Annotated in this window: 70 protein-coding genes and 3 pseudogenes (2 of these 73 only partly in view); 34 read left to right on the forward strand and 39 right to left on the reverse strand. The window is 65.8% G+C overall.

Annotation, left to right across the window (positions count from 1 at the left end):
• The 5 genes and pseudogenes from QUE79_RS22850 to QUE79_RS22865 form a co-directional block, all read right to left on the reverse strand.
• Positions 1-273 carry the 5' portion of a hypothetical protein gene (locus QUE79_RS22850; protein ID WP_286347350.1) on the reverse strand. The gene continues 150 nt to the left of window position 1, outside the view, so 273 of the gene's 423 nt are visible here — the first part of the coding sequence; its start codon is at positions 271-273; the stop codon falls past the left edge of the window.
• A gap of 12 nt (positions 274-285) precedes the next feature.
• A complete protein-coding gene (locus tag QUE79_RS22855; RefSeq protein ID WP_286347351.1) occupies positions 286-612 on the reverse strand; it encodes a hypothetical protein in 327 nt (108 codons plus the stop codon).
• Between the two features lie 13 nt (positions 613-625).
• Positions 626-1,384, reverse strand: a complete 759-nt coding sequence (locus QUE79_RS22860; protein ID WP_286347352.1) for a replicative DNA helicase — start codon at positions 1,382-1,384, stop codon at positions 626-628.
• 295 nt (positions 1,385-1,679) lie between these two features.
• A pseudogene (locus tag QUE79_RS25985) lies at positions 1,680-1,967 on the reverse strand (DnaB-like helicase N-terminal domain-containing protein); the annotation flags it as partial.
• Between the two features lie 65 nt (positions 1,968-2,032).
• Positions 2,033-2,215, reverse strand: coding sequence for a hypothetical protein (locus QUE79_RS22865; protein WP_286347353.1), 183 nt, complete (start codon positions 2,213-2,215; stop codon positions 2,033-2,035).
• Between the two features lie 80 nt (positions 2,216-2,295).
• Here QUE79_RS22865 and QUE79_RS22870 point away from each other — a divergent pair, with 80 nt between their 5' ends.
• Positions 2,296-2,682, forward strand: a complete 387-nt coding sequence (locus QUE79_RS22870) for a hypothetical protein (protein ID WP_286347354.1) — start codon at positions 2,296-2,298, stop codon at positions 2,680-2,682.
• Here QUE79_RS22870 and QUE79_RS25990 read toward each other — a convergent pair.
• Both QUE79_RS25990 and QUE79_RS22880 read right to left on the reverse strand, forming a co-directional pair.
• Positions 2,679-3,854 (reverse strand): ribonuclease H family protein, encoded by a 1,176-nt coding sequence (locus QUE79_RS25990; RefSeq protein WP_350271761.1) that lies wholly within the window; start codon positions 3,852-3,854, stop codon positions 2,679-2,681. The genes QUE79_RS22870 and QUE79_RS25990 overlap by 4 nt on opposite strands.
• Positions 3,855-4,191: 337 nt before the next feature.
• A pseudogene (locus tag QUE79_RS22880) lies at positions 4,192-5,028 on the reverse strand (DEAD/DEAH box helicase family protein); the annotation flags it as partial.
• Between the two features lie 146 nt (positions 5,029-5,174).
• On the opposite strand from QUE79_RS22880, the gene QUE79_RS22885 reads away from it, so the two are divergent.
• Together QUE79_RS22885 and QUE79_RS22890 are read left to right on the forward strand one after the other, a co-directional pair.
• Positions 5,175-5,918: a hypothetical protein gene (locus tag QUE79_RS22885; protein ID WP_286347356.1), complete on the forward strand. Its 744-nt coding sequence runs from the start codon at positions 5,175-5,177 to the stop codon at positions 5,916-5,918.
• Complete coding sequence (locus QUE79_RS22890; protein WP_286347357.1) at positions 5,915-6,238, forward strand: hypothetical protein; 324 nt, start codon at positions 5,915-5,917, stop codon at positions 6,236-6,238. The genes QUE79_RS22885 and QUE79_RS22890 overlap by 4 nt, the downstream gene beginning before the upstream one ends.
• Before the next feature lie 3 nt (positions 6,239-6,241).
• Here QUE79_RS22890 and QUE79_RS22895 read toward each other — a convergent pair whose 3' ends face one another.
• The 9 genes and pseudogenes from QUE79_RS22895 to QUE79_RS22935 form a co-directional block, all read right to left on the reverse strand.
• The gene (locus tag QUE79_RS22895) at positions 6,242-7,186 is read right to left on the reverse strand and encodes a hypothetical protein (protein WP_286347358.1); all 945 of its coding nucleotides are present in this window, start codon (positions 7,184-7,186) and stop codon (positions 6,242-6,244) included.
• 83 nt (positions 7,187-7,269) lie between these two features.
• Entirely contained in the window at positions 7,270-8,874 is a 1,605-nt protein-coding gene (locus QUE79_RS22900; RefSeq protein WP_350271762.1) for a helicase-related protein, read from the reverse strand.
• Positions 8,875-9,012: 138 nt separating this feature from the next.
• A pseudogene (locus QUE79_RS25995) lies at positions 9,013-9,770 on the reverse strand (DEAD/DEAH box helicase); the annotation flags it as partial.
• A gap of 138 nt (positions 9,771-9,908) precedes the next feature.
• A complete protein-coding gene (locus QUE79_RS22910) occupies positions 9,909-12,086 on the reverse strand; it encodes an SNF2-related protein (protein WP_286347359.1) in 2,178 nt (725 codons plus the stop codon).
• On the reverse strand, positions 12,083-12,487 hold the full coding sequence (locus QUE79_RS22915; RefSeq protein ID WP_286347360.1) for a hypothetical protein: 405 nt from the start codon (positions 12,485-12,487) through the stop codon (positions 12,083-12,085). The genes QUE79_RS22910 and QUE79_RS22915 overlap by 4 nt, the downstream gene beginning before the upstream one ends.
• Complete coding sequence (locus tag QUE79_RS22920) at positions 12,480-13,058, reverse strand: hypothetical protein (RefSeq protein WP_286347361.1); 579 nt, start codon at positions 13,056-13,058, stop codon at positions 12,480-12,482. The genes QUE79_RS22915 and QUE79_RS22920 overlap by 8 nt, the downstream gene beginning before the upstream one ends.
• A 24-nt stretch (positions 13,059-13,082) precedes the next feature.
• Complete coding sequence (locus tag QUE79_RS22925; RefSeq protein ID WP_286347362.1) at positions 13,083-13,889, reverse strand: hypothetical protein; 807 nt, start codon at positions 13,887-13,889, stop codon at positions 13,083-13,085.
• Between the two features lie 32 nt (positions 13,890-13,921).
• On the reverse strand, positions 13,922-14,863 hold the full coding sequence (locus QUE79_RS22930) for a hypothetical protein (RefSeq protein WP_286347363.1): 942 nt from the start codon (positions 14,861-14,863) through the stop codon (positions 13,922-13,924).
• Between the two features lie 193 nt (positions 14,864-15,056).
• Complete coding sequence (locus QUE79_RS22935) at positions 15,057-15,323, reverse strand: hypothetical protein (protein WP_286347364.1); 267 nt, start codon at positions 15,321-15,323, stop codon at positions 15,057-15,059.
• A gap of 112 nt (positions 15,324-15,435) precedes the next feature.
• Between QUE79_RS22935 and QUE79_RS22940 the strand changes: the two genes are divergently transcribed.
• From QUE79_RS22940 to QUE79_RS22950, 3 genes are read left to right on the forward strand one after another with little or no spacing between them, the layout of a single operon-like run.
• Positions 15,436-15,714 carry a hypothetical protein gene (locus QUE79_RS22940; RefSeq protein WP_286347365.1) on the forward strand — a complete coding sequence of 93 codons (279 nt, stop codon included), beginning with the start codon at positions 15,436-15,438 and terminating at the stop codon, positions 15,712-15,714.
• Positions 15,692-16,447, forward strand: coding sequence for an HNH endonuclease family protein (locus tag QUE79_RS22945; RefSeq protein WP_286347366.1), 756 nt, complete (start codon positions 15,692-15,694; stop codon positions 16,445-16,447). The genes QUE79_RS22940 and QUE79_RS22945 overlap by 23 nt, the downstream gene beginning before the upstream one ends.
• Positions 16,448-16,459: 12 nt before the next feature.
• Positions 16,460-16,741, forward strand: a complete 282-nt coding sequence (locus QUE79_RS22950) for a hypothetical protein (protein WP_286347367.1) — start codon at positions 16,460-16,462, stop codon at positions 16,739-16,741.
• On the opposite strand, the gene QUE79_RS22955 is transcribed toward QUE79_RS22950, so the two are convergent.
• Entirely contained in the window at positions 16,738-17,355 is a 618-nt protein-coding gene (locus QUE79_RS22955) for a hypothetical protein (RefSeq protein ID WP_286347368.1), read from the reverse strand. The two genes, QUE79_RS22950 and QUE79_RS22955, sit on opposite strands and share 4 nt — an antisense overlap.
• Before the next feature lie 71 nt (positions 17,356-17,426).
• A complete protein-coding gene (locus QUE79_RS22960) occupies positions 17,427-17,678 on the reverse strand; it encodes a hypothetical protein (RefSeq protein WP_286347369.1) in 252 nt (83 codons plus the stop codon).
• A 745-nt stretch (positions 17,679-18,423) separates the two neighbouring features.
• Here QUE79_RS22960 and QUE79_RS22965 point away from each other — a divergent pair.
• From QUE79_RS22965 to QUE79_RS22995, 7 genes are all read left to right on the forward strand, one after another.
• Entirely contained in the window at positions 18,424-18,702 is a 279-nt protein-coding gene (locus tag QUE79_RS22965; RefSeq protein ID WP_286347370.1) for a hypothetical protein, read from the forward strand.
• Positions 18,703-18,874: 172 nt separating this feature from the next.
• Entirely contained in the window at positions 18,875-19,327 is a 453-nt protein-coding gene (locus tag QUE79_RS22970; protein ID WP_286347371.1) for a hypothetical protein, read from the forward strand.
• Positions 19,328-19,472: 145 nt separating this feature from the next.
• Positions 19,473-19,610, forward strand: a complete 138-nt coding sequence (locus QUE79_RS22975) for a hypothetical protein (protein WP_286347372.1) — start codon at positions 19,473-19,475, stop codon at positions 19,608-19,610.
• On the forward strand, positions 19,600-20,067 hold the full coding sequence (locus tag QUE79_RS22980; protein WP_286347373.1) for a hypothetical protein: 468 nt from the start codon (positions 19,600-19,602) through the stop codon (positions 20,065-20,067). Before QUE79_RS22975 ends, QUE79_RS22980 begins: the two co-directional genes overlap by 11 nt.
• Positions 20,051-20,623, forward strand: a complete 573-nt coding sequence (locus tag QUE79_RS22985) for a hypothetical protein (protein WP_286347374.1) — start codon at positions 20,051-20,053, stop codon at positions 20,621-20,623. Before QUE79_RS22980 ends, QUE79_RS22985 begins: the two co-directional genes overlap by 17 nt.
• Entirely contained in the window at positions 20,620-21,111 is a 492-nt protein-coding gene (locus QUE79_RS22990) for a hypothetical protein (protein ID WP_286347375.1), read from the forward strand. The genes QUE79_RS22985 and QUE79_RS22990 overlap by 4 nt, the downstream gene beginning before the upstream one ends.
• On the forward strand, positions 21,108-21,848 hold the full coding sequence (locus QUE79_RS22995) for a hypothetical protein (protein ID WP_286347376.1): 741 nt from the start codon (positions 21,108-21,110) through the stop codon (positions 21,846-21,848). The genes QUE79_RS22990 and QUE79_RS22995 overlap by 4 nt, the downstream gene beginning before the upstream one ends.
• A gap of 2 nt (positions 21,849-21,850) precedes the next feature.
• Here the strand turns inward: QUE79_RS22995 and QUE79_RS23000 are convergent, their stop codons facing one another.
• The 5 genes from QUE79_RS23000 to QUE79_RS26005 all read right to left on the reverse strand — a co-directional run bounded on the left by QUE79_RS23000 (position 21,851) and on the right by QUE79_RS26005 (position 26,666).
• Positions 21,851-22,630, reverse strand: a complete 780-nt coding sequence (locus tag QUE79_RS23000; RefSeq protein WP_286347377.1) for a hypothetical protein — start codon at positions 22,628-22,630, stop codon at positions 21,851-21,853.
• Positions 22,631-23,023: 393 nt separating this feature from the next.
• Complete coding sequence (locus tag QUE79_RS23005; RefSeq protein WP_286347378.1) at positions 23,024-23,644, reverse strand: hypothetical protein; 621 nt, start codon at positions 23,642-23,644, stop codon at positions 23,024-23,026.
• A gap of 53 nt (positions 23,645-23,697) precedes the next feature.
• Positions 23,698-24,843: a DNA primase gene (dnaG, locus tag QUE79_RS23010; protein WP_286347379.1), complete on the reverse strand. Its 1,146-nt coding sequence runs from the start codon at positions 24,841-24,843 to the stop codon at positions 23,698-23,700.
• A gap of 710 nt (positions 24,844-25,553) precedes the next feature.
• Positions 25,554-25,733 (reverse strand): hypothetical protein, encoded by a 180-nt coding sequence (locus QUE79_RS26000; protein ID WP_350271757.1) that lies wholly within the window; start codon positions 25,731-25,733, stop codon positions 25,554-25,556.
• 129 nt (positions 25,734-25,862) lie between these two features.
• Positions 25,863-26,666: a hypothetical protein gene (locus QUE79_RS26005; RefSeq protein WP_350271758.1), complete on the reverse strand. Its 804-nt coding sequence runs from the start codon at positions 26,664-26,666 to the stop codon at positions 25,863-25,865.
• Between the two features lie 251 nt (positions 26,667-26,917).
• On the opposite strand from QUE79_RS26005, the gene QUE79_RS26010 reads away from it, so the two are divergent.
• Genes QUE79_RS26010 through QUE79_RS23030 form a run of 3 tightly spaced genes read left to right on the forward strand, consistent with a single transcriptional unit; the run spans position 26,918 to position 28,058 of the window.
• Positions 26,918-27,544, forward strand: a complete 627-nt coding sequence (locus QUE79_RS26010; protein ID WP_350271759.1) for a helicase C-terminal domain-containing protein — start codon at positions 26,918-26,920, stop codon at positions 27,542-27,544.
• A complete protein-coding gene (locus tag QUE79_RS23025) occupies positions 27,541-27,750 on the forward strand; it encodes a hypothetical protein (RefSeq protein WP_286347382.1) in 210 nt (69 codons plus the stop codon). Before QUE79_RS26010 ends, QUE79_RS23025 begins: the two co-directional genes overlap by 4 nt.
• 38 nt (positions 27,751-27,788) lie before the next feature.
• Complete coding sequence (locus tag QUE79_RS23030) at positions 27,789-28,058, forward strand: hypothetical protein (RefSeq protein WP_286347383.1); 270 nt, start codon at positions 27,789-27,791, stop codon at positions 28,056-28,058.
• Here QUE79_RS23030 and QUE79_RS23035 read toward each other — a convergent pair.
• The 3 genes from QUE79_RS23035 to QUE79_RS23045 form a co-directional block, all read right to left on the reverse strand.
• Positions 27,971-30,085: a hypothetical protein gene (locus QUE79_RS23035; RefSeq protein ID WP_286347384.1), complete on the reverse strand. Its 2,115-nt coding sequence runs from the start codon at positions 30,083-30,085 to the stop codon at positions 27,971-27,973. The genes QUE79_RS23030 and QUE79_RS23035 overlap by 88 nt on opposite strands.
• 104 nt (positions 30,086-30,189) lie before the next feature.
• Positions 30,190-30,522: a hypothetical protein gene (locus tag QUE79_RS23040; RefSeq protein WP_286347385.1), complete on the reverse strand. Its 333-nt coding sequence runs from the start codon at positions 30,520-30,522 to the stop codon at positions 30,190-30,192.
• Between the two features lie 43 nt (positions 30,523-30,565).
• Complete coding sequence (locus tag QUE79_RS23045; RefSeq protein ID WP_286347386.1) at positions 30,566-31,072, reverse strand: hypothetical protein; 507 nt, start codon at positions 31,070-31,072, stop codon at positions 30,566-30,568.
• 264 nt (positions 31,073-31,336) lie between these two features.
• Between QUE79_RS23045 and QUE79_RS23050 the strand changes: the two genes are divergently transcribed.
• The 7 genes from QUE79_RS23050 to QUE79_RS23080 all read left to right on the forward strand — a co-directional run bounded on the left by QUE79_RS23050 (position 31,337) and on the right by QUE79_RS23080 (position 38,780).
• A complete protein-coding gene (locus QUE79_RS23050) occupies positions 31,337-32,545 on the forward strand; it encodes a metallophosphoesterase family protein (protein ID WP_286347387.1) in 1,209 nt (402 codons plus the stop codon).
• Positions 32,546-32,628: 83 nt separating this feature from the next.
• On the forward strand, positions 32,629-34,992 hold the full coding sequence (locus QUE79_RS23055; RefSeq protein ID WP_286347388.1) for an AAA family ATPase: 2,364 nt from the start codon (positions 32,629-32,631) through the stop codon (positions 34,990-34,992).
• Positions 34,989-35,558 (forward strand): hypothetical protein, encoded by a 570-nt coding sequence (locus tag QUE79_RS23060; protein ID WP_286347389.1) that lies wholly within the window; start codon positions 34,989-34,991, stop codon positions 35,556-35,558. Before QUE79_RS23055 ends, QUE79_RS23060 begins: the two co-directional genes overlap by 4 nt.
• Before the next feature lie 766 nt (positions 35,559-36,324).
• Complete coding sequence (locus tag QUE79_RS23065; RefSeq protein WP_286347390.1) at positions 36,325-37,098, forward strand: ParA family protein; 774 nt, start codon at positions 36,325-36,327, stop codon at positions 37,096-37,098.
• A complete protein-coding gene (locus QUE79_RS23070) occupies positions 37,095-37,496 on the forward strand; it encodes a hypothetical protein (protein WP_286347391.1) in 402 nt (133 codons plus the stop codon). The genes QUE79_RS23065 and QUE79_RS23070 overlap by 4 nt, the downstream gene beginning before the upstream one ends.
• A 115-nt stretch (positions 37,497-37,611) precedes the next feature.
• Entirely contained in the window at positions 37,612-37,797 is a 186-nt protein-coding gene (locus QUE79_RS23075; protein WP_286347392.1) for a hypothetical protein, read from the forward strand.
• Entirely contained in the window at positions 37,794-38,780 is a 987-nt protein-coding gene (locus QUE79_RS23080; RefSeq protein ID WP_286347393.1) for a replication protein RepA, read from the forward strand. Before QUE79_RS23075 ends, QUE79_RS23080 begins: the two co-directional genes overlap by 4 nt.
• 1,134 nt (positions 38,781-39,914) lie before the next feature.
• On the opposite strand, the gene QUE79_RS23085 is transcribed toward QUE79_RS23080, so the two are convergent.
• From QUE79_RS23085 to QUE79_RS23100, 4 genes are all read right to left on the reverse strand, one after another.
• Positions 39,915-40,220, reverse strand: coding sequence for a hypothetical protein (locus tag QUE79_RS23085; RefSeq protein ID WP_286347394.1), 306 nt, complete (start codon positions 40,218-40,220; stop codon positions 39,915-39,917).
• A complete protein-coding gene (locus tag QUE79_RS23090; RefSeq protein WP_286347395.1) occupies positions 40,217-40,528 on the reverse strand; it encodes a hypothetical protein in 312 nt (103 codons plus the stop codon). Before QUE79_RS23090 ends, QUE79_RS23085 begins: the two co-directional genes overlap by 4 nt.
• A complete protein-coding gene (locus tag QUE79_RS23095; protein WP_286347396.1) occupies positions 40,528-40,845 on the reverse strand; it encodes a hypothetical protein in 318 nt (105 codons plus the stop codon). The genes QUE79_RS23090 and QUE79_RS23095 overlap by 1 nt, the downstream gene beginning before the upstream one ends.
• 378 nt (positions 40,846-41,223) lie before the next feature.
• Complete coding sequence (locus QUE79_RS23100) at positions 41,224-41,658, reverse strand: DUF2185 domain-containing protein (RefSeq protein ID WP_286347397.1); 435 nt, start codon at positions 41,656-41,658, stop codon at positions 41,224-41,226.
• 263 nt (positions 41,659-41,921) lie between these two features.
• On the opposite strand from QUE79_RS23100, the gene QUE79_RS23105 reads away from it, so the two are divergent.
• The 7 genes from QUE79_RS23105 (at position 41,922) to QUE79_RS23135 (ending at position 45,964) form a co-directional block, all read left to right on the forward strand.
• Positions 41,922-42,428 (forward strand): site-specific integrase, encoded by a 507-nt coding sequence (locus QUE79_RS23105; protein WP_286347398.1) that lies wholly within the window; start codon positions 41,922-41,924, stop codon positions 42,426-42,428.
• A 74-nt stretch (positions 42,429-42,502) separates the two neighbouring features.
• Positions 42,503-43,120, forward strand: coding sequence for a site-specific integrase (locus tag QUE79_RS23110; RefSeq protein WP_350271760.1), 618 nt, complete (start codon positions 42,503-42,505; stop codon positions 43,118-43,120).
• Positions 43,117-44,031 carry a hypothetical protein gene (locus QUE79_RS23115; protein ID WP_286347399.1) on the forward strand — a complete coding sequence of 305 codons (915 nt, stop codon included), beginning with the start codon at positions 43,117-43,119 and terminating at the stop codon, positions 44,029-44,031. Before QUE79_RS23110 ends, QUE79_RS23115 begins: the two co-directional genes overlap by 4 nt.
• Before the next feature lie 58 nt (positions 44,032-44,089).
• Positions 44,090-44,617: a hypothetical protein gene (locus QUE79_RS23120; protein ID WP_286347400.1), complete on the forward strand. Its 528-nt coding sequence runs from the start codon at positions 44,090-44,092 to the stop codon at positions 44,615-44,617.
• Entirely contained in the window at positions 44,614-45,153 is a 540-nt protein-coding gene (locus tag QUE79_RS23125) for a hypothetical protein (protein WP_286347401.1), read from the forward strand. The genes QUE79_RS23120 and QUE79_RS23125 overlap by 4 nt, the downstream gene beginning before the upstream one ends.
• A complete protein-coding gene (locus tag QUE79_RS23130; RefSeq protein ID WP_286347402.1) occupies positions 45,150-45,473 on the forward strand; it encodes a hypothetical protein in 324 nt (107 codons plus the stop codon). The genes QUE79_RS23125 and QUE79_RS23130 overlap by 4 nt, the downstream gene beginning before the upstream one ends.
• Positions 45,474-45,556: 83 nt before the next feature.
• Entirely contained in the window at positions 45,557-45,964 is a 408-nt protein-coding gene (locus QUE79_RS23135; RefSeq protein ID WP_286347403.1) for a hypothetical protein, read from the forward strand.
• On the opposite strand, the gene QUE79_RS23140 is transcribed toward QUE79_RS23135, so the two are convergent.
• On the reverse strand, positions 45,945-46,601 hold the full coding sequence (locus QUE79_RS23140; protein ID WP_286347404.1) for a hypothetical protein: 657 nt from the start codon (positions 46,599-46,601) through the stop codon (positions 45,945-45,947). The genes QUE79_RS23135 and QUE79_RS23140 overlap by 20 nt on opposite strands.
• 76 nt (positions 46,602-46,677) lie before the next feature.
• Here QUE79_RS23140 and QUE79_RS23145 point away from each other — a divergent pair, with 76 nt between their 5' ends.
• The gene (locus QUE79_RS23145; protein WP_286347405.1) at positions 46,678-47,088 is read left to right on the forward strand and encodes a hypothetical protein; all 411 of its coding nucleotides are present in this window, start codon (positions 46,678-46,680) and stop codon (positions 47,086-47,088) included.
• A gap of 64 nt (positions 47,089-47,152) precedes the next feature.
• Here QUE79_RS23145 and QUE79_RS23150 read toward each other — a convergent pair whose 3' ends face one another.
• Together QUE79_RS23150 and QUE79_RS23155 are read right to left on the reverse strand one after the other, a co-directional pair.
• Positions 47,153-47,773 (reverse strand): hypothetical protein, encoded by a 621-nt coding sequence (locus tag QUE79_RS23150; protein ID WP_286347406.1) that lies wholly within the window; start codon positions 47,771-47,773, stop codon positions 47,153-47,155.
• A gap of 185 nt (positions 47,774-47,958) precedes the next feature.
• Positions 47,959-48,279, reverse strand: coding sequence for a hypothetical protein (locus QUE79_RS23155; protein WP_286347407.1), 321 nt, complete (start codon positions 48,277-48,279; stop codon positions 47,959-47,961).
• Positions 48,280-48,320: 41 nt separating this feature from the next.
• Between QUE79_RS23155 and QUE79_RS23160 the strand changes: the two genes are divergently transcribed.
• Together QUE79_RS23160 and QUE79_RS23165 are read left to right on the forward strand one after the other, a co-directional pair.
• Positions 48,321-49,094, forward strand: a complete 774-nt coding sequence (locus tag QUE79_RS23160; protein ID WP_286347408.1) for a metallophosphoesterase family protein — start codon at positions 48,321-48,323, stop codon at positions 49,092-49,094.
• 5 nt (positions 49,095-49,099) lie between these two features.
• The gene (locus QUE79_RS23165; RefSeq protein WP_286347409.1) at positions 49,100-49,867 is read left to right on the forward strand and encodes a hypothetical protein; all 768 of its coding nucleotides are present in this window, start codon (positions 49,100-49,102) and stop codon (positions 49,865-49,867) included.
• A 2-nt stretch (positions 49,868-49,869) separates the two neighbouring features.
• On the opposite strand, the gene QUE79_RS23170 is transcribed toward QUE79_RS23165, so the two are convergent.
• Positions 49,870-50,592: a hypothetical protein gene (locus QUE79_RS23170; protein WP_286347410.1), complete on the reverse strand. Its 723-nt coding sequence runs from the start codon at positions 50,590-50,592 to the stop codon at positions 49,870-49,872.
• A gap of 9 nt (positions 50,593-50,601) precedes the next feature.
• A complete protein-coding gene (locus QUE79_RS23175; protein WP_286347411.1) occupies positions 50,602-50,793 on the reverse strand; it encodes a hypothetical protein in 192 nt (63 codons plus the stop codon).
• A gap of 98 nt (positions 50,794-50,891) precedes the next feature.
• Between QUE79_RS23175 and QUE79_RS23180 the strand changes: the two genes are divergently transcribed.
• Positions 50,892-51,137, forward strand: a complete 246-nt coding sequence (locus tag QUE79_RS23180) for a hypothetical protein (protein ID WP_286347412.1) — start codon at positions 50,892-50,894, stop codon at positions 51,135-51,137.
• Here QUE79_RS23180 and QUE79_RS23185 read toward each other — a convergent pair.
• The 4 genes in view from QUE79_RS23185 to QUE79_RS23200 are tightly spaced (at most 53 nt apart) and all read right to left on the reverse strand, a layout consistent with a single transcriptional unit that may run on beyond the window.
• Positions 51,134-51,553: a hypothetical protein gene (locus QUE79_RS23185; RefSeq protein WP_286347413.1), complete on the reverse strand. Its 420-nt coding sequence runs from the start codon at positions 51,551-51,553 to the stop codon at positions 51,134-51,136. The two genes, QUE79_RS23180 and QUE79_RS23185, sit on opposite strands and share 4 nt — an antisense overlap.
• 11 nt (positions 51,554-51,564) lie before the next feature.
• Positions 51,565-52,044 carry an HD domain-containing protein gene (locus QUE79_RS23190; RefSeq protein ID WP_286347414.1) on the reverse strand — a complete coding sequence of 160 codons (480 nt, stop codon included), beginning with the start codon at positions 52,042-52,044 and terminating at the stop codon, positions 51,565-51,567.
• 53 nt (positions 52,045-52,097) lie between these two features.
• Positions 52,098-52,988 carry a hypothetical protein gene (locus QUE79_RS23195; protein ID WP_286347415.1) on the reverse strand — a complete coding sequence of 297 codons (891 nt, stop codon included), beginning with the start codon at positions 52,986-52,988 and terminating at the stop codon, positions 52,098-52,100.
• Positions 52,916-53,020 carry the 3' portion of a hypothetical protein gene (locus QUE79_RS23200; protein ID WP_491018497.1) on the reverse strand. 915 nt of this gene lie beyond the right edge of the window, so 105 of the gene's 1,020 nt are visible here — the last part of the coding sequence; the start codon falls outside the window, past its right edge; its stop codon occupies positions 52,916-52,918. Before QUE79_RS23200 ends, QUE79_RS23195 begins: the two co-directional genes overlap by 73 nt.

Below are 53,020 nucleotides of genomic sequence, written 5' to 3' on the forward strand. Positions count from 1 at the left end.
CGTGAAGAAGTAGAGGATCGCCATGCCGAGGAGCCCCAGCGCGCCGCGAACGATCATGGCGGGGCCCCACCCGATGGTGGCGCCCAAATCCGCGAGCCAGCCATTGCCCTCAGTTGCTGAGCCGTAGACGTGGATGACGACGTAGGTGCAGATCGCGTCGGCGATCGTTCCGGCCGCGAGAACCGCAGCGGCGATGTTGATCGTCCTTCGCCGGGGCATGGTTCGCCCTCGCCGAGATCGCTGCTTGGCGGCCGCGAGGCCGAGGTCGTCCATCGGAGCGGGGAATCAGTCACCGGACGGCGCCTTCTTTCGTGTCGCGGTTCGAACGGCGGCGCCGGTTGCGTACATCACCGCGGTAGAGGTCATCTTCATGACCTCGCCGATGGCGACCCATGAGAAGCCTGTCGTGCGCATAGCCTTCATGACCTCGACCTGCTTCGCCTTGACGTCGGCCCGCTGTCGATCCAGATCGTCGACTTGGTCGGTGAGGTCCTTGGCCTGGGCGAGGAGCTTGTCGCGCTGAGCCGTGGCGTGCTGCTTCGCGTCGGCCGCGTTCGCGGGCTCGACGAGAGCCAGGACGGCTGTCCTGCTCGGTGCTTGCTGTGGCGTCATTCCATTGCTCCCGTCAGGCGGCTGGTGCCTGCTCATGTGCCATGTCGACCATCCGCGAGAAGTGGCCCTGGAAGGCGGCGGCCACGGTCTTCGTCGGCCCATTTCGATGCTTTGCGACGATGAAGTCGACCTCGCCCGCGCGCTCGGTTTCCGTCGAGTGCATGTCCTCGCGGTGAAGGAGGATGGCGGTGTCGGCGTCCTGCTCAAGCTGACCCGACTCGCGGAGGTCGGCGAGGGCGGGACGCTTGTCGCCTCGCTGCTCCGGACCGCGGTTGAGCTGGGCGACGGCGATCACGACGAGACCGGTGGCGAGGGCGAGACGCTTGGTCAGCTTCGAGACCTCGGCCATCTCCTCCTGCCGTCCCCCACCGCGTTTGTTGATCGCGATGCAGTTGACGAGCTGGATGTAGTCGATGGCGATGACCTTCACGCCCTCGCGGCGCTGGAGCTGTTTTGCCTTGGCCACGATGTCGGCGATGTCGGTGTCGGTGGAGTCATCGACGAAGAGCTTCGCGCCCGCGATGCGCTGGATGGTCTGGCCGAGACGCTCCAGTTCGTTGTCTTTGAGCTTGCGGCTGTTGAGGGCGTCGAGGGTGATCTTCGCCTCGGCGGCCAAGAGCCGCTTGGCCAGCTCGGGGCCAAGCATCTCGCGGGAGAAGTACGCGCACGCCACGCCTCGCTTGATCGCGAGGTGGCTGAGGATGTTCAGCGCCATTACGGACTTGCCTGTCGCGGGTCGAGCGGCGATGAGGACGAGCTGGCCGCCTCGCATCCCGCCCCCATGAGTTCGTCGAGGTCACGGAAGCCCGTCGGGTACATCTCGACCGCGTCGGGCTCGGTGATGTCTGTGTAGGTGGTCTGGAGGACGGATTTGAGCGTGTCGTACGACGGGGGACCGACTCGATGATCAGGTCGTCCATCTTCTTGACGTGCTCACTCATGGCCGTCTGGAACATCGACGGGTCGCCGCCGACGTACGTCATCATCTCGCCCGCTTCGGCGAGGACGTTCTTGGCGGAGCGGGATGCCCACGTGGTCCGGAGGTCGTTCAGGACGCCAGGGATGCGCGCAACGGGGGCGTTGTCGTTGATCAGCTCGGTGAGGAACTTGAGTCCGCCGACCTGCGCGAGGTCCCCGCTAGCCTCCAGCTCACGGGCGATGATGGACGTTGTGGTGCCGTCCTCGCCGTCGGCGTGCTTCTTCGCGAGAACGCTGTAGATCAGGCGGTGCGCGGTGGCCGTGAAGAAGCCGTCCTTGGCCGTCTCCATGACTGCCCGGAATCCCTCAGGCGTCCAGATGGCAGTCGCCAGAGCTATCCGCTCGTAGGCAACATTCTCATCCTGGGCCACAGACACTCATTCCGTTCGATTCGCAGGGCATTCTTAGTGTAGCAGGTTGCTACGTGATGCCGAAACTCGCGTTACGGCCCCATCTTCAGGAGGGCATGCAGCCACGCGGTGAGATGCCAGCCGAAGTGCGAGTCGAGCCATCCGGCCCCGGCGAATGCGGCAGCGGTGATGGCGACTAGAGCGAGGACGATGCCCAGCAGCCACGGCATGGACTCTTCCCAGAAGTCCTCAGAGTCCTCTTCGGCATCAGACATCGTTCACCCCGGTTTAGTAGTCGCAAACTGCTACCCTAAAGACTAGTCGAAAGCACCGACATTCACGTAGGCAGGATTTCATGGCCGGATCACCCAAGGCAGCCAGCGCTCTCAGCGAAGGGCAGCATCGCGTGTCCCTTGAATCGCAAGAAGATGTGCACCCCGGCTCGATGGGCCTCATCTCGCTCAAGATCGAGACGATGCACGGCACGGCTGGCTACGTCTTCAGCGTCTACCCGCCCGAGATCGACCCCACCGACTTCCCGACCGGGCCGCACTACGTCATGTGGTGGGGGTCTCGCGACGTCGATGGCACGATCATCGAGGAGCCTCACCCAGAGAACAGCTCCTACTATCTGGGCTCAGCGCTAGCCAAGCGCGCGACCGCCATCGCTCGTGGCGGTCTGGCTGGGGTCTACCACATCGGCCGCAAGGAGCCCTCGCACGCCCGGAAGGCTGCCGCCTAGGCCGACAGCAGGATGGGCGCTTCTTTACCCTCGAAGAGCTGAGGCCTCGACGTCGCCTGCGCGAATCGAGACGCGATCCCCGCGTGACGGTCGGCGGCGTCATTGAGCGGGTTGCGGCCATTCGCGTGACCCTTGACCCACTCGACGTTCACCGGCGGCAGGCCGGAGTCGACTCGGATCAGGGCGAGCTGATGCAGGGCTCGCACGAGAGCGAGGTTGGCGACGTCTTTCCCCTGGGCCGTCTTCCACCCCTTGCGCTTCCAGACCGGCGCCCAGATGGTGAAGCACTTCAGGGCGTACTGGCTATCCGTCTGGATGGTGAGGTCGGCGATGTGCACGTGATCGCGGACGGCGTTCAGAAGTGCCTCCAGCTCCGCGATCTGGTTGGTGCCGCGCGGGATCGCGCCAGCTCGGTAGGTGCCGTCCTGGTTGATCCATGCCCAGCCGCTCGGCCCTCCGGGATTCTTCAGGCAGGACCCGTCGGTGGCGATGATGGTCGCGCTCATGCTGGGATGTCCGTTTCGCTCGTGAGGTAGAGGCCCATTTCGACGCCCAGGCGCTCGATGGCGCCGGTGTCGTCGCCGTTGATGGTCTTGATGTTGCGCATGCCCTCGATCTGGCGCTTGATGACGTTCTGCTCGATCGTTCCGACCCCGAAGGGGTAGTAGGCGAGGATGCTTCGCCGTTCCGCTGGGTCCGGCCTTCGATCTGGAGGCCGCTGCGGGGTGACCAGCGAGGCTCTGCGACGAAGAGGGCGCGAGGCACGGTGTTCCCGCCGACAGCTCGCTCCCCGGCATGGAGCGAGAACGCCTCGGGTGGCGTGAAGATGATGACCTGGTGCTTTCCCTGCTGGAATGCGACGCGCTGGTCTTCGCGGTGCGGGTCGCCGCCAAGGAAGAGCGCGGGTTCGATCTTCGCGGCACGAAGGTGCTCCTCGATCGCACTGACGGTGCCGCGGTATTCGCAGTTGACCGCGACCTGCACGCCACTGTCGAGCAGCGTCTTGATGTACTCGACGCTCTGCGCGGCGCGGATGAGCCCTGCCTTCTGGCGGTAGCGAATCTGGGCGGCGCGCGCGAGTCGCTTCTTCTCGCCAACGGACATCTCCGCGCCCTTGCGCGGGATGACTCCTCGTCGGAACCCCAGGCTCGACAGGGTCTGCTGAAACTCATCCCAGGCCAGTTCGTAAGCGGCCCGCTCGTCGGCGTCGAACTCGATTGGCACCAGGTTGCGCTGCTGCTCGGGCCAGTCTTCGGGGACGCGCCGGAGCCCCCACTGGAGAGTCCTCTCGCCGAAGAGGAGCCCGTTCATGACCTTGAGATCGCGATCGTTCGGCTCCCAGGACAGCTTGTCGTAGCGATCGACCGAGACCTTGAGTCCTCGGGCAACGCACCACTCCACGTACTCCTCGGGCGTGATGGCTCGACGCACACGCTCGCCCGATACGTACGCGAGGCCCCGATGGAGATACGCGAGCTGAGCCGGATTGGCCCCGGCGGTTGCCGACATGCGCACAACGAAAGCCGGGCTAGCCGACGCTGGATTCCCGATGACTCGCTCGATGGCCGTTGACCGCTGAGCGACGACATTCGATACGTAGTGACTCTCGTCCGTGACGACGACATCCCAGGCGACGCGCGGGGCTCCGTCGCGTGCGTGGCTCTTATTGAGAGTCGACCGCTTCGCGTTGACCGCCTTGCCGGTCGCCTTGCTGATCTTGGCGGGAGGCTTCCAGAGCAGATTCTTCGCGGAGTCGTAGTTGATCAAGGCCCACCGCTTGCCGCCGTCGCCCATGATCTTCAGGTGCATTCGCCATGAAGCGATCACCGACAGGGGTGCGATGACCACGATGTTGCGAACTGGCATCGCCTTCAATGCGGCGATGGCGGTGACCGTCTTGCCGACGCCGGTGTCGCTGCCGATGAGGAACTCTGGCGCTCCCGCCTTGTGGGCAGCGATGACGGCATCCCGGTCCTCGACCTGATCCGGGCGAAGCGTGAAGTCGCCGGTCTGGAAGGTCGTCGAGCGGGACCCCGGGCCGACTCGGGCCAGGTCGCCCATCTGGTACTCCTCCCACGAGTACTGCGGCGCAGCGTACGGTTCCAGCTTGGCGGGCAGAGCCCGGCCCACATATGTCCAGCCGTACCCGTCGAGGTACTTCGCCCCGCCGTATGTAGCAAGTGCGCGCTCAGCGAAGGGGACCTTGAGGAGGAAGACCCGCTCACCCAGGGTCACGTCCGCTTGGGGCGGCTTCGGCGGCCCGTTGGGGGACTCGGCCCTCGTTGCGGTCGTCGACGCTGCTTTGCGCGCCACTGGCCGCCGAGTCATGGTCTTCCGAGTTGCCATTGTTGCCTCCGCTTTTTAGTATAGCTGGTTGCCGTATCGAGCCCGGAGTGAAATTGGGTCTCGCCGGACACAATTGGCCCGCTCAACGTGCGCCTTGCCGCGGAAGACTTGAGGCACGCCGGTCCCCCAATTGCGAGAGGCATCCCATGTGCAGAACGAGCTTGCGTCACTGCCGCGATTCGTGGTCTGAGGAGCAGAAGGCCCTTGAGAACGCGAAGAGGCGCGTCACGCGCAACGCGGCGAAGAGAGAGGCGTCGGACTCCGATGAGGCCCGTGCCAAGTACGACGCGCTGGCGGCGAAAGCGCGGGCGGAGACGGAGACGCTTCAAGCGACCATCGATGCTCGCAAGGCCGAGCACTTCGACCAGCGGGCGAAGGGCGAGGCTGAAGAGGCCTCGGGCGAGGCGCCTCAGGTCACGGCGGATGCCACCGGAGACGAAGCGCCGACGGAATCACTGACCCAGCCGCTCCCGACGACTGCGCCGGACGCCGCCACCCCTCCAGAGCGCACCCGCGCCCCGAAGAAGGCTCCGGGCGGGTCTCGTAAGTCACCTTCGACTGCCCGTCGTTCCTCGTCGCGGGGATCATCAGGCTCCGGCGGTGGACGATCGTCTGACCCGAACGCGAAGACGACGCTCCTGGGGACTTTCCTGACCTGGTTCATCGAGGGGCGCCGTCAGGAGTCCATGCACCGCTCTCTCGAACGAGCGGGCATCCCGCACTCGTTCCAGGAGGGGTTCCTGCACGTCGCCCAGTCCGACTGGAACGAGAACACCTACAACGCTCTTCGCGCCCACGGCATCAAGGAGTTGCCGGTGAAGTGGGGCGACGATTGGTCCATGCCGCTCGGCACCTACAAGGGCCTGGTTGCCACAGAAGGCGCCGCGTGAGGGGTCGCGCTGCCGCAGCGCTCGTGGGGGTCGCCCTGCTCGCGGGTCTGACGGGATGCTCGCTGGCGCCGCGACACCAGGTCGACCAACCCCTCACGGGCTCCGCTCTCCAGGCGAAGGTGTGCGCCGACGGCGACGGCGCTGTTCAGGCCGTCGAGCTTGGCGGAATTTCGACGCGGTGGGTAGCCAATGCCGTTGTCGACAACACCACTGCTGCCCAGCCGATTCACGACGTGGCGGCCGCCGCGGCCGCCAACCCGGACGATCCCGCAGCTCGTGATCAACTGGCCGCCTGGGTGAGGGCCACCTGCGCGAGCTGAGACTCAGAGGTAGTTCGTCCAGGTGGCGCCGTTGGCGCGCGCCATCTGGTCCGCGTTGCGCTCCATCCCGAGCACGCTCCCGAAGTGGGCAACCGTGGCTGCGTAGCCGCCGTACTGCCGAGCCTGAATGATGTGCATGTACTCGTGGATGCACACCGACGAAACGCGCTCGACGGGGATGATCGAAAGCTGGATGTAGATCACCTGATTATCGAGATCGGTCGCACCATAGTGGCCCTGGCTGGCACCGGAGTCGTAGACGACGTTGCTGAATCCGAAACGAGCCATGACGCCCTGGCAGATGCTGCGCTTGTCCACGACGGGCGCGGCGGCTTGAACCGGCGTGGCCCCGCTAGACGCGGGAGCGGTCGACGAAACTGCGGGGCGGGTCCGCTCTGCCTTCAAGGCCGCGGCAGCACTAGCCTTCGCCGCATCGGCCCGCTGCGCCTCCTCCGCGGCTCGACGCTGTTCGACATGCCACGCGGTGACATCGATCGAGACGAGCTTGATCGTGTCGGTGGTCGATCCGTGGATGGCGACCAGGTCGGCGCCCGCACCCGTGAGCGCCTTTGTTGAGCGCTCGATTGCCTCCGGGCTATGAGAGCCCCTCAGGAGTGGGGTCGAGTCCTGAATGGCAGCCTCGGCTGAATGGATTGCCGTCTGGGTGCTGGTGACCAGTTCTCCCAAGTGCCGTCGGTGCGTCTCGGAGGTGACCTTCGACTTGCTCGACGTCAAGGCTGCCTGCGCCAGCTCCACATCCGATCGTGCGTCTGCGATCGCCGGAGCGAGTGCTTCGATGCCAGCGTTGATGGGCTTGATGCTCGCCGAGGCGGCGATCTCCCGGTCGACGGATGCTTGCGCATTGGCCGTCCCTGCGAAGAAGAGACCGCCTGTGACGAGGGTGATTGCGGTGACGCGGACGAGCGGGACGAGGATGGCGGTGCGCACGGTGAAGCTCCTGGGTGAGACGTGTCTGGCATCACTGATTTGTGACGTGATTACAGTACACGTGTACTGTAGGCTGCGTCAAATCAGCGGGTGAATGCCGACAGCCATCCCGTTGCCGCCACGTCTCCGTTCTTCATGAAGGCGGCCGCAACAGGCTCACCCTTTCCCTCGACGCTCAGCGTCTGGTCGACTCGACTCCGGCGCCAAGACGGGTCCTTCCGAGCTGGCTGGTCGAGCACGAAGACCGCCGAGTTGGCCGGAGCCTCGACCCTCACGGACAAATCACGGCCCTTGGCGCTGTGCTTCACTCGCAGCGTGGGAGCAGGGTCCCCACGATGCTTGTCGAACAGAGCTTTCATCTTGGGCTCGGGATTCTTGCGCCCAGCCTCGTCCTCCGCGAGTCGTAGGGCTCTCCCGTCCCCACGGTCGGGCGACAGATTGTGCCACCGCACGCGCTTCCCGAGGTCGGCGGCAACGACGCTTGACCAGGTCGGGATCGTCCCGAGCATGCCCTGCGCGGCGATCCAGGCAAGGTAGCGAGGGCTTGAGTCGAGAGGCATCGAGAGGATGCCGCGTGAGATTCCGGCGACCATCGTCCCGCCGCCATGGAACGCGTCGGACCGAACGGCGGCGAGCCAGAGTGCGGCTCGGACGACGTCGGCGCCGGTGCAATCGACCCGTCCGTTCCGATTCAGCTCGACGGAGCGCTTCTCCCCGTCGAGCTTCGGGATGGCGCGGATCACGTTGGCTCGCTGATCCGGGCTGGAGGGCGCGCTGAGGTTCCGGTACGCATCGAGCCGAGCGATGGCGTCGATGATGTAGGACTCAGCCTGCTGGGGGCGACTGGGGAGGATTTTGACTGCTTGGATGGCTCGACGCAGATCGATGGCGTAGTTGACGTTGACCATCATGCGTGACGTCAAATTCCCGAGCGACGTGGCCTGGAGGACCGGCAGGGGCTTATCCTCGGGTCGCACGAGCCGGGTGAAGCCGTTCTTGTCGAGCGACTCCAGCGCCTCGTTGATGGCCTTGTCGTTCCGCGTGCCTTGGTGGAACGCGAGCGTCTGCCTCCACCACGCGCGAGCTTCATCCTCGGATGCGATACGCCCCTGGACGATTTCTCCGAGCAGGTGATCCTTGAGCGTCGCAGCGATGCGCGAGATGACGGTGTATCCGGCGGCGAGGCGCTCGCGCCACATGGCAGTCTCGTCGCTTTGCGTGATGATGAATGCCCAGCCTTCGGACTCCTTCCCCGCTCGCCCCGCGCGGCCGACCATCTGTTGGATCATGGAGACCTCCATGACCGTCGGGCCGATCGACGTGTCACGGACGACGACAGCTCGGGCCGGGGTGTTGACGCCAGCAGCCATGGTGCTTGTCGCCACGAGCACGTCGAAGTCGCGAGTCCGGAAGGACTCCTCGGCGAGGTGCCGGTGGGGCCAGTCGCTGTAGTGGAGCCCGATCTTGGCAGCATGGGCGACGCGCGCGATCGCCTCGATGTCGTTGGGGTCGATGCCATCCGTGTCTTGCCCGCGATCCCGAGCGATGTCGAGCGCCGTGGCGCGAACGGAGAACTTCGAACCGCAGAACACGAGCGTTGAACCATCGAGCGCGCTGATCTCGCGGACGATGTAGGAGGCGGTCGTGCTGCGGTACTCCTGGACGTCGTCGCGGTCACCGGCGGGCACCGTGAGTACCTGCTGGTTGAGGCGCGTCGGCCGCCATGTGATGCGGACGAGGGTGGCGTCAAGCCACTCGGCGACTTCGGCGGCGTTCGCGACGGTGGCGGAGAGGCCGACGAGTTTGACGTCGGTGGACTGGCGGATACGGGCGAGCAGGGCTTCGAGAGTGGCGCCGCGTCCCGGTTCACCGAGGAGGTGAATCTCGTCGACGACGATGGTTCCGACGCGCTTGACGACGTCGGCGAGGCTGGCCGAGCGGCAGAGGGCCTCGAACTTCTCGGTCGTGGCGACCAGGAGGTCCGCCTCGGCGACGGCCGCCGCATCGACGGCGAATTCGCCGGACAGGCGCTCAACCTTGAGCCCCTGCTCGCGCCAGAGTTCAAGGTCGCGATCCAGTTCAGCAGTGAGGGACCGCTGGGGCACAAGCCATGCGGCCGCTCCCCGCGAGTCTTGATCTCGTGGAGGGCCGCCGTCATGCCGATGACGGTCTTACCAGCTCCCGTCGGAGCCACGACCATGCAGGACTCGTCGGCGAGGATGTTGGGTAAGGCTTCCACCTGGGCCGGGTTGAACGTCGGGTAGGGCAGAAGCGGGAGCCAGGAGTCGGGCACCAGCGTTGACGCCTGGGTGTACTCCGGGTTCGTGTCCGGCGGGGTGTGAAGTGACTCCCAGCTCAGATCGAAAGCGGTGCGCGAAGCAGCGGCGAAGGCAGGGTCGAAGAAGTCGCCGATGCGTCGACCACCCATCTGCATGACCGGCAACGGGCACTCCGGGGTGACGGCCTCTCGGCCCTCTTTGGAGTAGACGTGCTCGGTCTCCAGCCAGTGCTGCGCGACGACGACCTCGGCGCCTCGCGCTCGGAACGCGGCAGCCACGGGCTCGATGCCCCACTGGTCGCTCATGATGACGCGGTCGCCCGGGCCGAATCCTGCGGCATCGGCCTCGGTGAATCGATCCGATCGGCTGACGCGGGGGCGGACTTCAATGGGGGCGAAGGGGTCCGTGATCACTACCTTAGTGTAGCAGGTTGTCGCTAAGGGCTACGCCGCTGCTCGTTCGGTGAGTCCTCGCTCGATGCCCTGCCGCGCGAGGGTTGTGGTGATGCCTCGATTCCCGTCCTTCTCGACGTCGCCCTCGACGGCGTCGACCGCCGCAAGCATGATGCGTCGCTTCTTCTCCCTGGAGCGGTAGATGCCAACGTCAATCGAGTCTGAGAGAACGGCGTTGACGATGTGCACGTCTCGATCCTGTCCAATCCGGTAGATGCGGTCCGTCATCTGCTCCTCGTCGCCCGCTCCCCAAATCTGCTCCGCCAGGATCATCCAGGCGCAGGCGGGACCGGCTCCCTCGATGGACTGTTTGCAAAGGGTGTGGCCCGTCTTGCCCGCTTCGATCGACACGGTGATGACGGGATGCTCGCTGACGGGTGCGCCGTTGAAGAGCTTCTTGTCGCGCTCGACCTCTTCGATCTTCATGCCGCCCTGAATCCGGAGCCCCGAGAAGGCGTCGGCGTAGATGTCCACGACGTCGCGGTGGTGAGCCGCGATGACGACCTTCTCCCCGCGGGCGACCAGCTCGTTGACTTTGGCGAGGATGGAGGGCACCTTCGCGCGTGCGGCGGCCTGTCGGAGGTGCGCGATCCGCGAGAGGTGCGCGGCGGCCTCTTTGGAGAGCTTCTCCCCCACCTTGGCGTTGAGGAGGTCGACCTTGAGCTTCTCCGCGATGTCGCGGGCCTGGTCGGCGAAGAAAGCGCTCGTCTCCTCCTCGACCTGGCGATAGGCAGCCATGTCCTCGGGCGCGGGGGTGATGTACCAGGGGCGGCGCTCCGCCTCTCGGTCGTAGAACTCCGCTCCATCGACGTATTTGACCGGCAGGTCGCCCTGCTGGACCATGATCGACTTCGTTCGACGGAGATAGTGGCCACTCACTCGCAGTCGAGTGTTCAGCTCCGCGAGATTGCTGGCGCCGTCGTAGGTGCGCACGTAGCCGTCACGCCGAGGGCCCTTGCCGGGGCCGATGAAGACGTCCTTCGGGCCGCAGTATCGCTCCTTGAACATCACGGGGCCGCCAAAGAGGTCGTCGATGCCGAGCATCTCAAGCAGCGCAAGGACTTCGATGGGGCGATTGACGATGGGAGTGCCGGTAAGCACGAGGACCATGCCGTCATCGCCCTTGCGACCAGTGACGGCTTTGGAGATCGCCATCGAGCCGGTGCCGCGCTGCGTCCCGCCGGTCTTGACGTCCTTCGTGGTGGTGCGCGTTCGGCCCCTGGAGTCGACCTTGGTTTCGCGGCGCTTCTGGAAGGTCTCAGCCCCGGACTTCCCGTAGTGCCCCTCGTCGATGATGAGGGCGTCGGGCTGCCACGCGGCGATGGTCTCGGCCCAGAACTGGACGATCGCCCAACCCACGACGACGATGTCGGCATTGCCGGGGATGTAGCCCGGCTTCTGGCCTTCGGCGATGAACCCGTTGAAGGTCCCGAACTCGAAGTGGGTCATCGTCTCGGTGATCCAGTTTGCTGTCAGCGACGACGGGCAGATGACCACGGCGCGCAGCCGTTCCTTGCCCGCGACCCGGAGCGCTGCCAGGGATTCGAGCGTCTTCCCCAGTCCAGGCTCGTCGGCGATGAGGACGGTCTGGAATCTCTCGGCCGCCGCGACGGCAACGACCTGTTGCCCCATCAAGGTCGACTTCAGGCCCACGATCTCAGGCGGAGTGTCGTGCGACGTGGCGTTCGAGATGAGGAACGCGTCCATCTCGTCTCGCCAGCGAGCCCTCGCGGCATCGCGCACTTCTTGCGCCACTCGCAGCCCGTGCCTGTCCGCCCATTCCTCAACAGCGCGCGCGTCGAACAGCGGCACAGTCCAGTACTTGCGCGCCGTGTTCTGGCGCGCGTAGGCCGTGGGGATGGCGTCCGTGAGGTTCGGTGTCGAGGAGTCTCGCCGCACGTGGATGACGCGGCGCTCGATCGTGACCTGCTCGATGCTCTCCATCTCCGCCGCGAGGGTGCTCAGCTCATCGTTGACGGTCCCCCCGTGGCGCTGCGCAAATGCGATGACGCGTGGTGCTGCCTCGGGGTTGAGCCGCCACGACCCTTTGAGCTTGCTCGCGAAGCCGAGCGCGCGGACTTCGTTGTCGGGCATGCTCCGTGGACCCTGGAGGAAGACTTCGCCCTTCGTGGCCCAGGCGCGGAGAGTGGTCGTCGTGGCATTGGTCACGCGGCAACCTCGGCGGGCTCGACGGGGGCCTCTTGCGCAGACGCTTCGCCGCGGCGAAGGGGTCCGAGCTGGACGACGCGAGCGGCTATCGAGAGGCCCGCCAGGACGAAGTAGGCGAGGGCCGTCAATGGCGGGAGCATGTTGAACGCGATGGCGGGCAGGATCATCCCGAGGGCGATGGCACGGAGGGTCGCCGCCCATCCGTAGAGCTGGGCGGCCGCGAGGTACTCCTTCGCGTCCGCGTAGAACCCTCGCGCCTGCATGTTGCGGACCGTCGCCCCCGCGAGTGCAGAGACGGCGGCAAGCGCTGCTCCGGCGACGACGAGCAGGGCGAGCAAAGGTGCCGCATTCGCAAGGAGCGCCAGCCCAGCGAGGGCCAATCGGTTCAGGAACTCAGTCATCGCTCTCCACGTCGGGTTCGTAGGTGTCGTATGCGGCCTTGCCGCGGATTTCGATGCTCGCGAGGCCTGGCTCGCGACGGCTGAAATCGTCGGCGTTGAGCTGGATTGCGGCAAGCGGGCGCGATCGCCACTGCGGTCGAACGATGGTGAGGAAGTTCCAGATCACCTCGCTGACAATCGTCTTCACGTCGTTCGCGTCGATCCGCGGAAAGCGGGCGGTGAAGATGGTGACGTAGCGGTTGACGATGGCGCCCGCCAGGTCCTGAGAGCGCCACTCTTTTCGAGCACTCCCCTGGTGCAGGATCGCCGTGTAACCGTCGCCTTGGACCTCGAACTTCTCATCGAGGTCCATCCCGGCGATGGCGACGTCTTCGAGGACGTTCTCAAGGCCCTTCAGGCTTCGTCGCGCCTTCTTGACGTGCGCCAGGAGGTCGAGGGCGTCCTTGGTATCGATGTCGAGGCCGTCGCCCAGGTGCTCGCGCATCAGGGCGGCGTTGCCGACCATGAAGTCGAGGCGCGACACGGCGTCCGCTTTGTAGCGGGCCGCATTGGCTTCAGCCGTCGACGTCACACTGCTCCTAGGGATCAAGTTCCCTTAGTGTAGCAGGTTGTTGCTATGCGGCTCTCGGCATGACGGAGGGCGGCACTCCACGGAAGACGCCGCGGCCCTCTTCTGCTTCCAGAGCCCGACGTCGAATGCCCTGGCATACCTCTTCCGCCATCGAGTCCTTATGGCGCCAGTCGTCCGCGGCGCCGCGTCGGCGGACCCCGTGGCTTTCCCATTGGGCACGACGGGCGCACCGCAGTGCGCGCACGGAAGCGGTCCGGCGGCCGCGAGTCGCCGTTTCCAGCCGTCGATCTGGTCGTCCTTGTCGGCGATCTTGCCCTGCGCGATCTCCAGGTCTCGCTGCAACCGCGCGAGCTTCTCCGCGGAGGCGGCGTCGGCGGCACCCTCGCTGCCGACCCATGAGAGCCCTTTGACGTTGGCTTCGAGTGGGGCCAGGCGGTAGTAGAGCGCAGCGATCGCCTTGGCCGGAAGGTCTCGCGGAGTTGGATTGCCGCCCGAAACGGGACGCGCCACGCGGACACCCCAAGCGTTCTCACCCTCGCGCGTCACAACGATGATGCCGGAGTTCATCGGAACGGCGCTCTGTGCGAGTGCGAGCAGAGTGTCCGGGACTGCGTAGTAGTGCTTGTGGGTGAGCTGGCGCCAGGGTTCCTGCTTCTCGGGGTGATTGACGTCCTGGAGAAGGTCCGCTCGCGAGACTTTGATCTCGACGGCGCGTCGTTCGCGGGGGTTGAAGAGCAGTACGTCGATGCGTCGTTCGTTAGCGTCGTACGCGCACACTTCCGTGACGACGGCGTAGCGCTGCTGGTAGGCGAAGTAGATCGCCCGCTTCATCTCCCGCTCCGTCCATGGTCCGGAAGGGAGCGTCACTGGAAGCGACCCACCTGCGAGTCGGCCTTTTTGACGTAGGCGTCGGTGACGTTGGTCTGCTTCTTGCCCGCGAACCACACGTGTTCCTCGACGTAACCCTCGATGCTGATGACGTCGCCCTCTCGGACGTAGAAGTTGTCCGAGAACACCCGAATGCGATCACCTTGCTCGGTCAGGGCGACGTGCATGTAGCGCGTGGTCTCGCCACCGTCCAGCTCGACCACTCGGTTCGAGATGATCTTGCCCACAAGGTGGACATCTCCGCCTTCGCTGCCGAGCCACTCGCCGACGCGCCGCTCCTTCGGCGCGGCGGGCGGCCGGGAGGCGCGGGCCTCGTCGCGGCGGCGACGTTCCTGCTCCTGTGCGTACATGTTGGCGCCCGCTGCGAGCAGCGGCAGCTCGCGCTCCTCCACGAACTCCTTCTTGGCGACGGCCTGGACGCGGCGTTCGAAGTCGGTGGTCGGGGTCATGGACTGGAGGTACTCGCGAGACTCGAAGCCCGTGATGAAGTTCTCTTTCGTGTCGAGCAGGTAGGCCTGGCGCTCATCCTTGGGTAGCCGGAACTTCGTGACGACAGCGTCGGCCGTGGCGTTCTGTTCGCCCTTCTTGATGAAGCCGCCGTTGGCGTCCATGTGGGCTCGTGCCGTCGACAGTGCGTAGAGCGACGAGATGACGGGGGTCGAGGATGCGTCCAGGTCCTCGGGGAATGCGAGACGGCTCGGGAGGGTGTCGATGTCCTTCGAGTAGATGGTGAAGCGGACCCACTGGTTCGCGATGGCCTGATCTTCTTCGCTGACGGCGATGTAGTTGTCGATCGTGAAGTGGATCGGGTCCTCGGGGTGCTGCAACTGGTACTCGCCGAGGATGCGCTCAACGTCCGCGGCGGCGCGCGCGTTGGCGAACACGGGGCGGCTGGGTGCCGAATCAGGGTCTGCCATGAGGTCCAGTCTCCCTTGTGCGTCCATCGCTCGCGCGGCGGCTCGCGCGGCAGCGACCGCGTCATCGCCGTCGAGCTGATCGACCATCGCATTCAGTGCTCGCGTTCGGGTGCGAGCGGTGCCCTCCTCCGCAGAGAAGCCGTCCTTGCGGTTGCAGCGGATGGGCTGCCCCGTGGGCGACTCGGCGCATGACTTACACATGGGTGGGCTCCTCCTGGAAGTCGGGCACTCGGGCGATGTCGGCTACGCGCCTCTTGCCCGCGGAGATGAGGTGGGCGAGGGGTAGCCGACGGGCCGCCCACTTCGGAGTGAAGGTTAGGTGCATCTCTGCCTCTCTGATGGCGGTCACGATCGCCACGAAGGGGCGACCGAGTTCGTCGCGAACGGTGACGGGCGAGCCCGGGCCGACCTGAATGATCTTGTGCGTATCCAGGTAGATGCGCGTGGTTTCCTGCTGCACTGGCTGGCCCTTCGAGGCTCGGTGAACGTCGTCTTTGAAAAGGGAACCAGAATGACGGTCCCGTTCGGAAGAGGTCTCCCTGTCGCAACCTGCTTCGCTATAACCTTTTTCTATGCTCGACGTTTCGGTGTTTCGTGGTGCCCTGGAGATCGTCCTCGGCTATCAAATTGACGAGCACCAGCAGGTGGCACTCCAGACCTACTTCTCGGGCTGTGAGGCCCTGTCTGTCAACGATGCGCTCGTGGCCGTTGACCCAGCCTTCGCGGCACGGCAGAACCCCATTCAGCTCGCAGTGTGGGAGACATTCCTCGTGCCGACCGCGGGCCTCGTAGCCCACGCCTCGGCCCCCTTGGATAGGCAGACGACCCATGGCGAAATCGAACAACAGTGAAGAGCTGACCGTCTTCATCGTCATCGCCCTGATCGTCGTCGTCGGCCTCTCGGGCGGCAAGCTCAACTTCGGCCTCGGAGGGAACTCCGCCGATGCAGCCACGGGCACGGCAGCCTCTCTCGCCAACGGCTCGTCTATGTCGATCTCCACGGCGACGAACACGCTGGCGACGATCCCCGAGGTGCCGGATGGGTCGATGGCGGGCTATAGCCGGGAGCTGTTCCCTCACTGGGAGAAGGCCACGGCCAACGGGTGGAGCGGCGTGCCCGCAGCGTGCGATTCGCGGGAAGCTGCGCTCATTCGCGACGGCAAGGACGTGAAGTACTCCAAGACCTGCTCGATCACTTCGGGCAGTTGGGTCGATCCCTACACCGGCACCAAGGCGACCAAGAGTGGCGACATGGACATCGACCATCTCGTCCCGCTCGCTGCCGCTTGGCGCTCGGGAGCATCGAAGTGGACGACGGCCCAACGCCAGAAGTTCGCGAACGACCCTCTCGTGCTGGTCACCGCCGGAGCCTCAGCGAACCGCAGTAAGGGCGATCGCGGGCCCGACCAGTGGGTGCCGCCAGCAGCCAATGCCCAGTGCGAGTACGCCGTCCGCTGGGTCGAGATCAAGGGCGCCTACCAGCTCACGGCGACCGCCAGCGAGAAGCTCAAGCTCGGCGCGCTCCTGAAGGCCTGCCCGACCGCCACGCCCTCCCCCTCGCCGACGCCCAGCAAGAAGTCCTGACTGGATCAGCTCATGCAGACATCCACGATCACCTCCGAAGGCGTCGACACGATCGAGGTCGGCGTCGTCTCCGGCGATCTTGATATCGCCACCGCTGTCGCCAATGGGATCGCGATCGTCACGGTCGCCTACTCCGGCGCCCTCGACACCTACACGGTCGTCGGTTCGGCCCTCCCCACGTCAATGACGGAGGCAGACGCGCACTCCAAGGTCATCGAGCACCTCGGCGGCCCGGTGCCGCGCGATGACGCAGGTAACACGGGTTCGCTGTCGCTGGACGACTTCGTCCTCTAGGCCGCGAGCGACGTCTCCTCGACGGGCTTCACGGGCGCCGCGCCAACGTCGAGGCCGACTTCCGTGAGTGCATCCTTGGCGAGCTTCATGAGGCCCCACATGTCGCTCTTGGCCATGCTCGGCGAAATCTTGCCCGCGAGGAAGCTGGCGAGGACGACGATGCGGTTGTCGAAGTCCGGCTCCGCCTCATCCTCGACGTCAAGGGTGTCGAACTCGAAGGCGGGCTGGTAGGCGGAGCCATCGGTAGGAGCTGCGATCCAGACGGTCGCCTCGTGGCCGCTCTTGGTGCGGCGCCGCTTTCCGGAATCGAGAATCAGCTCGTCCGTGCACAGCTCGTTGCGACGGGCCGACACGGACTGGTGGGGCTTCATCATGGCCCGCTCCAGCTCGTCGTCTGTCATCCCGCGATCCTTGGCGGCGACGATGAGGTCGTAGGCGGTGCGTCGCTGCGTGCCGGAGTTCGGAAGGGCCTTCTGGCCAGCATCCTTGGCGGTCTCGGGGTGGGACGAGCCGGTAGTCGTCTTGTCGACGCTGGCCTTGTCGCGAGCGACTTCGGCAGGCGCCTTTGCGGCCGCCTCGTAGGCGCGGCACCGGTCAGCGTCCAGGCCGGACATGCACGCAGGGCCTTCGCAGCCCTCGGCATCCGTGAAGTGGTCGGCGCGGTTATCGCCGCAGGTGACGCATTTCACGGGGCGAGTTCGAACAGGACCGGCTGGAGGGGCGACTCTGCCAGTCGTGCGTCGAGGCCGTTGTGAAGCGACTCCGCGAACGCGGCCGCGGAGACGCCCTTGGGCAGTCGCTGCATCTGACTGGCTAGCCCTCGAAGGGCACTCAGTACTGCGGGCTCCAGAACGACCAAGGGGATGCCGAGGTCGTCTGCTGTGCCTTCGAGCACTTCCACGACGTATTCGGGCTGGGGTGCCGATGCGAATGTCATGAATCTCCTCGTGGTCGGTTTTGAGTATAGCAGGTTGTGAGTTTCTTCAGGAAAGTGCCATAGGGATTCAGGTCCCGACCATCTCGCGTCGATCGTGACGTGATGGACGCTGGACCCGCTTCCTCGCCGCCGCTCTGGAGCCGACCCGTGACGTGATGCGCCGGGCTCTGATCGTCGCCACCTCGATCCGATCCGGCCTTGAACCCGTGCGTTCGCGCTCGTCGTGCGCCCGCGGATGTGCGCGTGCGCGCATGTGCGCGAACGCGCGTCCGCGTCCTCGGTTCGTTGTGGAGATCGCCTCACCCGAGCGAAGCGAGGGGGAGGCGGGCTCCGCAACGGACCGACCGCCAGAGCGGAGCGAGGCGGAAAAGCTGTCCTCCGTGAGGTCGGACAGCGCAGGGTCAGGAGCTTCGCGCTCGACGCTGCCGCAGTCCACCCCGGATCGCAGCACGCCCCTTCGACCGAACCACCTCCGGAAGCCGCGTAATCTCTTTCTCTTTCTCTTTCTGTTGGGTGGACCAGTTGCGATCTATAGTTCCGAACTACAGTTCGTGATCACAGCAGCGAACTAGAGTTCTGTAGCCAATTGGCGTCAATAGTTCCGTTCGGCAGGCATTCGATCCGCGGCGGCAGCGCCTGCGACACGCCGGAGCCGTCACAGGCACATCGTGATGAAGTCGGGCTTCGAGAGATTGCCGACGGATAGTTGTCATCAAGTTGTCGGCAACCTGCTACTCTAAGACACATGCTTACGACTTCACCCTTCGTCGCCAAGCCGGTGCCGCAAGAGTTTCGCGGATTCGGCAGCCGCGTCGACGTCCACGAGGCCCTTGTCTCCATGGCCAACGATGACGGCATCGTCTACACGACCTACGCGGACTTCGCTGTCGCTGCGGACGTGACGCCGCAGGTCGCCCGCCGCACCCTGGCCTGGCTTCAGGAGCAGGGCCTCATCACCTACCGCCCCGGCAATCGGGGTCGCAAGGGCATCGTCCAGCTCATCGCCGAGGAGGTTCGCTCGTGACGATCGATGCTCCGGTGATGCCGACCGACACGGCGCCGCCCGCCTCAGCCCCTGCTGCCCCAGCGCGCAAGAAGCGTGCGCCCAACGGCCATGCACCCAAGGACCACTGGTTCCCGCTGTACGGCCGAGAGTTGCTGGAGGGGACTTCGCCAAGGAGAACGACATCTACTCGATGACGCTCTTCCTGATCCTGCGACACCGCGCCAACATCTGCGGGATCGCCGACTTCGTCGTCAACTCCGACGAGGAGGTCTACGAGGACTGGATGACCAAGGATCAGGCGCGCGCAGCCCTCGACCGCCTCATCGAAAACCGCAGCATCATCTACGACCCGGAGCGTGGCGCCGCGTTCATCCGCTCGTTCCTCAAGTGGGACCGCATGGTCTACCGGACGAGTAACAATTTCAAGGCCTTCGCCAAGAACGCGCGCGTCATCGGCTCCAAGCCGATCCGTCGGGCGCTGGCCCTCTCGCTCGCCCGCGAAGAGCAGACCATCCGCCAGCCTGACGGCGTCCAACTCCTCGCCAAGGAGCTGATCCACGAACTCCTGGGCAAGGAGGCCGAGGACATTCTCCGCCGCTCGACCGTTGCCACCAGCGCCGAGTGGGCCAGTGCCGGTGCCTAGTTTGAAAACGGGACCGACTCCGCAGAAGTGCACCCCGTCGAGCCCCTTCGCCCGCTGTTACGGTTCAATGACCGGCAGAGTTCGCGCCCTGCCCGAGGACCACGACAGCCCTCTGTCCAAATCCGCCCGACCTCTGGATTCATCCATGAACAGCACCGCATCCAACTCTGCGTCGCTGATGGCTCAGCACTCCATTCGCGAGCGTGCACCGATGATGCGCCAAGCGTTCATCGGTGATCTCATCGGCCCCTCTGGTTCCCTGGAGGACTCGAATGCTGCCTGACGCCCCGATCGAAGACGCCGTCGAGGACTACTCCGAGCCCGCCGTGGCCGCGAAGTCCCTGGTCGACATCGTGATCCCCGACGCGACGCTTCCCGCGATCGACGTCGACTCCGCCTACGAGCCGCTCATCCGCCACATGACGGAGCTGCCCGCTGATGTTGCGCCGCCTCTCGGAAGTGCCGCGACGCTCGTCTCGTCGATTCGGTCTGACGCCGGTGCCGGTCTCAGCCGGGACATCCCGAACGACTACATCCAGGGCATCACGATCCTGCGCGAGCTGTCCGAGCGAATCGATCGCGTCCTCATGACCTTCGCCGTCATCGCGACCTCGGAGGGCGTTTCGATCGTCACCGCCGCAGAGAAGGCGGGGATCGCCCCGAACACGCTCCGCAAGAGGCTGGCCCACACGACGACATCCCTCGCCAAGCAGGGAGGCGCAGATGAGTCACCCTTCTGACGCCACCCGCGACATCGAGTACGTCGTCGAGCCGATCCAGACGGATGCGGTTCAGGTTCAGCCTGGATTCTTCGGCATGAAGACCATGGCTCCCGATCGTCCGATCAGCGCGCCAGCGACGCCGGTCACCCCGAAGACGGCGGACGGCCTCGACACGCAGATGATCATCGGCCGCTGGTCATCGTGGATGCACGAGAAGACCGGGATCATCGTCCCCTCCGGGACGCGCGCTCGGCTCGGCAAGCAGGTTCGCACGCTGATCATGGATCGCTACGACTCTCACGTGATCATCTGGGCGCTTTCCATCTGGTCGCTCAAGGCGGCCGAGGTTGGCCCCACCAAGTTCCCGCCAGAACAACTCGGCGGCCTGGCATGGAAGTTCGCCATGGATGCCTCCGACATCGCCAAGCGGTGGAGGGCAGACATGACCGACGCCGTCCGAAACATCAGCGCCCGCACGGGCGTCTCCACAGGACTTGAAACGAAGACCGAGATTCGCCAGCAGACGACGGCGAATGCTCTCGACGAGCTGCGAGCACGGAAGGCAAAACAGTGACCAGGAAGCACGTCATCACGGGCGAGGCCGAAGAAAACGAGGTCATCGCCTACCTCACCGCGCTCTGCAACGTCACGGCCGACAACGCCGACATCGCCGAGGTCTGGCTGGAGGTCTTCTCGGACACGGACGTCGCGACGGCCAAGCAGGCCATCAAGGCCTTCGCCGTGAACTCCGGAGCCTTCCCCTCGCCCGCCAACATCCGACCGTTCGTCACGCAGATTCACGAGGCCCGACTCGTCGCTGACAACCACCAGCCCTTCCCGCCGGACATCAGCGACTTCGACACAGAGGACGACTTCAACACCGGATACGCGAAATGGTTGGCCGAGTGGCGACTCCAGGTACGGCTTGGCGCCGACCCGAACGAGGCGGACGAGACTTCGCTTCTGGCCATCGGGTCGACGCTGGATCGCAACGCCGCGCGCCCGCACGAGATCGAAGACATGACGATGCGCCTCGCACTGACGACGGGAGCGGAGCAGTGATCCCCAGCTACACGATCGACGTCACCCTCAAGGGCGAAGTCCGCGTCAACGGCTCCGCGATCGCGCCGCACCTCGCCACCGACGAAGTCCTCGTTGAACTCGGGAAGCAGATCAACGGGAGCATCGCCGCGGGGCAGCTCCCCACGGGCATCCTCATCCTCCTCCGCGATGAACGACCCGACGGCGGTGGATACCAGGACCTCACCCTGAAGCCCGGAGAGAATCTCCGGGGCAACTTCTACGAGATGTCGCCGCTCACGAGGGCGGCCCTCACCGAACCCCCGGCCTGGGCCCGTGCCGGTCGAGTGCGCCCTACGCGCCACCGGCAAGCGATCACGCGCAGCCTCGCCGATGCTGCTCCGGCGCTCGTCCCCATCGAGGAGATCGAGGAGGGGCGCGACAGGCGGGCTCGCCGCGTCACCGTCATCGTGGTGGCTGCGATCGTCCTTCTCGTCGGCGCGCGTGTTGCCACGGGCGTCGATTGGGGGAGCCATGCGTACGCCGCCGGATGCGAAGACGTCCGGACGGGACTCCGGGTGGCGAACACCGACACGTGTGGCAACGATCGCTTTCACGAGCTGCGCTATCTCGGCTCGGGCGAGACCATGCCCGCGGTGGGCGAGTCGTTCGTTGCGGGTTCCCTCGGCAAGCCGAGCGACGCCCGCTCCATCCAGAAGACCCCTCGACCCGGCGGCGGAACCGTGGGGTCGAAGGGTCTCGTGGAGGCCGCGAAGTAGTCCTACTTCGCGGTCGTGGCCTTGGCGCCCTTGGGCGTGGTCTGAGCCTCGGTCTTGCCGTCGACGCGGTCGGGGTGGTCGTGGATGTTCACCCGTCGGTACGCGCGGATCGACGGCGGCACGCTCCAGCGATCGCCATGATCGTGACGCGCGACGCGCATGCGGAGACCGGCGACGGTGTGGCTGCCCTCGGTCGCGTCCGCGATGTCGGCCCACTTGATGTTGCGGTCCTTCAGCTCCATCACGAGCTTCGAGAACGCCTCGCTCTTCTTGCGGATGTCCGATTCGAGCGGCGTCGAGCCCTTCGCGAGCTTCGCGATAGGTCCGAGGGCCTTGAGGGCCTCGGCCTCCTCGGGCGAGATCACGCCGACGGGACGAGCGGCGGTCTTCGGCTTCGGCGACTTGCCACGCGGGGGTCGCTGGTAGACGGGGAAGTCGACCACAGGAAGCTCGGTCTCGTCGTCCGTGTGCGAGCGGTAGCGAAGGCTGGTCACGCGGACGCCTTCACCGCTCAGGCCGATCATCTCGCCGAGGGCGTTGAAGGGCCATCCCTGGGCGCGAGCGCTCTCGATGATGGTGACGAGATCACGCCACGACGCGAGGTGCTTCGGGGTGTCGAAGTGGTCCTTCTGCGCGTTGAACTTGCGGTACGCGGCGCTGATCCGCTTCTTGGCGTCGGCGACAGCCTCGGTACGAGCCTTGGCGTCGTCCTTCGCCTGGTTGGTGTTGTCGACGTCGACCGTCTCGGTCTCGGTCTCTGCGGTGTCAACCGCGTCCTTCACAGGGGAAGTCAACTCATGGTCCACCCTTCGCCCGTATTCGGGGCTAATCGGAGCTATCGTAAGCAAATCTTACAATAGCACGTTGCGATCTAGGGGAGCCTGATCGGTCATTACTCCATGTCGAGGGGCGGGAAGAGCACTGTCCCGATGGTCTCCGCGATGTGAATTCGCTGCGCGCAATTCGCGCATGGGGCGGAGACCTTGCCGCGCTGATGGCGACGTTCGCAGTGCTGGAGCGTGATTTCTGCGTACCGAGTGACGGCCCCGAGCACTTCCGTCTCGACCACCGTGGCCTGCGCAGCGTAGATCGCGTCGCGATTCTCCGGCGTGTCCCAATCGTGTGACTCGGCGGCCAATTTCAGGGCTCGCGCGAGGCGCTCTCTCGGGTCCGTCTTAGGCACTCTGGGCCTTAAGGAATTCGCGGTGCCGCTTGATGTTGTCGAGCGCGTCGAGGTCGTCGATGGTCACATCAGGCGAGTCTAGGGCCGCCTCCATCTGCGCGATGGTCCTGTCGGTGGCTGCGAGCTGGAGTCGATTGAAGAGCGTGAGCGCGTAGGCCTTCAGGCTCTCCTGGGGCACGTCGAAAGGTTCATTGAGGACCTGCTCGACGGCGCGCTGGGACTCCTCGTCCAAGAGTTCACGGAGGACGTGGATACCGCCGCGGCCGCGCCAGCGGGAGATCGGAATCAACAGCCGGACGGCGATCGGAAGCATGTAGCCGTCCGCGTCCGCGAGGTAGGGCACCGTGTCGAGCACTTCGGGCGAGTGAAGGAGGAGCTGGATCGCGGCTCGCTCGTCGGCGTGGGCGATTCGTTCCACGATCGGCTTGGCGGTCGCGGCGGCATCGGCCTGGGACTGGCGCTCTCGCTCGCGTCCCTTTGGGCTGAGCTTCGCGGGCCCAGCCACGTCCGCGTAGGGCATGCCGAGCATCTCGGCCGCCAGCTCTGCGTAGTGCGCCCGGAGTCCGATGTCGCTGATCTCCAGGAGGAGTGGAACGACGGCGTCGCGGGCCACGCAGCGATCCTCATACGTCTCGCGCGGGGCGGCGGTGATCTGGCGACGAAGAGTCATCTCGACCAGGGGGATGCGCTTATCGAGGAGCCCGCGGACCGCAGCTTCTCCCCGCCCTGGTCGGCAGGCGCCTGGAGCAGATTGTCGGGGTCCTGGCCGTCGGCGATGATGTGCGCGGTGAGGCGCTTGATGCCGCAACCGAGGCTGGTCTTGTACGCCTTGTCCATGGCGCCCTGGCCTGCTTTGTCCCCGTCGAACATGAAGACAATCTCGCCCCCGGCGCCAACGAGTCGGGCGAGAAGGGCGACGTGCTCTTCAGTGAAAGCCGTGCCGCACGCAGCGACTGCGTTGGTGATGCCCGCGAGGTGCATGGCCATGACGTCCATGTATCCCTCGACGACGATGGCCTGCTTGGTCTGGCTGATCGTGGTCTTGGCGAAGTCGATGCCGAAGAGCACGCGGGTCTTCTTGTAGGCGTCGGTCTCGATGGTGTTGATGAACTTGCCCTTGTTGCCGTCGGATTCACTGATCCGGCGAGCACCGAAGCCGAGCACCTTGCCAGCCGCGTCGCGAATGGCCCAGGTTGGACGCCCTCGGAAGAAGTCGTAGTAGTCGTTCCGGTCCGGGGACTTGGCGATGACTCCCGCCTTCATCATGTCGCTGATCGTGAAGCCCTGGGACTGGAGGTGCTTCATGAGCTGGTTGCCGCGCCGTGGTGCGTAGCCAACGCCGAAGCGCTCGGCGGCGACCGTGGGATCGTAGCCGCGCTGGCGGATGAAGTCGCGCCCTGAGGCGTCTTCGCTCTCGAAGAACTGGGCCTTGAAGAAGGCCTCGGCGGCGGCGTTGATCTCAGTGATGATCTTGCGGAAGCTGGGCTTCTCCGGTGGCGCGCTCTCGTCGACAGTCAGCGTGTAGCCGACGCGCTCCGCGAGGATTTCGACCGCTTCGGGGAAGCTGACGCCGTCCATCTCTGTCAGGAATTTGATGGCGTCGCCGCCGCGGTTGCAGCCGTAGCAGTAGTACAGCCCATTGGATGGGGTGATCGAGAACGACGGGGACCCATCGTCGTGCTCCGGGAAGGGGCACGTGGCGATCATGCGGTCGTTGCCGGACTTGCGGAACTCGGTGTAGACGCCGATGACATCCTCGATGCGGGCGAGGTCGAGAACGGCCCTCTTGTCCGCGTCGCTGATCCTGGGCATGCTGCTCCTCACTAAAGGTCCGCTTAGTGTAGCAGGTTGCCGTTACTGTCGCTGGAGAAGCGCGGATAGGGACGGGCCGAGTTCTGCTGGTCCGACGGCCCAAGGCTCGCCGGTGCTTTCGCCGAGATGGGCCGCCAGCTCCTTCGCCCATTCACGGAGTTGCTCCTCCGGCGGCGCCACACTGCCGATGCTCGTGCCCGCCACCCAGTCAGTGCCATAGAAGACCTGGCCCGTGGGCACCGCTACGAGGCCGAGTGTCGGCGAGTAAGCGGGGATTCCGCGGGAGAGCCGGTCGACGACGGCGTCGACCTGGGATGGAACAGGTGAATGCAAGGGGGCCTCGATGCTGGCGATCTTCCTGACGCCGGAACACGGGCAGGTGCCCATCTAGTGTAGCGGGTTGCCGAAGACTGTACGCACAACCTGCTACACTAAGACTTCGGCATGTGCAGTGGGCGCATCCAGTCAGGAGGCACCGGCACGTGAGCGTCGCAGCGGATGAAGTCGACCCGAAGATAGAGGTCGAGTCGGAGTACACCGTCACGGACACGCTCGCCGAGGCCGCTGCCCCCGAGCGCGATCCCCTGAAGTCGCCGGAGACGCCCGACGAGGCTGCCGACAAGGCCGAGTACATCCTTGCCATTCTGGTGAAGGCCAAGAACGGTCGCACCAGGCCCTCGCAGGTACAGATGGCTCGCGCCGTTGCGATGTCACTCTTCGGCCAGCGCCCCCTCCTCGTCGAAGGCCCCACCGGTACCGGTAAGTCCTTGGCCTACCTCGCCGGTGCCCTCGCCTTCGGCAAGCAGACCGTCGTCGCCACCCACACCAAGGCCCTCCAGGATCAGCTCAAGCTCGACCTCGAACTGCTCATGGGTGTCCTCGACTCCCATCTCGAACTCTGGGCGGACGAGGTCCTGCCGACGTACGCGATCCTGAAAGGTCGAGGCGCGTACGCATGCCTCGACCGTCTCACGCCGCGAGACATCGAGGAGCAGGCCCCTCTCGACTTCGACGACCCGTCACAGGCTTCGCCGTCGAGCGCCGTCGGCGCCGAGGTCCAGAAGCTCCACGACTGGGCGAAGACCACCGACAGCGGAGATCGCACCGACATCCCCTTCCGCGTCTCCGAGGCCGGGTGGCGCGCCATCTCTGTTACCGCCGACCAGTGCACGTCCAAGCGCTGCCGATTCTTCGCAGACTGCTTCGCCGAGAAGGCCAAGCAGAAGGCCACCACCGCGAGCATCATCATCGCCAACCAGGCGCTCCTGGCCATGTCCATGCGGCTGCCGATCCTGGCGGCCGCTGAGGCCATCGTCGTCGACGAGGCGCACGAATTCGAGTCCGTCGTCGCCAGCACCTTCGGCACGGAGGTCACGATCGGGCGCCTGGAGAACGCGGTCAAGCGAGCAGGGGTCTTGGACGCGATCAGCGCCAAGACTGCTGCGTCGAAGCGGGACAAGGCGAGTCTGGCGATCGCCGCTCTCTCGCGCCTCGTGCCGGTCCCCAAGCCCTTCGTGAACGACCGCAGCATCCTCCCCACCGAGGCTGTCGTCCGTGGCCTGAAGTCGGTCCGCGAAGCCTTCCTCGACCTGCGCGAATTCACGAAGTCCTACCCGATCAAGAACGACACGGACCAGGGCAAGAAGGAGGTGCTGACGCGGCAGTTCGCCAACATCGTCAGCGACATCGACATCCTGCTCATGGGCACCACGGACACGCAGGTCGCCTGGGTCGAACGCAATCCCCGGACGAACGCCGCCGTCATGAAGAGCGCCATGTTCGAGGTGTCGGAGATCATCCGCGAACGCCTGATCAAGGAGCATCGCAGCGTCGTCTTCACGTCCGCGACGCTCACGATCGCGGGCAAGTTCGACTCTCCGATCCGCACTCTGGGTTTCGAGGGCACTCCCTACACCACGCTGGCTGTCGAGTCGCCGTTCGACTTCCAGAAGCAGGGCCGCCTCTATCACCCGATGGGCATCCCCTTCCGGGCGGAGCTGGCGACAGCACCGAGTTCTATCACGCCATCGCACGCGAGGTCAGCGACATCGCCCTGGCCGCCGGAGGCCGCACGATGGTCCTGTCGACGTCCTGGAAGGGCGTCGAGGCGATCTCGGAGGAGCTGCGCCGCATCCTCGGCAGAAAGCTCCAGGTCATCGAACAGCAGGCTGGCACCGGCTTCAAGTTCCTCTCCGAGGAGTTCCTTGGCAACCCGGCCTCGGTCCTCGTCGGAACGCGAACGTTCTGGACCGGCGTCAGCTTCGAAGGATTCTCCTGCGTCGTCACCGTCGTCGAGAAGATGCCGTTCCCGAGCCCCGGCGACGCGATCGTCGGCGCCAAGAACGACGCCGCGAACGCGCGCCGCCCCGGGTCCGGCTTCGGCGAGGTCAGCCTCCCGATCGCACTCCGCCAGATCGAGCAGGGCGTCGGCCGCGCCATTCGCACCGAGCGTGACCTCGCGCTGGTCATGGTGCCGGACCCGCGCCTGAACCCGAACGACGAGAACAAGAAGTCCTACCACCGCGACTTCCGCAACTCGATCCCGAACATGCCGACCGTCGACAAGGCCGGGGCCCTGGCATGGGTCTCGGAGATCGCCCGTCTCGCCAAGCTCGACGAGGAGGCGGAGGAAGCGGAGCCAGAGATCGAGACCGAGGAAGAAGATCAGGGCCGCGCCATGATCTTCGAGGATGTCGCATGACCGAGAGGCTTACCCCGACGCAGGATCTGATCATGGAGACGCTCGCGGCTCGCTATCGCACCGGAGAGCATCTCTGGACGTTCGCTTCGACCCACCAAAAGCAAGCTGACGGCCTGGCGGACATGGGCCTCATCCACGTCATGCACGGCATCACCGAGCGCTCGTTCCGCGCCTCCCTCACCGAGGGGGCAAATCGCGCTGGCTGACGGCCGCGTTCGACCCGCCCGCACCTCGGAAGCTGACGGTGACGGTCGAGGTCGACACGGACGAGATCACGGACGTGCTGGCGTATCACCGCAACAAGTACGTCCCGAAGAACTCGATCATGGAGAAGTGGTTCGCTCTCGCCGACCTCGCTTCCCACCACGACGACAAGGACGAGTTCGATCGCGTCGTCCGCGGCATGCCGACGGGGACGGCTTGGTGCTACCTCAAGGCCAGATCGCCTGGCGGCATCGCCGAGCTGGAGGCCCTTCTGGCCGGAGCCGAGGCGGACCCGGCGGCTTCGCAGTAGGCACCCGCGCGCTCGTCGCCGAACAGCGCCACGAGGCGCTCGTGCGCCTTCCGCGCCGCGGCGAATTCCCCGCGCGCTCCCGTGCGGCCGCCGGAACTGAAGCCGTGCGCCTCGACGAAGCGGTCGAGGTATCCGCCGCTACCTCGGTATCGCCCTGCGTCGCGGGCGAGATCGTCGACGAGCTGATCGGCCGACCGGCTCTCGGGCGAGGCTGTGAACTGGACCTCCCGCGGTCGATCCTCACCCGGCGCCTGCCGGAAGACGCGGACCTGGTGCGCCCCGCCGCCCCATTCGAAGAGCTTCTCCGTCGCCGAGACGCGGTCGGCCTCGACCATCTCGCTGACAGCAAGCCGCGTCGATGTCGTCTGCGCAAGGGCGCGCTGCACGAAGGGCCTCGCGCGACTCGTAGGATTCCGCGCCATGCGCTCTCGCGCCTCGCTGTCCATCCTCTGCTCCGCTGCATGAATCCGACGCTGGATCGCCGCCTCGAACGCGGGGTCGCCCTGACTTCGCGCTTCGGCGCGCTCCAAGGCGAGGTCGCCAAGCCCGCGCGGCGTGGCATCGCGTTCGTCACGCGCGTGCTGCATGTCATCGACAGCCGCCTGCTCCTGAGCGAAGAACCGCCCCGCGAGCTTCTGCGACTCGACGGCAGTCCTCTCGAACGCGGCCAATTTCCCAGCCTGCGCTTGGTCGGGTTGAGGGCCGATCGCGTCAGCGAAGGCGTCGGCGCGGGCGCGTGACATGTCTCTCTGTGCACGAACCCATGCGCTCAGCTCGGCAGCCTTCGCCAGCTTGCGGACAGAGCGCCGGTAGTTGGCATCCATGTCACTTGAGCACCGATACGGACCTCCGGGTTCATCGGCGCTCTTGCACATCGGGTCAGACTGCCGCGGTGTTCTCGGTGCGCTGGAGGAGAACAGTCGCGCGAAAGTGGTCGATGCCGTCTTGGCGCGCGAGAACTCCTCCGGCGTACCGCCCTGCTCCACGAAAGCCTTCCTGCTTCCACCGGCTCGGTCGTAGGCCCTGGCACGCGTGGTGATGTCTCGCATGATGATGGTCGTGTCGGGGTGGCGCCCCGGCTCGTCACTGTCGAAGCCGTAGGTGCCGGTCGGAACCTCGAACTTCGCTTGCGTCACGACCCCGTTGGCCTCGCGGCGGACCATGATCTCGTGCATGCCGTAGCCGTCGAAGCTGCCGATGGGCTTGTGGGCGGAACTGACGTTCCCCCAAGCGCCGATCTCTTCGTCGCTGGCATCCCCGAGACCGGAGGCCTGCCAGGGGTTCATGCGGCTGATGCCGCGCTCCTCGCGGTGGATGTCTCGCATGTGCGCTTGAGCATTGAGGAGCCCGGCGTTGGCGGCCAGCTTCTCGTCAGGCGTACGGGCGGCGTCCACGTGAGCCTGGGCGTCGTCGAGGGCCATCTCCCAGCGCGCCTTGCTGTTGGCGCGTTCGTGCGTGGCGTCGAGGTCCTCGAAGTTGGTGATCCGGCGGATGGCTTCGCGCTTTGCGGAGCGCTCGGCGAAGTATCGGCGGTCCCTGAGCATGGTGACCCGAGTCCCGGCGTCGATCTTCTGATCCTGGGTCTCGGCGTGCCGGTAATCGACCTCGGCCTGGTTGAGTTGTGCAGCGATCGACGTGATGCCCTCGGGTGTCGCGTCGTACTGGGCGCGCTTCGTGTTCACGACGTCGGCGGCCTCGCCGAACGCGACCTGCGCGACACGGCTTTCCCGCCCGATCCGCAGGTACTCGGCCTTCGCGGAGGCCGCGGCCGCGCGGTCCTGCTCTGCGGCGTCGAGGTGCTTGAGGCGCTCTTCAGGCGTGAGCGACTGATCGACACCCTTGTCGCCGTGGCGAAGTGCGGCATCCGTGCTGGCCACCCACGCTTCGCGGTACCCGTCCGCCTCGCTTCTCAGCGTGGCTGCCTCGACGCGGATCGCGTCCATCTTGACGGTGGCGTTGGCGTACTCCTCGCGGGCGTGCCCCGAGCATCGTCGGGGCCCGTACTTATCGTTCTCGCTGAGGCACATGTGGTGTCGCCTTCCGTGGTTGCAGTCCTATGACAAGCAGACCAGAGATGACGACGCGACCGCTGGGGTGAAGTGGTCCCGATTTCGAAGGATTCGACCCGATTTCAGGCGGCGAGGCGCTCGGCGGGGACGATGGGCTCAAAGCGGATGCTGCGCAGGCCATACCGTTGCATGACGGCCGCGCTGTGCTCGAAGCCGATGACTCCGTCGTGGACTTCGAGGATCACCATCTTGTCGCTGCGTCGGTTGATCAGTCCGAGCACGTGCGCGTAGGAGTCGCCTCTGGCGACTTCGTTGCCGTTGCGGCTGGCGGTAATCTCCGTGCCGTCGCGGCCGAGGACGATGACCTGGGCTTCGTTGGCGGTGGGCGCCTTGGGGATCGCCGCGGTGATGATGATGTCTTGCGCGACCCGCTCCTTCGAGATGCGGCGCCGCACCCCTTGGGCCCGACGTTCGAGATGCGCGTGATCTCGCTGCTCTTCATCCCGATCTCGCTCGCGTACCGGATGGTCGTATCGAGGAGTTCTTGATCTGGACCCGCGCGTCACCGATGTCTTCGAGCAGTCGGATGGCCCACGTGGCGATGTCGATGTCGGGCTCGGCGTGGGTTGCGATCGACAGGGCCGTCGTGCGGAAGAAGAGTGACCACTCCGCCGCTGCGTCGCGGAGGACTTCGTTGATGTCGCAGCGGATGCGGGACGGATCGAAGTAGCTCTCCCAGAAGGTGGGCTCTCCGCCGAAGTGCTCCAGGCCGTCGAAGACCTCATGGATCGCTCGTCCGCTCAGGGTGCCGATCTCGGGGGCTGAGTACGACTTGATGAAGCGCGCGGTGTACGGGAGCGCTGTGAAGGCGCGTCGCGTCAGGTAGTAGGTCTGCTGAGACGCCCTGGATGCGTTGTTGACGGTGGCCCCACCGACGACGGCGAGGACGGACATGTGCGATTCGACGACGCGCGTGATCTCGTGCAGCTCATTCAAAGCGGGCATCAAGTACTTGCACCACGCCCGGCCGTCCTCAGCTTCGTCGCGGGTTGTGCCTTCGAGGAAGTCGGCAAACTTGACCAGGTGCTCGCCAAATGCGACGCAGGAGGCCATTGCGACAGAAAGAGGATGGGCGGGTTCGCTCATTCTCTTACTATAGCAAGTTGTCGTCTCGATGTGTCGCGACACGGCTGGCGACTTCTTCGCAACCTGCTACACTAAGCGTGAGAGAGCAGGCCGTCATGCGGCCCAAGTGGAGGGAGAGAGCGCGTGAGCGAAGTCAAGATCATGCAAACCGGTGACGAGCACATCGACACCGAGAGCCATGGGGCAATGAACCCCACCACCGGCATCAACACGGCCTGGGAGTCGAATCAGGCGTGCCTCCTGCATCTCGCCACGGCCGCCGTCGACCGACAAGCGGACGCCTTCGTCAGCGCGGGCGACCTGTTCAAGAGCGGACGCCCCTCTCAGGAGGCCGTCTTGATGTACGTCGAGGCCATGCTCCCCGTCGCCAAGGCGGGCATCCCGATCGTCATCCTCGACGGCAACCACCACATGACCGGCGTGTCCTCGGATCACCGGACCGTCATCGAGACGATCGCCCTCATGCTGCGCGGCCACGGGGCCACCGTGCACGTCGCCTCGCACCCGAAGCTGATCCGACTCGACAACGGCATCCAGATCGCCGCCCTGCCCTGGCTCAGCAAGAACCGCATCCTCAACCACCTCGGCGCCAGCGATCTGACTCCCGCCGAGGGCGACCGTCGCGTCGCCGAGTACGCGATCCAGTCCCTCACCAAGATGGCCGAGGAGGCCGACGCCTCGTCACCTCTGATCATGGCCTCGCACGTGACGATCGACGATCTCCAGATCGACCACCTGGCCGACAACGCGCGCCGCGGCTCCGAGATGGACCTCGCGACCCTCTTCTCCGAGCCGGTGCTCCCCCGCGCCGCACTGGAGGAGATGCCGTTCTCCTACATCGGCCTCAGCCACATCCACACGCCGCAGAGCTTCGGCGGCAAGACCTATTACGCCGGGTCGCCCAACCGCTTGACGTTCACCGACATGCCGGACGACAAGGGCGGCAACTTCGTCACCATCGACGAGAAGGGCAAGGCCAGCGTCGAGCGCATCCGAACCCCCGCTCGCGTGATGAAGGAGATCGACCTGGAGGACGCCTTCCACCAGGACGTCCTCGCGAGCCTGGAGCCCGACACTCTCGTGCTCGTGAAGCTCGTCACCGGCGACCCCGAAATGCCGCGCGACATCAAGAAGGCGATCGCCGACGCCGGAGCGATCCTGGCAGATACCAAGGCCCGCCCCGCCCCGCGCCCGGAGCCGATCGTCTTCCAGATGCCCGAGAAGGTCTCGCCTCTCGAAGCTCTCCGCACGTGGGCAGAAGTCAACGCCCCGCGCGACATCGACCCCGACACACTCGTCAACCAGTACGCCCGCCAGCTTGAGGAGGCCTAGGACATGCGCATCCAGCAGATCGAGGTCGAGGGCCTCCAGTCCTACCGCGACCAGCAGACCATCGTCGTCGAGGATTCCCCCTCTTGGCCGCCGTCGGAGCCAATGGCGGCGGCAAGTCCACCGTCGTCGTCGACGCGCTCATCTACGCCTTCTGGGGCAAGGTGCGCACGCGCACCATGGAAGAGATCATCACCGTCGGCGCCCCGTCTGTCACGGTCGCCGTCAACTTCTACCTCGGCGACGCGCTCTACCGCGTCCAGCGGACCACTCCGCGCACGGGAACCACCGAAGGGGCCGTGTACGTCGCCGACGACAACGAGGCCTCCGGCTGGCGTCCACTGAGCGAGCGCGGCGCCAAGGAGACCACGGCCAAGGTCGTCGAGCTGATTGGCATGACCTACGAGATCGCGACCCAGACCTGGATCGCCGAGCAGGGCCAGTACGGCAAGTTCGCCACTGCTCAGCCGCGGGACCGATTCGCGCTCCTGTCCTCCGTCTTCTCCCTCGACGTCTACAACGAGCGGGCGAAGAAGGCGAAGGAGAAGCAGAGCGCGAGCGAGGCGGCCCTCTCAAGTGTCGAGGGAAGCATCTCGGAGAACGAGGTGGTCGAAGAGGCCCTCGCTGAGGCCGTCATCACGGCCTTCAGCGCCCTCGACGACGACGCCCTGGAGGCCAAGCTCGCAGAGACCGACAGTGCCGCCGTCAAGGTCCGCGAGCAGATCGCCGAGCTTTCCATCGGTGACCCGCGCCAGAAGGCCGATGAGGCCAAGCGGTCCCTCGACCTCATCGTCTCCGCGCGGAACGGGGCGATCGACTCGGCCCGTTTCGCACTCGACAGCGCCACCGAGTCTGCGTCGGACGCCGAGTCTCGCCAGCACAAGGCGCAGGGCGCCGCGGAGAACACCGCCACGAGCGCCACGGCTGCGGCCAACAATCGGTTCGCCACGGCCAGCCGCGAGGCGCAGCAGAAGCTCGTCGCCGCGCGTGATGCCGTCAAGCAGATCGATGAGATCGAGGGGCAGCTCCCCGCCAAGAAGGCGGAACTGGCCGATCACGAAGCCCAGGCTGCGGCCGCCACCACCATGTCCGGGGAGAAGGCCGCGGAGTCGGGTGAGAAGAAGACCCTTCACGCTGAGCTTCAGACGGAGTGGAAGGGGCTCGACCGCCAGATCACGGACGCGAGCAAGCGCATCGAGACGCTTCGCCTCTCGCTCGATGACGCCGAGCACGCCAAGTGCTTCTCCTGCCACCAGCACCTCTCCCCCGCCGACGCCCAGGCCCTCATCGAGTCCCAGGGCCGCGAGGTCGCGACCTGGACGGCACGGCAGGCCGAGATCAAGATCGAGGGCGCCGCCGCCAAGGCCGCCTCCGACGCGCTCGCCCGCGAGGCCACGGCTGCCGCGGCGGAGGCGACGAACCGGCGCGGCCAGGCGGAAAGCCTTCGCAGTGCCATCGCCCGAGTCGAGCAGATGATCGAGACCCGCCCGGAACGCCAGGCCAACGTCGAAGCAGCCCAGAAGTCCATCGAGCAGGCATCCCAGGCGCTCACGACCGAAATCGAGGAGATCGAGGCTGCCCGTGACGCCTCCATCAAGGCTGCCGACGACGAGTACACGGCCGCCCATGCTGTGGCGAGCAAGGCCCTCGAAGCGGCCCACGAGGCGCTGACGAAGGCCGAGGCGCCGAGCAAGGACGAAGCTGATGCGCGCGCTGAGCTGGAGCGACGCAACGCGGTGGCGGCGAACGCCGAGGGTGAGGTCGCTCGCCAGCGCGCCGCGCTCGACGGCGCGCTGAACGCCCACCTGGCCGAGCACCGCGACGTCGAGGCCGAGAAGTCTCGTCGGGTCACCGTTGCGAAGCAGCAGAAGCAGGTCGAAGACCGACTCGTCGAGCTGCGCGCCACCCGATCCAAGATCGACTTCGACCGCAAGTACTGGACCGTACTGGCAAAGGCGTACGCATCGTCCGGCATCCCGGCCATGCTTCTCGGTGGCATCACTGAGGAGCTGAACGAAGCCATCGACGTCGCCCTGGAGCGCATCAGCCTCGGCGAACTCTCGATCCTCATCACCTCGACGCGGGAGACGCGCGGCGGCTCGTCCGAGAACAAGGTGACGGTGAACGTGAACACCCCTGAAGGGCCTCGCGCCTATGAGTCGCTGTCGGGCGGCCAGAAGTTCCGCGTCGACCTCGCCATCCGGACGGGCCTCACGCAGGTCATCACGCGCCGCACGGGCACCCCGATCCAGACCTTCATCCTCGACGAGGGCTGGGGCACGCTCGACGAGCCTGGCATCCGTGCCGCCGTCGACACTCTGACTCGCCTGAGCGCCGACTACAACGTCCTCACCGTCTCCCACATCGAGGCCGTGAAGGACGCCTTCCCGGCACGGATCAAGGTCGACCGATCCACGGGCACGTCGATCGCGGAGGTGATGGCCGCGTGAGCAGCCTGGACGACTTCATCATCGAGGCTTCGGCGATCCGTGTCGCCGGGGACCCGCTTCGACCTGCGGTCACGCGATGGCTGATCCATGGCTCGGACGAGGAGAAGGTCCAGTTCCAGATCGGCGTCCTGCTGCTGGAGCCCGGCGCCCTCGGAATCGACGTCAAGGACGGCGCCAAGGGCTTCGGGCTCGACCAGGAGCGCGTCGCCATGTCGGCGTTCGCACACGTGGGCGTTTCCGACCACCGGCGCCGCGCGATCGTGACTCACATCCAAGGGGTTGCTGCCGGGCGCCTCGGCGCGCTCCTCATGGCCTCGTCTGTCCTCCAGGGTGTCGAGACCCTCGGAAGCGTGGATGACCTGGTGCTCATGGCAACCCTGCACGGCGATACCCGGGCTCTTCCGTTCCTCGATCCCGAGGCCACTCCCCCGGCGATCATTCTCGACGCGCGAGGACGACTCGATGCGTTCGATGGTGTCAGCGACGAGATCGCAAGGGAGCAGCAGAAGCGATCCCGCATGCACCATCCAGCCACCCGCGCCCGGACGCATCTGTATGCCGTCTGAGTGAAATCGGGCAGGCATCCTCCCTCCGGGGAGTGATCGAGTCCGGCAGGCTTTCAGAGTGAGGCCATCCAAGAAGTCGAGCAAGGGGCAATCGGCGCTGTTCGTCGTCATTGGCGTCGCCCTCGGGCTATGGCTGGTGCCCAGGGTTTTCCTCGCGTTGCTACTGGTGAGTGCTGGTGGCAATATTCCGTGATGGATTCGAAGGAAAGTTCGAGTCATCGGAAACGGCCCTGTGCGCCCCCTGGCGCGTCGACCCCTCATTCTGATCCCGGAACCCTCGGGAAGTGCCGTTCGTCCGGTAGCGACGAATTTGGTCTTTTCCGTGCATGAAGCACCTAATCAGTACGTACGTACGTGCGCACGGCAGTACGTAAGTGCGGCCGCACGGCCGTGTGCATGATGGTGGGCAGCTTGCTAGCGGCCACCATCGTGACGCCAGTCGAAGCCCGTCAAATCAATCATCGCAGCGCCATTCGACCGCTCAGACCCCCGCGAACGAGCGTACGTACGTACGGCCATGCGTACAGCCGTGCGGGCGCACGTGCGGCCGCACATACGGCCGTACGCATCCACCTCCACGGGCCCCAAAACACGAGCGGCGAGGCTTCGCTCAGGCCTCGACGGAACTCGTGAAGGGTCCACCGCTGGGTGGGGGGAGGCGACGCTTAATCCCGGTCTGATGCGCGATGCGTCCGTACGTACGTACGGGCGGACACACCTACGTACGTACGTGCGGCCGCACAGCAGGTCTTCTAGGCTCGATGTCATGCAGGTTGCGATGGTCTACAGCGAGTCCGGCGGCGTCACCAAGAGCACGACGGCGACGTCACTCGCCATGGTGGAGGCCGAGAATGGCAAGCGCGTCGTCCTCGTCGACCTCGATCCGCGCGCGGCCAGCACTCATTGGCTGGGGGTCGAGCCGGTGGGGGAGAACCTCGACGTCGGCGCCATCCTTGGAAACGAGGACCCCGAAGGCTGGGCGCGAGACCTTGCCGTTCCGAGTGGCTGGCACGACAACCTCCGGATGATCCCATCCGCCCGAAGCGTCTCCATTCGAGAGAGCGAGCAGGCGGACTACGCCGAGCTGCGGCTGAAGGCATCCTTCGCGGGCCTCGACGCGGACCTTGTCGTCATCGACTGCCCGAACCGTCAAGGCGGGCCCCTCACCCTGTCGGCGCTCAATGCCTCCGACCTCGTCATCTACGCCGCGAAGGCCAACGAGGACGGCGTCAATGGCGTTGAGGGAGCCCGGCTCAGCGTCGAACGCTTCAAGACATCTCAGGTTCGCCGCGGCCTGCCCGACACCCTGCGCGAGGCGGGCATTGTCATCGGCGAGTTCCAGGGTGAGACGATCCAGCGCCGCATCGAGAAGTATGCGATCGCAGCCCTGGAAGAGACGGGCCTGCTCCAGTACCCGCTCGTTCCCGCGCGCTCCGTGGTTCAGGAGGTCCGTGCCTCACACGAGTGGTACGGCAACTACCGAAAGGGCGCACCCGTCGTGGATTCCTACCGAGAACTGGCACGAAAGGTCTTCCTGTGAGCGACGACAAGCCCGACCGCCCCGCCTTCGGATCGATGACGCGCAAGCCCAATGGGCCTCGACCCGCGCCTGATGCAAGCAGCGACCCGATCGATCGGGCACCGGCGCCCGTGCGGGCCGCCCTGCCCTCTCCTGCCGTCCAGCAGGAGGCCGTCGGCACGCCCACGTTCGCCCCCACGCCCGCATCATCCGTGTCGTCGACAACGGTAGGCCCGGCGGCAGCCACCACCCCCATCGTCGTCACGAAGCGGGGGAGGGGGCCCGCAAGGCCCTTCACGACCACCATTGGCGATGACGTCAGAGCGCTCATGGAGGTGGTCAAGCGGGACCAGGGCATGGACCTGCGCGAGATCATCGAGACGGCCGTCGTCGAGAAGTATGGCTACCTACGTCGTTAGACAGGGTCACTTGGCGACACGCCGCCAGGCCTGCATGGACGAGCTACCCCGGTAGCGCGAGACTCACCCACAAGCGTTCTAGCTAGCAAGCAAGATCGAACGAGGGGAGTCCGCAGTGTCGGACCTGCAAGCATCACGAGTGCGGCCGAGAAGGCCGCGCGACATCACGGTCCAGCTCGGCACTCGGGTGTCCGTGCCCGTGCGCGACCTCCTCGATGAAGTCATCGAGCGCGGCGAGGCTGCAAGTATTCGCGAAGCGGTCGAGCAGGCGATCATGCAGAAGTGGGGGAGTGCCGCATGAGCGCCGACGAGCCCACGCTGCCGGGCCTCGATCATGTCGAGCTGCGACCTCCGATCTCGCTCGACTCGCACCGCGTCCGCGCACTGGAGTACGCCGCCCGTCGCGAGCAGAACCCGAACGACTTCGACATGGCGTTGTCCGCCCGCGTCTTCGCCCAGGTGTCACTGCCATACCGCGAGCCCGCCGCGGGCACTCGCTACTGGGAGCGCCGCAACGGAGACACGGTTCTGACCGTCCGTCCGGCGCTGCTCACAGAGGCCGACGGCGAGAAGCGTGAGGCTTTCCCCTTCGGCCTCCTTCCCCGCCACGCTCTCACCTGGATGGCCACGGAGGCGGCTCGCACGGGCCAGCCGGAGCTGATGCTCGGCAAGTCGATGTCGGAGTTCATGGCCAAGCTCGATCTCGCGAAGAACGGGCAGAACGCCAAGCGCCTCACCGAGGGTCTCCGACGGCTCTTCGGCGCCCAGGTCAGCGTCGATGCCAGGACCGAGTACAGCGACGGAACCATGATCGAGAACGGCTACTTCTCGATCGCCAAGCACTCTCGACTGTGGTCCTCGAACTCCAACGAGCCCGGCGTGTGGGACCAGACGATCACGCTCTCGCAGGACTTCTTCAACTCCGTCATCGCATCGCCCGTTCCCATGGACCTCAACGCGATCAAGGCTCTCGGGAAGTCGCCTCTGCGCTACGACCTCTACCTGTGGCTGACCCACCGGATGAGCTACCTGGAGGACGTCTCCCGAGTCACATGGGAGCAGCTCAACACCCAATTCGGTTCGCAGTACTCGAAGCTGGCGAAGTTCAAATTCGAGTTCCTGGAGCACCTCGACATCGTCAAGATCGTCTACCCCGATCTCAACGTCGAAGTGGACTCCCGCTACCTCATCCTGAAGCCGTCCAAGACCCACGTACCCATGCTCTCTGGAGCCAAGCGCTCGAAGCTGATCCTCTCTGGGGACAAGGACTTCAACGTCTCCTGAGCGCGCAAGGCGGGGAGGGGGCCCGCGTGACGATTAGTGAATCGAGGCTGCCCCGTCGAGTGCCTCAATGCGTGACCATTCGGGAATCATCACGCGTCAACGCGCCCTCGAACCGGCGGGGGAGAGGGGCCTGCATGGCCCTCCGATTCGGTAATCGTCACGTTGCATCGACTCAGGGCCCTGGCGATTCCCGAATCATCACGGGCTCGACCAGATTGGCGCGCTGCCCCGCCATGCTGCCTACATCCGGTTATCCAGGGGCTCGTAACCAGCCAATGCGGTGCCGTACGACCGTGACGATTCGGGAATCATCACGGATTGACGGTCCCCCTGGCATCTCTGATGATTCTCGAATCGCAGGGGCAGGGGTCGCAGGGCGATTCCCGAATCATCACGACAGCCCTGTGGATAACCGCGAGAGCGCGCATTCGCGAATCATCACGCCGAGATCAGCTCCCCAACCCCGAAAACTCAAGGGGAGTGTCATCCCTGCTGCTTTGGAGTCTTGGACCGCGATCCGGAGTCGGGTCGTCGGGCCGATATGCCCCTGAATCGTCCGTGCAGGCCCCTAGAAGCTCGCGGGAGGGCGTTCGGGGGTCCCAGTCGCTCGGGGCAGAGCGCGCGCCTCGCAGAGGCGTGCGGGCGGAGTTTGCCGGTGAAGCGGCTCGGTGCGGCTTTGCTGCCAGCGGGCTCGAATTTTACGCTGGGGCCTCTGTGGTTGCTTTAAGAAGTCCGGTTATGAAGGAGAAAGCTACAGGGTTAACTACAGGGGGCGATGTGTTTTCGGGGCACAGAAGCCCGTGTTTGCGGGGATCGAGGGGGCGAGTCGGGGGTGTCATGGATTCGGGAATCGTCACAGATCGATTCGCAGATAGTCACGTCGCGATTCCCGAATGGTCTCGCGGATTCGCGAATGATCACGGGAAACGCGTGACGATTCCCGAAGATGGGGCCCGTTCATGCGTGACGGTTTGGGAACCTGTCTGGTCGTGATGATTTACGAACGCCTCGGCCCAGATCGTGACCGTTTGCGAATCGATCGAGAGTCATGGCAGATCGGGGCGAGTCCGCGAGTGTGACCATTTGGGAATGGCGTGTTCAGCGCGTGCGTGATGGTTTGCGAATCTGTGCCCGCTACAGCGGGGCGCCGTTTGGCAGGTCGGTCTCCGAGATGGCATGGAAGTCCGTGTCGCCGGTCCACAGCCACCAGAGGGGCTCGTTCTTGTATGTCCCCGCGCTGCCGAGAGGTTGCCACGAGCCATCAACGAGCTTCCATTGGTCGATGCCAATGACCTTGTAGAAGACTCTGCGGTCTTCGGTTGTGTCGTTGTATCGATCCAGAACGTAGTAGCCGTCCGAGGTGTGGAGAAGCGCTGCGCGCTCGTCCTCCGACATGGCGGCAACGTCACGCTCGGCACGCGATCTGGCGTCGTCGCTCACTGCTTGTCCTGACGTCGAAGCCCGAGCCGTGCGAACCATGAGGGCTGCCGTGGAGGCGAGTCGCTCGACGGCGCCGCAGCGGCACTCTCGACTGCGACGGCGGGGGCGACAGCCTCGTCGGGGTGCGCCTCGTAGTACGAGGCTTCCGCGGAATCGTGAGCAGCGATCTCCGCCCGCCAGGCAGCATAGAAGGCGTCGCGGGCCGTGAAGTATGCGTCGTAGCCCGCGACCTGGTGAAGGTGCGCCACGCTCGGCGCGCGCAGGGGAGCCTGGATCGGGACGACGTCAGGCCCAGCATCGAGCTTCATCAGCTCCCGAATAGCCGCGCTCGGCGCGAGCCCTGATCATGGAAGTCCTTCATGAGCGACGCCCAGGGGTGATTGAAGATGAGCGTCGTCTCATCAGGCGTTCGCGAGCTGGGGTTCGTCACCTGCGGGATGTGCCAGGCGGCACCATCTGCGTCGGACCACCAAAGCCAGCCCGCAACTTCACCCTCGTGCTCCCAGGCGACGTAGTCGACGGGTGTCCCGTCGGCGACGCGGTCGGAGTAGCTGTCGGCGAGCTGGAGGACGAGATCGTCACTCAGCGGTCCGCCTTGAGGGCCGCGCGACCCGATTCGGCTCATCAGGTGCCTGAAGGGGAGGTGGATTGGAACCGCGTCGGCCCCTATCGATCCGGCTTCACCTCGCCATGCGGGAGCCGGGTCGCAGCCGTGGGCCCTGACGTCCGCCACCGCCTCGGAGGGTGTCAGCCCTGCGGCCACTCTGCGGGCGAGGGAGTCGTCCCATCGCTGGCCCCCAAATCGCGCGTGCTCGAAGGCCCCGCCGAACGGGATCGGTTCGCATCGAGCGGCGTTGTCAGCGTCGTTCCACCAGACCCAGGCCACGACAAGATCGCCGTCGAGCGTGACGGGGAGGGCATCGACAGGCAGGTAGGTGGCCTTACGCAGCGCGGGGGCCGGGGCGCAAGGTGGAACGGGTAGAAGGGGGCGTCGCTGTGGATGTCAGTCACGATTCTCGGTATAGCCCATCGGGTCGGGGATCAGCGCATCGCCCTCGCGGACCCAGGCTGTGCCGGGTGGGGCGTCGAGGATCGGGATGATGATCCGGTCGTAGTTGGCGATCGTGTTCAGTGAGTAGACGCCGTGGTTGTCGACGTCGTCCATGTACGCGTCGTCCTCGTCGCCCGCGAAGAACCGCCAGCCGGAGTCCTCGGGGGCGACCCGATCCCGGTCCCGCTGCGCGAAGGCGATCGGCGCCCCGTCGATCACGATGCGGTTCGTGGCAAGGCATCCCGAGCGAGGGACGCCGAGGTCGACGATCTCTTCGGCCGAGAGCTTGAAGGGCCGCGCCTTGGCGTACGGCATGGGATTGGCCGCCGTCCCGAGGGCGGCAGGCGCCTCGGGAGCGGGCTTCTTGCGGCTGAAGGGGTTCTTCATCTCGCCTCCTGGCGGGGAGTGGCTCCGCGATCGTCGCGACCGAATGACGAAATCGACCCGCAAGCGCCCCTCAAGGCCTATTCTCACGTCAGAGGGTTTTCACTTCAAGGGTCTGATTTTTACCGCCGACAAACATCATTGTCGCAGTTGACCCTGGATGCCAGCGCGGCCCGAAAATCCGATTTCGAGAAAACCCCGGTCAGAAGCCGTTTCAGCGAGATTCGGCCCCAATTGGCTTCAAATCGCGTGGAGAGGGACGCCAGATGACGAACCAGCCATCCCGCAGCGGCCCCGTCATGCACCTCGGCGGCGCTGGGCCCGACGATGCTCAGATCGACGCGTTCGCCGGGGCCCTTGTGTCGGCGGCCATCTCTCTCCAGACGGAAACTGACGCCGCGGGCTTCCAGCGGGCCGCCCTCTCCGAGAACACCCGACGCGGCTACGCCTCCGACCTCCGCCAGTTCCAGCGGTGGCTCGGCGGCTACCGCGAGGGCGAGGTTGCCCCGCCCGGCGATCTCTCGCTGACGCCGACGTGCCCTCGGCGGCCCAAGGACGTCGTGGCCTTCTTGACCGAGAAGGCCATGGTCATGACGAAGGCGGGGGAGTGGCGCTACTCGCCGACGACCATGGGGCGCTGGGTCGCAGCCATCAACCGTGACCACGTCGACCACGGCTTCGCGCCCATCGGCAAAGACCCGGACGTACTCAGCACCCTGTCCGGCATCCGGCGCGGGCATCACCGCCCCGTCCGCCGCGCGGCGCCCTCCTGATCGACGACCTCCGGAAAGTCATCCTCGCCGTCGACATAGCCACGTTCCCTGCGGGCGTCCGCGGCACGCGCGACGTGGCCCTGCTGATCTTCGGCTTCGCGGGGGCCTTCCGTCGCGCCGAGATGGCCGCCCTCACTTTCGGCGACGTCTACCTCCACGAGGAGGACGGTCTGCACATCCGAGTGCGCTCGTCGAAGACGGACCAAGAGGGCCGCGGCGAGGTCCTTGCCCTTCCGTACGGCCAGAACTCGGCCACCTGCGCCCCCTGCGCCTTCCGACGCTGGGAACGCATCGTCATGGCGCAGGCGGAAGGGCGATCGTCGGTCATGGCCGCCCTACGAGCGCAGAGCATCTCGATCCACGTGTGCCGGGAACTGCGCGGAGCGACGCCACCGCGAAATGAGCCCCTCTTTCGCTCGATGGCCAAGACGGGCACCATTCGCTCCAGCGCGATGTCAGGCTCAGCGATCGCCGCGGTGGTGAAGGAGCGCGCGGCCGCCGCCGGGCTGGTCTCGGACTTCTTCAGCGGGCACTCCCTCCGGGCGGGCTTCATCACTCAAGCCCTGCGGTCGGGAGCGTCAGCTCACGAGATCATGCGGCAGTCGAGGCACGTGAACCCGGCGACCATCGAGACCTACGCCCGAGAGAACGCACCCCTCAGGGGCAATGCGGCGACGAAGGTCGGGATGTGAGCACGCAGCACCCGGCCTACGGCTGGAGCCTCTTCGCCGACTGGGCGGCATCCTGGGGCAGAAGCGCCCTACCGGCGGCGCACGATGACCTGGTGCAGTTCCTGGTGGAGTGCCCCGCGTCGCGTGACGTGCAGGTGCGCCGCCTGCGCGAGATCATCGCGGCACATCGCGAGCACGGCCTCCCCATCACCGCACCGACCCTCACCGGTGAGCGCGATCACCTGTGGCGAGACGCCAAGGGCCTCCTCGATCCGCAGGGCTCCATCGCACAGGCGCCCAAGTACCGATTCCCGGTGGGCCTCGTCGGCCGCCGCGATGGATTCCTGCTGGCCGTCACGGGAGTCCTCGGCTTCTCCCGAGAAGCTGCCCGCGCCATCGAGGGGCAGGACGTGCAGGTCACGCCCGGCACGGTCGTCATCGCAGGCCGCCGCATGGCGATGGAAGGCGCCGCCGCGACGTGCCCGGCGTGCGCCGCGGCGCGGTGGCTCGCGACGATCGCGCCGAGCGCCCAGCGAGGCCGAGCCACCTACGCGGCGATCCTCGATCCCACCGTCGCTGAGCCCGAGGAGCATGACTGCCTCGAACCGGTGGGGAATGACTGGAAGACCGGAGTGCCCTTGCTTCCGTCCATCGATAGGTGGGGCGCGCTGGGCACCGGCGAGTCGCTGAGTGCCCGAGCCATCTCAACGATCGTCGCCGCCCGCCGCATCGATACCGGCTTCAAAGAGAAGGTAGGGGCAGTCGTCCGATCGGGAGGCCGCTTCGAGCACTCCAGCAGTGCAGAGCTGGCCGAGGCCCAGGATGAGGTGTTCGACGAGGTGGACCGGATCAACAGAGAGATCGAGGCCCTGCTGGCCGAGGCGAGCGGGATGCGGGATCACATCGACGGCTTCGGTGACGTCCCGCGCTAGGCGGGCTACAGTGCGCAACCTGCTACACTAAGAATTCATCGTGTGAGCAGGAGCCCCCATGTCGAATCGCATCGTCTTCACCGCCGAGGAACTCGCGGCCCTGCCCTTCGGCTCAGTCGTCGTGGGAGCCTCGGGCACACCGCGCACCAAGGTGCGCGGCAACACGGTCTACACCGGCTCCGGCTGGGCGTCCGGCGACACGAGCCCGATCACCAACGAGATGCTCGCCGACGGTCGAGCCCTGTGGGTCGTCTACGAGAAGGGCGAGGCGCTGCCCGAGCTGATCGAGTACTCGCAGAACCTCTACCAACTGCGCTCGAAGACTCTCCTCATGCACGAGGCGCACTTCCCTGTCGGCTACATGCCACCGTGTCCCGTGTGGGGCATCTGGCTCGACGACCCGACCGAGAACTTCGGCTCCCACCGCGCCTTCTTCGAGGAGGGCGCCACCGCCGACGAAGCAGTCGTCAGCGCCCTCGCCCGCTACAGCGTCGAAGGCGTCAGTGTCATGCGCGGCGTCGCGCCGTTCCTCGCCAGCGAGACCGTCCGTGCCACCATCCTCAACGAGGGGCAGGCCGCCGCGTGACCGGGATCGGAACGAAGCCCGGCGATGTCGTGGCCATGTTCGCCCTGCCGATGCCGCTGACCGCCATGCCTTCCATCAGCGAGGTCATCGCGCGGGTCTACGGCTCGGGGGAAGCGAGCCTGAGCTTCGACGGCGACGCCGTCCGCATCTACGCTCCCCGCGAGGGCTTCGGGCCGCGACCCAAGGGGCGGATCAAGGCGGCCCGACCTCTCGACGACGACGCCCTCGGCACCTTCGACCTCGACGACGACCGCCTCGTTGTCACGATCGAGGACTCGACGGCCGTCGTCAGTGCCATCGCCTCACACCTCGCCGGGTTCTTCGAGCACTTCGCAGGCATCAACTACGTTGAGTCGCGCTTCACGACGACGGGCCAGTCCGAGGAGGACATGGAGTACGCCGTCGTCGTGCAGAAGGTCAGCGGCAGAACCGCCCACGATCTGCGTCAGGAAGCCGAGGCTCGCGTAGCGGAGCTGGAGCAGGAGAACGAGAGGCTTCGCCAGCGCGTCGAATCGCTCGAAGGGGAGACTGCGTGAACGACGACCCCACCTGGACGGTCAGTGACCAGGCCCAGTACGACAGCGACGACCTCATCGACAGACTCCGGCGCGCGAGCGCGAGCCTCACGGCGCTTGCCATGGATCGCGACGGGTCCGAGGCGGAGCGCCTCCTGGGCAAGCGTGATGGCGTCGACGCGGCACTCCTGGTCGCGATCAACGCCCCGGATTGGGCCACGGCCTATTTCGACCTCAGTCGGCTTGTGGAAGAGGCCCCGCCCCGCGAGGCGGAGGGCTGGCAGCTCGCACGCGGCTACGCCGTGGAGTACTTTCGGAATCGGCCAATCTCCGTTATCTGAAAACGGGCAGATTCTGAACTCGGAATCATCTGGGCATTCCTGTATAAAGGCGACATGGCCAGAGTCTTTCAGGGGGACTAACGATGTCGACCGACACCACCGCACCGGTTCAGGGCAGCTACGGCCTGGAGATCACGTTCGTGCTTGACTCCGAGCAGGGCTGGCTCCAGAAGGTCTACCGCCAGGACGGCCCCGTGCGGCGCCTCATCGTTTCGACGAAGGTCGCGCCCGACATCGTTCTCGCGATCATGCAGGGCATCGACTACTACGTTCCCGAGGCCGCGGAGAACTACGAGCGCTCGAACATGGTGACTTTCGTCGCTACGGCGACGCACCGGGCGCTCCAGGGCATGGATCAGAAGGTGCGGCGCGCGGCCAGCGCGGTCCGCGATCTGGAGACGCAGCGCGAGAACTTCCGCTCCGCGCTCATCAATGTGATCCCGTCGGCCCCCAACGCCGCGGCGCCTGGCCCTACGCACTCGCGTCAGTAGGAACACGCCCGAGGGCCCATCCAGAGACGACGGACGCCTTCGCTGACAGCAGCTTCGGTGTGGTGCTTCTCGGCGTCGTGAAGGACCCGCGCAGCAGGTCTAGCTCAGAGTCGTACTCGTTGATTTGCCATGTCGCGGCCGCCTCGGCGATGCCGTCGCGACGACGGATGCTGCCCCAGAGGGTTTGGCCGCCTCCAGCGCGGAGAGACTCGATCGGACCGAGTTCCTGGATCGTTTCGGGGGCAAGCTCCACGGCCCGCGCACGGATGCGATCGATGATGACAGCCTCTTGGTCCCAGCCGGGAAGGACGTCGATGATGACGTCGTCGACCCAGAATCCTTTGCGGGCGCGATCGCGGAGCACGTACAGGCTCTGCTCGCCGGAGCGCCGCAGTGTCGCGCTCGACGTGGAGAGGATGGTGACGCCTGCTGCGTTGAGTCCGCGACGAAGCAAGGTGACTCGCTGCCGGTCTAGTGTCCGCGCCAGCTCCGTGACGTCGTTCATGGCGGGCCAATGGGCGGCCAGTGCGGCTGCCAACGCCTCGACGAGGCCGGTAGTCTCCAGGGAGGAGAAGGTCAGATTGTCGACGGTGAGTTCGGCCTCGTTCATCCCCGAAAGCATCACGTTCCACGACATGTTCTTAGTGTAGCAGGTTGTCTTTGACAGTCATGCGATTAAACGTGTACTGTAGAGGCAGAACGGAGATCACATCATGGAACTTTTCGAAAGCCTCTGGCTCGCCATCTTCGCGGTCCCGATCGGTATCGGCTTCACCTTCCCCTCCTGGCTCCTGGGTCGACTCGGAAGCTTCATCAACCCGGGCGGCACGCAGCGCCTGTGGCTCACGCGCACTTCCCTGAACCGCTGGATGGGCTTCATCATGTCCAGCATCCTCACGCTGATGCTGGCCATCGGGCTGAAGACGACCGGAGTCTTCTGGCTGGCGTTCCTCGTGGCAGTCTTCGCGGCCGCCAGCTACTTCTACGCGTTCATGCTCGGCCTGGGCGCGCGCGACTGGAAGACGGTCGCCCACGAGGCCGACCGCACCCATCTCCAGGCCCCGCGCCTCGACGAGATGGATCACGAGCTGATCAGCATGATCGACGAGGGTCGCTCGCTCTAAGACCCCCGACAACACAAGAGCCCCGGCGAGAGAATCTCTCGCCGGGGCTCTTCGTTCTGCGCGTCTACGCAGACTTGAGCTTCTTCTTGCCCTTGCCCTGGAGTGCGTCAGAGGCGGCTGCCTGCGCCTCCTCCTCGGCACGACGCTCCGCAGCGGTCTTGCGGCGGTACTTCTTGTCGTAGGACGCGGGGCGCTCCATGGCGCCACCCTGGACGAGGCGACGACGCAGAGCGTCCCACTTCTGGCCAGTGGCCTCTTCGAGGCCGCGACGAGGGACCTTGCGCTGGTACTGCTCGATGAGGAGCTTCGTGTACTCCTCGCTCGCGACCTGCCGCGGGTCGCCGACAGGAGTCGTGCCCTTGTTCTGCGTGGCCAGGGGGATCAGCTCGCGCATGCGCGCGGCGATCTCCTCGGGGACGACGAAGATTTCCTTGGGCGTGGTGTCGCGAGGCTCGGCCTGGCGGACCGGCTTGTCGGGAGCGGCGACCTTGGCCTTGGACTTGTCCCCGGAGGTCTCCATGCGGCGAACGCTCTCGTGGGAGATGTTGAAGGCCTCGGCGATCGGGCGCAGGGTCCAGCCCTTGGCGCGCAGCGCAGCCACGACGTCAGGGCGGTCAGCCGGATCGAGGCGACGCATCTTGTTGACGGTGTCCGTCGGCAGGTCTTGCACGATTGCTGGGGTCAAAGAATGCACCTTTCGGACATTCACCGACGGCGTGAGGTCTCATTACCCTGTGGCACATCCAGCCGGAGATTGCTTGTCCGTATCCTACGATACACCCTCGTGACACACAAGTGTCAACCGTGTTCTGTAGCGAGTTGGCTGAGAGTCGCGCTTCGGAAGGGACTGGGCCTGCCGTCGCCCTGTGGTCAGGCTCGGAGGTCGCGATCCTTGCCCGTCGTGCGGTAGCCCAGACCGCCCTTGCCGAGCGGGAAGGGCAGTGCGCGCACGTGGTGCACCCGGAGGACCGCGGGCTTGCCGAAGAGATCGGTCGTGCCGCGGCGTCCACCCAGCTCGCCGTCGGCACCCTCGAAGGTCGAGTGCAGGGTTGCGATGGAGTCCATGCCGCCCTCAGGGAGAACCCACCCGCCACCGCGGGCCTTCTCGCCCGGCTTCGAGCCGTCGTAGCCGACCATGTATCCGGACGCGAACAGACGGGCGGGTGCCTTCTTGGGAGTGGATTTAGTCACAACTGCTATAGTAAGGGCTCCCACCGACAAAGGGGAAGTCAGTGATTCACGACCCTCGCTACGTCACATTCGCAGGCGACTGGCACCATGATCCGAATGCGGCAATCTTCGGCCTCGATGAGGCGCGGCGCCGTGGCGCGGATGTGGTCGTGCAGCTCGGAGATGTGGTCTTCACGGGACCGGCGTTCACGCGGATGGCACACGCGATGGAGGTCGCCGCTCAACGCGCGGGAATCCCCATCGTCATCATCCGGGGCAACCACGACGATCGCGGCCGCCTCGATGCCTTGCCTGCGTCGGACGAGCCAGGGCTCCTGCGAGTCGCCGAGCAGGTGTACTACGCACCCAATGGAACTGTGCTGCGCTGGAGAGGGCGCGCGCTCGGCGTCATGGGCGGTGCTGCATCCGTCGATCACCGGGGGCTCAGCCATGGCGTGGACTGGTGGGACGACGAGCTGCCCACCCTGGGCGACATCCATCGGCTCGCAGAACGCGCGCGCGACCTCGACATCCTGATCGCCCATGACGCGCCGCGCACTCAGAAGCTGGAGGCGCGTTTGCGGCGGGGCGCCATACCGAGTGGTTGGGACCTCGCCTACGCGGAGCAGTCGAGCGATCTGGTGTCGCGGGCCATGTGGGCTCTCAGGCCGAAGCTGCTCGTGGCCGGGCATCTACACCTGCGCTGGTCGGAATCCGTTGTCCGGATGAACGAAGCGACCCGGCTGGAAGTGCTCGACAAGGGCGACGGGTATTCGAACATGATCCCCGATGCGAACCTCTTGGACATCGACCTAGAGAGCAACCTGCTACACTAAAGGCAGTGAATAACGCGCCGATCTTCGAACGAGAGACCTACATGCCGATCAGCTTCGAGACCTGGCTTACGGTCCAAACCCCCGATCTCGTCGCAAAGGGGATGGGGCTGCCGCCGCTTGCGGTCACGGGCCGCGCGCTGCTCCAGAACGGCCTCAACATCGGCGCGTCCGTCGCCCGCATGGGCCTCGACGAGAAGTCCGCTCGCGAGCAGATCAATCTGGCCGTGGAGCGGTACGTCGAAGGCATCGAGGATGTCGAGATTCCCGGGCTCGCCCGCAGCGTCAATATCGACCGCGGCGTCTGGGCGACGGCGGGCATGCGAGTGGAAGAGACCGACCTCCGCAGCCTCCTCGGCAAGTTCATCGAGCGCCTCTCCTGGAACGTCGTCGGCACCAGCATCGCGCTGAACCCCGGCCCTGACGCCGAGGCCATCACCGTCATCTCCGACGACTTCGTCTCCACCGTGTGGGCGGCGCACCCGCGCGTCGATGCACCCTACGTCCAGATCGAGATCGGCGACGTCATCGTTCAGCCGCGCGGCTCGGCCTCCATCGAGGGCAGCTTCAAGATCAACGGCGAGACGCTGCCATGGCGCTTCGCTGCGCCCATGCCGACCCTCCGCGCGACCTTCCCCGTCGTTCGGGCCGCCGTGGCCCTCAGCAACGACTCGCCGGAGGTGGCGATGGCGGTCTACAACTGGGCGAGCGAGCAGGCGGAGATGCTGGCCTTCGCGACGAGCGCCGAGCTGGTCGTCGCGCCCCTGGCGGTGTAGGGCTACTCGGCACGACCCGGGGGATGCGACAGCGTCCGCTCCAGCTCGGCGAACGCGTCGGCCTCCTCGGGTGACAGCTCGACAGGCGCCGGGCTCATCGAGCCTGCGAACCAGTCGATGGCTTCGGCAGATACGTTCGGCACGGGAGTGACGAGAGACGTGGCGTGGGGCGCCGAGGGCACTTCGATGGCCTCGTGCAGTTCCGGGTCTCCGAGGTCAGCGGCAGCGCTGGGGTCCTCGACGGGAATCTCAACGCGCGCGTCAACGGCCAGCAGCTTGCCGTCGCGATCGACAAAGTGGATGCCGTCGTCAGCGGGCTCGAACCCGTAGAAATCGCGCTCGTCGTCATCGAGGTCGGAGATCGTGACTGATCTGACGGCCTGCACGACGTAGCGATCGGCGAGGGTCTTGGGGTTGTGGGTGCGGTCGAGGTCCACGAGCAGGTCGACGAGGCCGTCCTGCCACTTGTGGGGCATGGAGCTAAGGATGGAACGAGGCAGGACGATGTAGTCGCTCTGATCCTCGGGTCGGTACTTTGCAATGGCGTCGACGATGACCGCTGCGCGGCGCTCCAGGGGCGCGTCGGGAACGATGATGCCGCGCTCTTCGAAGACCTCCAGCAGCACGTCATCGACCGATCGGCCGTGCGTGTCGTGCCACCTGGCCATGCCCGCGACGATGGCAGCCCGGATCGGGTCGTCGGCGGATAACTCGGTAGCAGTCATGGAAAGGTGTCAGACTCCGGCGTGCGAGCCCGTCACGAAGACGAGAAGGGCGCCGACCAGACTCAGGACGCAGAGCAGCACGGCGATGATCGAGCAGATAGCCCCGGCCCGCGTGCCGACACGGAAAGCCTTGAAGGCTGCGTAGCCGAAGAAGGCCATGATGACGAGCAGAATGCCCCCGACGATTGTGGCCGCGCTCATGCATCCTCCATGTGGTTCACGAAGGTCTTAGTATAGCAGGTTTGCTAGATTCTCCCGGATGTGACGCTTTTGCTAAGCATGTACTGTAGACTAGGCTCATGACCACGAAACAGGCCACCGCCCCGAAGGGGCTGACCATCGGTGCAGTCGTCTCCGTCTTGATCCTGACTCCGGCGCTCATGATCAGTGCCTTCATGCCGACGGCGTCGAAGGTGCCCCCGCCGACCCCTCCCGCGCACAGCACTGGCTTCTCGATGGAGAAGGTGTCAGCGTCGGCGAACCTGTTCTTCGAGCACGTGGGGGAGTGGGCTCAGGGGATCGGCCAGGAGGCCACGAAGCGCTAGGCCGCCTCTTCTGGAGCCTGCTTCGAAACGAGGTGGTCCGACAGTAGGCCAGACACCTTCGCGGCCACGTCGGCTCCCAGCGCGTCCGTGAGCACGTCGCGAATGTCGGCGTCGACCGCGTCGCGCATCATGAGCAGAGCGCGGAAGTAGGCGGCGCTGTCGAGAATCTCCTCGTAGATGTCACGGAGGGTGTCGCGGCCGTTGAACGGCTGGAGGCCCTGACCGTAGCGCTGGATGCCGACGGCCTTGCGAGCCATCAGGTCCTCGATGACGAGGTCGTGGGCTACGGGCTTGTCGTTGGTGATCGGCAGGTCCTGATCACCTTCGCGCTTCTTGAGGCCCAGCGGCTCGATGCCCGCGTTGCGGAGCTGCTGCTGGAGGCTGGCGATGAGCAGGTGGTCAGGAGTCTCGGTCATGCTGATGCCTTTCAGGCGGCCGCGACGGCGGCGTCGTGCGTGCGGTGGTCGTGTCGGGCGCGCTCCAGGCGTGCGCGGGACTTGGCGTAGCGGACGATCTTGGAGCGCCGAGCGCTCGGAGTGACGTGCTGGAGCTGGTCGGGACTGCTGTTGTGCCGGTTATCCGCCAGCTTGATCTCGGTGGAAGTCGGGTCGGAGGCGACGCGCTCGATGTACTCGGCGTACGTCTCGTCAGCTCGACGCGTGAGGAGATCGACCAGGAGGAGCACCTTCTCGCTGAAGCCTTCAGCCCGGAGTCGCTCGATCGTCCAGTCGGTGTCCTCGACGACGTCATGGAGCCAGCAGGCCTGGAGGACCCAGGAGGCGTACCCGCGCTCGGCCATGATGGCGGCGACAGCCATGGGGTGCGTGATGAAGGCAGCCCCGCCGAGCCGGAACTGGCCGTCGTGGGCCTCGTAGGCGATCTCGATTGCGCGTCGCAGGGTGCTCATGCTGACCTCCTTGTGGAGTGAAACTCCGAGTGGTCTTAGTGTAGCAGTTGCGACTAAGCGGCCTGCTGGGAAGTGGCCTCGTCCTCACGGTCGACCTCGTCGACGGGCTCCGCCGCCTCGGCCAGAGCCTGCTCGATCCGCGCGAGCTTCATGCGCGCGGCCTGGAGCGCCTCGGCCTGCGGGAACGGGGCGGACCCTGTCGCCGCGGCGCGGGTCTCGTCGATGCGAATCAGGAGGTCCTGCTGGCGCTCCAAGGTGCTGTCACGGAGTGCGTCGAGACCATCGGCCCACGTCGTGAACTCCGCCTGGATGTAGTCGCGAATGGAGGCGGGTCCGCGCCGGAATGTGCGGTCCGGGATGCCGATGGCGTGCATGGTGAAGCGGTTGAGATCGACGGTGACCTCGCGTGGCTGATCGCCGCCGTCCCGGATCGTCGACTTGTAGCGAAGCTCCACTCCTCGGTAGCCGTTCGCCGTGGGGATGTCGCGGCTGATCGCTCCCGCGAGGGCGTCGAGGGAGATTTCGGCAGCGTCAGGCTTCAGGGCCCCGCGCGCCTTGTCGAGCATGATGACGCGGGCGTTGAGCGTCTGCGCGACGCGCTCGTCCTGGTCGGCGTCCTGGCGGGCCTTCTTGATCGCCTGGTTGTGGAGCGTGCGGAGGGTCTGGAGCCGCTTCAGCTCGGCGGTAGCGGATGACTGCTCCAGCAGGAGAGGGTTGCCCGCCGCAAGCGCCTTCACTTCGCCGTAGCTGAGCACGAGGTCGGCGATGTCCTCGATCTCGCGCACGGACGCGTCGACGCGGTAGAGCTGGCTCATGAAGCGCTGCTTCTTCTCCACCAACTGATACATATATCCATCGAACGAACCCTGGGTCACATACCGGTTGATCGAGACCTCGGTGTTGAGGTTGCCGGGACGGATGCCGCGCCCGTTGCGCTGCTCCATGTCGCTCGCACGCCAGGGGTGTCGAGGTGGTG

The organism is Frondihabitans sucicola (genome assembly GCF_030296615.1).
GTDB classification, from domain to species: domain Bacteria; phylum Actinomycetota; class Actinomycetes; order Actinomycetales; family Microbacteriaceae; genus Frondihabitans; species Frondihabitans sucicola.

What these genes read in the sequence shown, in the direction of transcription:
- QUE79_RS22945 (WP_286347366.1), top strand. Translation starts at nt 15,692, where the DNA reads ATGGCGAAATCGAACAACAGTGAAGAGCTGACCGTCTTCATCGTCATC.
- QUE79_RS22985 (WP_286347374.1), top strand. Translation starts at nt 20,051, where the DNA reads ATGAGTCACCCTTCTGACGCCACCCGCGACATCGAGTACGTCGTCGAG.
- QUE79_RS22960 (WP_286347369.1), bottom strand. Translation starts at nt 17,678, where the DNA reads ATGACATTCGCATCGGCACCCCAGCCCGAATACGTCGTGGAAGTGCTC.
- QUE79_RS23175 (WP_286347411.1), bottom strand. Translation starts at nt 50,793, where the DNA reads ATGAGCGCGGCCACAATCGTCGGGGGCATTCTGCTCGTCATCATGGCC.
- QUE79_RS22955 (WP_286347368.1), bottom strand. Translation starts at nt 17,355, where the DNA reads ATGTCCGGCCTGGACGCTGACCGGTGCCGCGCCTACGAGGCGGCCGCA.
- QUE79_RS23035 (WP_286347384.1), bottom strand. Translation starts at nt 30,085, where the DNA reads ATGTGCCTCAGCGAGAACGATAAGTACGGGCCCCGACGATGCTCGGGG.
- QUE79_RS22915 (WP_286347360.1), bottom strand. Translation starts at nt 12,487, where the DNA reads ATGACTGAGTTCCTGAACCGATTGGCCCTCGCTGGGCTGGCGCTCCTT.
- QUE79_RS26010 (WP_350271759.1), top strand. Translation starts at nt 26,918, where the DNA reads ATGGTCCTGTCGACGTCCTGGAAGGGCGTCGAGGCGATCTCGGAGGAG.
- QUE79_RS22940 (WP_286347365.1), top strand. Translation starts at nt 15,436, where the DNA reads ATGCTCGACGTTTCGGTGTTTCGTGGTGCCCTGGAGATCGTCCTCGGC.
- QUE79_RS22975 (WP_286347372.1), top strand. Translation starts at nt 19,473, where the DNA reads ATGAACAGCACCGCATCCAACTCTGCGTCGCTGATGGCTCAGCACTCC.
- QUE79_RS23090 (WP_286347395.1), bottom strand. Translation starts at nt 40,528, where the DNA reads ATGAAGCTCGATGCTGGGCCTGACGTCGTCCCGATCCAGGCTCCCCTG.
- QUE79_RS22865 (WP_286347353.1), bottom strand. Translation starts at nt 2,215, where the DNA reads ATGTCTGATGCCGAAGAGGACTCTGAGGACTTCTGGGAAGAGTCCATG.
- QUE79_RS23025 (WP_286347382.1), top strand. Translation starts at nt 27,541, where the DNA reads ATGACCGAGAGGCTTACCCCGACGCAGGATCTGATCATGGAGACGCTC.
- QUE79_RS23195 (WP_286347415.1), bottom strand. Translation starts at nt 52,988, where the DNA reads ATGGAGCAGCGCAACGGGCGCGGCATCCGTCCCGGCAACCTCAACACC.
- QUE79_RS23065 (WP_286347390.1), top strand. Translation starts at nt 36,325, where the DNA reads ATGCAGGTTGCGATGGTCTACAGCGAGTCCGGCGGCGTCACCAAGAGC.
- QUE79_RS22925 (WP_286347362.1), bottom strand. Translation starts at nt 13,889, where the DNA reads ATGAAGCGGGCGATCTACTTCGCCTACCAGCAGCGCTACGCCGTCGTC.
- QUE79_RS23045 (WP_286347386.1), bottom strand. Translation starts at nt 31,072, where the DNA reads ATGCCCGCTTTGAATGAGCTGCACGAGATCACGCGCGTCGTCGAATCG.
- QUE79_RS23080 (WP_286347393.1), top strand. Translation starts at nt 37,794, where the DNA reads ATGAGCGCCGACGAGCCCACGCTGCCGGGCCTCGATCATGTCGAGCTG.
- QUE79_RS23190 (WP_286347414.1), bottom strand. Translation starts at nt 52,044, where the DNA reads ATGAGCACCCTGCGACGCGCAATCGAGATCGCCTACGAGGCCCACGAC.
- QUE79_RS22970 (WP_286347371.1), top strand. Translation starts at nt 18,875, where the DNA reads ATGACGCTCTTCCTGATCCTGCGACACCGCGCCAACATCTGCGGGATC.
- dnaG (WP_286347379.1), bottom strand. Translation starts at nt 24,843, where the DNA reads ATGCCCAGGATCAGCGACGCGGACAAGAGGGCCGTTCTCGACCTCGCC.
- QUE79_RS23180 (WP_286347412.1), top strand. Translation starts at nt 50,892, where the DNA reads ATGACCACGAAACAGGCCACCGCCCCGAAGGGGCTGACCATCGGTGCA.
- QUE79_RS23100 (WP_286347397.1), bottom strand. Translation starts at nt 41,658, where the DNA reads ATGAAGAACCCCTTCAGCCGCAAGAAGCCCGCTCCCGAGGCGCCTGCC.
- QUE79_RS23120 (WP_286347400.1), top strand. Translation starts at nt 44,090, where the DNA reads ATGTCGAATCGCATCGTCTTCACCGCCGAGGAACTCGCGGCCCTGCCC.
- QUE79_RS25990 (WP_350271761.1), bottom strand. Translation starts at nt 3,854, where the DNA reads ATGAGTTTCAGCAGACCCTGTCGAGCCTGGGGTTCCGACGAGGAGTCA.
- QUE79_RS22950 (WP_286347367.1), top strand. Translation starts at nt 16,460, where the DNA reads ATGCAGACATCCACGATCACCTCCGAAGGCGTCGACACGATCGAGGTC.
- QUE79_RS23105 (WP_286347398.1), top strand. Translation starts at nt 41,922, where the DNA reads ATGACGAACCAGCCATCCCGCAGCGGCCCCGTCATGCACCTCGGCGGC.
- QUE79_RS23185 (WP_286347413.1), bottom strand. Translation starts at nt 51,553, where the DNA reads ATGACCGAGACTCCTGACCACCTGCTCATCGCCAGCCTCCAGCAGCAG.
- QUE79_RS22885 (WP_286347356.1), top strand. Translation starts at nt 5,175, where the DNA reads ATGTGCAGAACGAGCTTGCGTCACTGCCGCGATTCGTGGTCTGAGGAG.
- QUE79_RS22965 (WP_286347370.1), top strand. Translation starts at nt 18,424, where the DNA reads ATGCTTACGACTTCACCCTTCGTCGCCAAGCCGGTGCCGCAAGAGTTT.
- QUE79_RS23140 (WP_286347404.1), bottom strand. Translation starts at nt 46,601, where the DNA reads ATGTCGTGGAACGTGATGCTTTCGGGGATGAACGAGGCCGAACTCACC.
- QUE79_RS23095 (WP_286347396.1), bottom strand. Translation starts at nt 40,845, where the DNA reads ATGAGCCGAATCGGGTCGCGCGGCCCTCAAGGCGGACCGCTGAGTGAC.
- QUE79_RS22930 (WP_286347363.1), bottom strand. Translation starts at nt 14,863, where the DNA reads ATGGCAGACCCTGATTCGGCACCCAGCCGCCCCGTGTTCGCCAACGCG.
- QUE79_RS23135 (WP_286347403.1), top strand. Translation starts at nt 45,557, where the DNA reads ATGTCGACCGACACCACCGCACCGGTTCAGGGCAGCTACGGCCTGGAG.
- QUE79_RS22870 (WP_286347354.1), top strand. Translation starts at nt 2,296, where the DNA reads ATGGCCGGATCACCCAAGGCAGCCAGCGCTCTCAGCGAAGGGCAGCAT.
- QUE79_RS22860 (WP_286347352.1), bottom strand. Translation starts at nt 1,384, where the DNA reads ATGCGAGGCGGCCAGCTCGTCCTCATCGCCGCTCGACCCGCGACAGGC.
- QUE79_RS23145 (WP_286347405.1), top strand. Translation starts at nt 46,678, where the DNA reads ATGGAACTTTTCGAAAGCCTCTGGCTCGCCATCTTCGCGGTCCCGATC.
- QUE79_RS26005 (WP_350271758.1), bottom strand. Translation starts at nt 26,666, where the DNA reads ATGCTCCTTGATCAGGCGTTCGCGGATGATCTCCGACACCTCGAACAT.
- QUE79_RS22855 (WP_286347351.1), bottom strand. Translation starts at nt 612, where the DNA reads ATGACGCCACAGCAAGCACCGAGCAGGACAGCCGTCCTGGCTCTCGTC.
- QUE79_RS22980 (WP_286347373.1), top strand. Translation starts at nt 19,600, where the DNA reads ATGCTGCCTGACGCCCCGATCGAAGACGCCGTCGAGGACTACTCCGAG.
- QUE79_RS23170 (WP_286347410.1), bottom strand. Translation starts at nt 50,592, where the DNA reads ATGACTGCTACCGAGTTATCCGCCGACGACCCGATCCGGGCTGCCATC.
- QUE79_RS26000 (WP_350271757.1), bottom strand. Translation starts at nt 25,733, where the DNA reads ATGGGAGTCGAGGACACCCATGAGCAGTTCGAGGTCGAGCTTGAGCTG.